Here is a 57671-nt window from a genome sequence, read left to right as displayed (position 1 = left end):
AGGAACATCAGCGGCATCGGCAGGCTGCTGGCCCCCTCGACGGTCTGCGAAGACTGGCCGATCGCCACGGTGAGCCAGACCAGCGCGAAGCTCACCGCGGCGACCAGGCCGACCAGCGCCAGCCAGTCGCCGAAGCCCGCTTGCGGGCGAAAGCCGATCGCCAGGGCGACCCCGACCACCACGGCGACACTCAGGAACGCCTGGATGACACTGCCGACCACGTGGCCGGTCAGGACCGAGACCCTGGCGATGTTCATGGTGCGGAAGCGGGCGATGATCCCTTCGGTCATGTCCATGGCCACGGATACCGCGGTGCCCTGGACGATGGTCGCGATGGTGATGATCAGAATCGCGGGCACCACGTAGTTGACGTACTCGGCACGGCCGCCGGAAGGCCCGCCGATCCCGGCGCCGAGCGTGCCGCCGAACACGTACACGAACAACAGCAGCAGCAGGACCGGCATGGCGATCAGTTGCACGGTCATCGACGGGTATCGCACCATGCGTTTCAGGTTTCGACGCACCATCGTCGTCGAATCGCGCAGCGGGTGGCTCGCAACTGCGGTGGTCATCGGTTCGTCACCTTCTTGTTGTCGGAATCGCCGGTGAGGGCTAGGAAAACGTCATCCAGGTCGGGGGTGTGCACGGAAAGGCCGTCCACCTCGATCGACTCGTGGTCGAGCTGGTCCAGCAGTGCCTTCAGTGAGCGCAGGCTGCCGTCGTTCGGCACCCGCAGGGCCAGCGCGTCACCGTCGGAGTGCGCGGCCCGGCCGAGAACCCGTTGCGCGGTCCGGAATTCACTGGGCTCGGTGAACTGGAGCCGGACGTGGCCACCGGGAATCCGGCGTTTCAGTTCATCCGCGGTGCCCTCGGCGACGAGCCTGCCGCCCTCCAGCACCGCGATCCGGTCGGCCAGTTCGTCGGCCTCGTCCAGGTACTGCGTGGTCAGGAAGATGGTCACGCCACCGGCCGTCAGCTCGCGCACGATCTGCCACATCTCGCGCCTGCTGCGCGGATCCAGCCCCGTGGTCGGCTCGTCCAGGAAGATCACCCGGGGGCTCCCCACCAGCGTCATCGCCAGATCCAGCCGCCGCCGCATTCCACCGGAGTACGTGGACGCCGGTTTCCGCGCCGCCTCGGTCAGATCGAACCGCTCCAGCAGATCGGTCGCTGCTCGCTTGCCATCCTTTTTGGACAAATGGTTCAGGTCCGCCATCAGCCGCAGGTTCTCCTCACCGGTGAGCAGGTTGTCCACCGCGGAGAACTGGCCGGTGACCCCGATCGCCGCCCGCACCGAATCCGGATCGGACGCCACATCGTGCCCCGCGACCTCGGCCCGGCCGCCGCTCGCGGCGATCAGCGTGGACAGAATCTTGACCGCCGTCGTCTTGCCGGCGCCGTTCGCGCCGAGCAACGAGAAGATCGTGCCCTGCGGAACGTTCAGGTCGATTCCGTCCAGCACCACCTTGTCGCCGAACGATTTCCGCAGCTCGCTCACCACGATCACCGGTGGTGCCGCATTGTTCGTCATCGTCAATTCCCTTCAGTAGAAGAAATCGGTCAGGCCCGGTGGATCGTGATGTCGCCGAATCCGGTGTGCGCGCGTACTTCGACCGTCTCGCCGGTCTTCTCCGGCGCCTCCGCCGTTTCGTCGAGCGCGTTGCGCACCTGTCCGAAGTTGGTCTTCACATCGAGCCAGGCCGACGTGCCCGCTCCGATGCCGATTTCCAGGTCGCCGTTCGAGGTCTCCAGCACGACGGAACCGCGAGCCACCTCGCCGACCCGGATGGCGCCGTTGGCGGTCTTCGCGTCCACTCCGCCGCCTGCCCGGTCCACCGCGATGTCACCGTTCGCCGAGCGCACCCGCACCTCGCCGCCGATCGCGCCGATGTCGGTGTTGCCGTTGGAGTTCTTGATCGTGGCGCTGCCGTCGATCTCACCGATCCGGATCCGGCCGGTCCCGGTGGTCACCTCGGCGTCGCCCGCGACGGCCTCGACCGAGATGTGCCCGGCGGACGTGTTCAACCGCAGCGGCCCGGTCCGGTCCAGCCGTGCGTGCCCGGCGGAGGACTTGAACCGGCACTCGCCGAGCCGGCCGGTCGACTGGAAGTCGCCGACCGCGTCTGCCTGCACCTGCGAGCCCTCGGGCAGCTCGACGGTCACGTCGACCGACCAGCTCTTGGTGAAGAGGTACTCGTGCGGGCGCGGTTTCTTGCCCTTGATCAGCAGCGTGCCGCCCGAGTACTCGACGCGGACCTGCTTGGCCGCCTTGACATCCGATGGTTCGTTCTCATCGGTCGGGCGCACCTCGACCACGGTGTCGGTGCGCTCGCTCGCGGCGAACCGCACGTTGGCGGCGCTCATATCGAGGGTCACGATGATCGGTTCCGGCGTATCGAATGTGGGCATAGCTGTCCCCTTCTCAGTGATGAGATCGACGTTCTCGCTGGTGAGAGCTTCAGAGATGCGGCTGGGTCAGCCGGCCGCCCGCGCGGCTAGCTGACCCAGCCGGTGTAGCGCTGCTTGCCCCGGCCGCCGCGCCGCGCCGGGGCCTGCTCCTCGGTGGGTTGCCGCAACGCGGCCGAGGCGACCCGGCCGAGCCACGCGTTGACCGAGCGGCCCTCCTTCGCGGCAGCCTCCTCGATGGAGGCCTTGAGATGTTCCGAGAGCCGGAAGTTGATCCGCGCGGTGGCGGCTTCGTCGGTGCCCGCCGGAGCGGTATCCGGTACCGGCTCGGGCTCCGGCGCGGCCGTGGCGTATGCGGGCTCGGACGGCGGCGGCGTCACCACGAAGTTCGGGTCGCGACCGCGCAGCCGGACCTCCACCGAACCGGGCGCGAGGTCACGAGTGATCTCGTCGGCGGCGGCCGACAGCGCCTCCAGCAGGGTGAGGCGGACCGCCGACTCGACCTGCCCGGCCAGCCGCTCAGCCAGCGCACGGGCCTCCTCGCCCCCGGCCTCGGCGGCGGTCACCAGCTCCCGGCCGAGGAAATCCACATACGATGTCAAGTCCATGGCGCCACTATGGCACATGTATGGCGCTACGGCAAGCCACAATGGCGCCGTTCGTCGCCATTGTGGCGTTTTTCCTGGTCAGTGCGACTCATTGCCGACCGTAGTGATTCTCGTGTGCGGCGCGGGGGAGAGATAGCGGGGGTTGGCCACAGGTTCTTGACACCGAGCCCCGGGCGGTGTTCACTGGCGATATCGAACATACGTTCGAGAGCCAGCCGTCTTCCCCGCGGCGAGCGATGAGGAACGCGGCTCACGCCGGCCGGTGTGAGCGGTACTCGTGCTGCCATGAGGGGGTGACTGCCGGTGCCGGGCGGAGTGGTGACCGAGATCCAGGCCGCGCGGCCTGCGGGTACAGCGGGTACAGGGGACACCGCGGACCCGGGGGAGCCGGGAGCGGCCGTCGCGCGGCTGGCTTCCTTGCCCGGGGTGAGCACGGCCACCGGGGTGGCGACCACGGCCGAGCACGGGCGGACCACGGGACAGGTCCTGCCGGTGCTGCCCGCACTCGCCGGCCTGCTGCCCTGGGGAGGGCTGCGCCGCGGTAGCACGATCGCGGTGCACGGGTCGCCGTCCTTGCTCCTCGCGCTGCTGGCCGCGGCCACGGCGGACGGCTCATGGGCAGGGGTGGTGGGTGTACCGCACCTGGGTGTGGCCGCCGCGAGCGAACTCGGGGTCGAGGTCAACCGGCTCGCGCTGGTTCCCCGGCCGGGCGCGGATTTCGCCGCGGTGACCGCCGCCCTCCTCGACGGGCTGGACCTGGTGGCCGCCGGCTCACCGGGCCAGTCCGTCGGCGCCAGGACCGCCCAGCGCCTCTCCGGCCGAGCCCGGCATCGCGGAGCGGTGCTGCTGTCCCTCGGTCCCTGGCCGGGTGCCGAGGTGGAGTTGCGCTGCATTCCCACCCGGTGGTCCGGACTCGAGGGCGGCTACGGCTACCTGCGCGAGCGCGAGGTCGTGGTGGAAGCCACGGGCAGGGGAGCGGCCGCCCGTCCCGTCCGGGCGGCCGTGCTGCTGCCCGGGCCGGGTGGGTCGGTGGCCCCGGCACGGAGCGCGCGGCCGGGCCGCAGCGGATTGCTCACCCCTGCTGCCCGGGAGGAGGTGCGGGTGGGATGACCGCGAACTCGGCGCCGGTCCGGATGCTCGTGCTCTGGTGCCCGGACTGGCCGGTCGTCGCCGCGGGCATGGCGGCGGGCCTGCCCGCGCACCTGCCGGCCGCGGTGTTCTCCGCCAACCGGGTGGTGGCGTGCTCCGCGGTCGCCAGGGCCGCCGGCGTTCGCCGGGGTATGCGGCGCAGGGAGGCGCAGTCCCGCTGCCCCGAGGTCGCGGTGTTCGCCGATGATCCCGGCCGGGACGCGCGGTTGTTCGAACCCGTCGCGGAAGCGGTGGAGGAGCTGGTCGTCGGGGTGGAGGTCGTCCGGCCAGGGGTGGTCGCGGTCCCGTCGGCCGGTGCGGCGGGTTACTTCGGTGGCGAGGCCCGGCTCGCCGAGTTGCTGGTCGACCAGGTCTCCGGCAGCACAGGAGTGGAGTGCCAGGTCGGCGTGGCCGAGGGGTTGTTCGCCGCGACACTGGCCGCGCACCGTTCGATGCTGGTGGAACCGGGAGCCGGTCCCGGTTTCCTCGCGCCGCTGGCGATCGGCGAGCTCGACCAGCCCGATTCCGACCGGACGGAACTGGTGGGCCTGCTGCACCGCCTCGGGTTGCGGACGCTCGGCGCGTTCGCGGCGCTGCCCGAACGGGACGTGCTCTCCCGCTTCGGCGGCAGCGGGCTCCGTGCGCACCGGCTCGCACGCGGGTGCGACGAGCGCCCGCCCTACCGGCGACGTCCACCACCGGAACTGTCCGTCACCGAGACGTTCGACCCCGGGCTGGAGCGGGTGGACGCCGCGGCCTTCATGGCGAAAGCCCTGGCCGGGCGGTTCCATGCCGGGCTCGCCGCGCGCGGGCTGGCCTGCACCCGGCTGGGGATCTATGCCACCACCGAGCGGGGTGAGGAGCTCAGCAGGGCCTGGCGATGCGCGGAACCGCTCACCCCGCAGGGCATCGCCGATCGCGTGCGCTGGCAGTTCGAGAGCTGGTTGCGCACCGGCGCGGGGATCCGGCCCACGGCGGGTGTCAGCACGCTGCGACTGGAGCCGGAGGAGGTGGTCGAGGGGCACTCGCTGCAACTCGGCCTCTGGCCGGGTGGCTCCGGCGGCGAGCACACGCCGGAGGCGGAGCGGGCGGGGCGAGCCCTGATCCACGTACAGGGCCTGCTCGGCCCGGAGAGCGTCTTCACTGCCGTCCTCGGCGGCGGGCGCGGGCCTGCCGAGCGGGTGCGCCTGGTGCCGTGGGGCGACCGGTACGCACCGGCGGGCGGCCAGGACGCGCCCTGGCCGGGGCGGCTGCCGGCTCCTTCTCCGGCCACGGTGTTCGAGAAGCCGGTTCCGGCCACCGTTGCCGATCCGGCGGGGGCGGACGTGGACATCACCGATCGGCAGCGGATCACCGGCCCGCCGGACAGCGTGGCGATCGAAGGAGGCCCCGCGCGCCGGGTGGCCGATTGGGCCGGGCCGTGGCCGGTCGCGGGCCGCTGGTGGGCGCCGGAGGGCGTCGGCCCGCGCGCCCGCCTGCAGGTCGTGCTCGAAGGCGTGGCTCCGGAGCAGCCAGGTACCGCACTGCTCCTGGTGTGGCAGGGAAACCGACGTCCGTTGTGGACAGTGGAAGGGGTGTACGAATAGTGAACGGAGAGTCCTTTACCGGTGGTGCCGGATGGACCTGGCCCGAGATCCGGGTGGCCGGGCGCACCGAAGGCTCGGTGCCGTCGTCCGCCGAGGTGCCGGAGTACGGCCCATCGATCCCGGTGCCGCGATCGTCGCCGGAGAACCACGAGTAGGCGCGATGGGCTGGAACAACCCACCGGTGCGGTGGCGGGAGCTCGAACGCACGTTGTCCGGTCACCCTGGAACGGCCGGCGACGGCAACGACAGTCCGGCGTGGACCCGCCGGCGCGAGAACTACGCCCGGCCCGGCGACCTGCGCGAGCTGCGCGGTGACGATCACGCCGGTGCCGGGACGCGGGTGCCCTACGCCGAGCTGCACTGCCACTCGAACTTCAGCTTCCTGGACGGGGCCAGCCATCCGGAGGAGCTGATCGAGGAGGCGGCCCGGCTCGAACTGGACGCGGTCGCGCTCACCGACCACGACGGCATGTACGGGGTGGTGCGCTTCGCGGAGGCCGCCCGTGAGCTCGGCGTGCGCACGGTGCTGGGCACGGAACTCAGCCTGGGGCTCTCCGGCCCGCAGAACGGGGTCGCCGACCCCGAGGGCGAGCATCTGCTGCTGCTCGCGCGGGGCCGGCAGGGGTACGCCAATCTCTGCCGGGCCATCACGGCCGGGCAGCTGGCCGGGCACGACGGCAAGGCGGCGCCAGGGCGGCACGCCGAGAAAGGGCGCCCGGTGTACGACCTGGACGCCGTCGCGGACGAGGTCGCGGGCAGCTGCGCCGTGCTCACCGGCTGCCGCAAGGGAGCCGTCCGGCGCGCGCTCGCCGAGCGGGGGCCCGAGGCGGCGGCCGTCCGGATGCGGGAACTGACCGAGCGGTTCGGTGAGCACAACGTGTACGTCGAACTGACCGACCACGGCGGGCCCACCGACAGCACGGACAACGACGCGCTCGCCGCACTCGCCGCCGAACTGGGGCTGCCCACCGTCGCCACCAGCGCGGCGCACTACGCGACCCCGCGGCGCGGGCGGCTCGCGGCGGGACTGGCGGCGATCAGGGCGCGCCGGGGGCTGGACGACATGGAGGGCTGGCTGCCCGCGAGCGGTGCCGCGCACCTGCGCTCGGGCCGGGAGATGGCCGAACGGTTCGCCCACTACCCCGGCGCGGTGCAGCGGGCGGCGCTGCTCGGCACGGAATGCGCGTTCGAGCTGCACCTCGTCGCACCGGACCTGCCTCCCTTCGACGTACCGGAAGGTCACACGGAAGCGAGCTACCTGCGGGAACAGACCTACCTGGGCGCGGCGGCCCGGTACGGCCCCGAGGAACACAACCCCGAGGCGTACCGCCAGATCGAGCACGAGCTCGGCATCATCGAGCGGCTCGGGTTCCCCGGCTACTTCCTGATCGTGTGGGACATCGTGGAGTTCTGCCGCACCAGCGACATCCTCTGCCAGGGCCGGGGATCGGCCGCCAACTCCGCGGTCTGCTACGCGCTGGGAATCACCAAGGTCGACTCGGTGCGGTGGAAACTGCTCTTCGAGCGCTTCCTCGCCCCCGACCGCGACGGCTACCCGGACATCGACCTGGACATCGAGTCCGATCGCAGGGAGGAGGCCATCCAGTACGTCTACCGCAAGCACGGCAGGCTGTGCGCGGCCCAGGTGGCGAACGTGATCACCTACCGGGCGCGTTCGGCCGTGCGCGACGCCGCCCGCGCGCTCGGCCACTCGCCGGGGCAGCAGGACGCCTGGAGCAAGCAGATCGACCGGTGGGGGCCGCTGCGCGAGACCCAGCACGACCACGACCACGACATCCCGGAGCCGGTCCTCGAACTGTCCGCCGCGCTGGAGGACTTCCCGCGCCACCTCGGTATCCACTCCGGCGGAATGGTGATCTGCGACCGCCCGGTGAGCGAGGTCTGCCCCGTCGAGTGGGCCCGGATGGGAGGCCGCAGCGTCGTGCAGTGGGAGAAGGAGGACTGCGCTTCCGTCGGGCTGGTCAAGTTCGACCTGCTCGGGCTCGGCATGCTCTCCGCGCTGCACTACATGCTCGACCTCGTGCGGGAGCACAAGGGAACGGAGATCGACCTCGGAAGACTGGACCTCGAAGACGACGAGGTCTACGCGATGCTGCGGCGAGCGGACGCGATCGGCGTGTTCCAGGTGGAGAGCCGCGCGCAGCTCGCGACCCTGCCCCGGCTGGCCCCCAAGAAGTTCTACGACCTGGCGATCGAGGTGGCGCTGATCCGGCCGGGGCCGATCCAGGGTGGCTCGGTGCACCCGTACATCCGGCGCTACACCGGCCGGGAGGAATGGAACTTCGACCACCCGCTGCTGGAAAACGCGCTCGGCAAGACGATGGGCGTTCCGCTGTTCCAGGAGCAGATGATGCAGATCGCCCTCGACGTCGCCGATTTCACCGCCGCCGAGGCCGACGAGCTGCGCCACGCCATGGGATCCAAGCGCTCGGGACGGCGGATGGAGCGCCTGCGGCAACGGTTCTACGACGGAGCCGCACGCAAGGGCGTCGAGGAGCCGATGGCCGCGCACATCTTCGAGAAGATGCGGGCGTTCGCCAACTTCGGCTTCCCGGAGAGCCACGCGCTGAGCTTCGCCTACCTGGTGTTCGCCAGCGCGTACTTCAAGCGGTACCACCCCGAGGCGTTCTGCGCCGGGCTGCTGCGGGCCCAGCCCATGGGGTTCTACTCGCCACAGTCACTGGTGGCCGACGCCCGCAGGCACGGCGTCACCGTCCGCGGCCCCGACGTCGACGTCAGCCTCTCGTATCCGACGCTGGAGCCGCTCGGTGAAACCGGCCCCGGGCTCGCGGTACGCCTCGGACTCGCCGGGGTGCGGACGATCGGCCGGCGGCTCGCGGACGAGCTGGTCGCCGAACGGGACAGCGGCGGTCCCTTCCGGGGCATGGGGGACGTGGCCAGGCGGGTGAGGCTGACCAAACCGCAGATCGAGGCGCTGGCCACCGCGGGCGCCTTCGGCCGCTTCGAGCCGGACCGGCGCAAGGCGCTCTGGGCGGCGGGCGCGCTCGCCGGGGAACGTCCCGAGAAGCTGCCGGGCAGCACCGTCGGCTGGGTGGCGCCCACCCTGCCCGGGATGGACGACCTCGACCTCGCCGCGGCGGACGTGTGGGCCACCGGCGTCTCCCCGGACAGCTTCCCCACCGAGTTCATCCGAGAGCGGCTCGACCGGCTGGGCGTGGTCACCGCGGAAGGACTGCACGAGGCCGAGAACGGCAGCCGGGTGCTCGTCGGCGGGGCCGTGACCCACCGGCAACGGCCCGCCACCGCGGGCGGCATCACGTTCCTCAACATCGAGGATGAGACGGGCATGGTCAACGTCGTGTGCTCCGCGGGGCTGTGGCGCCGGTACCACCGCGTCGCCCGATCCAGCCCGGCGTTGCTGGTCCGCGGTGTCGTCGAGCGTGCCGACGGGGTCGTGAACGTGCGCGCCGACCGGTTGCAGCATCTGCCCATGCGGATCACGTCGAAATCCCGGGATTTCCAGTGAGTTCGCCGGAGTACCGGTTACGGTCGGTGTCGTGCGGCGATGGGGAAGTGAGCCGGTGGGAGGACCCACCCACTCCGGGGCAACCCCGGGGAGCTCGACATCGGACAGGCACGGCGCCCCACGCGCGGCGGCATGCTTCGCGTGGCCCGAGCGCGCGGAAGAACGGAGAAGAGGTCACCTCCCCATCGCCCACCTCGGCCACGTCACGAGGTCCGCCCGGTGAATCCCGGTGGCGGCGACCGCTGCGACGACAACGGTGATCGTGCCGGTAGTGCTGGCAGTGCTGACAGTGCCGGCAGCGCCGACACGGGTGCCGGGAGCGGCGACGAGAACCAGCCGCTCGACTGGCGGGGCCGTGCGCGCCGACGGCGCCGCCGGCGGGTGGAACAGCGCGACCACCAGGCACTCGACCTGGCCACGGTCGCGCTGCCGGGACCGTGGGACCGTCGCGAGCTCGCCGCGCGGCTCACCCGGCGCACCCTGCTGGACGCCGATGACGCGGACGAGCTCGCCGCCCGGCTCGTGCACAGGTACCCGAGCGGGCCTCCCGACGACATCGGCCGGGTCGCCTCGTCGATCCGGCTGGCACCGCCGCTGCCCGTGCGCACCCTGCCCGGTGCGGGCCGCTCCCCGATGCCCCTGCTGCCACCGATGCCGGTGTGGCGGTGGGACGTGCCGCGCTGGCGGACGGCCGCGGAGTGCGCGCTCGCGCTGGACCTGACCCCCGGCGAGCTGGACTGGTTCGCCGACACCGGCGGGTGGAACCGGCGGGCCGGCACGCCGTTGCGGCACTACCGCCATCGCTGGGTGCCCACCCGCGCCGGCGGCGTGCGGTTGCTGGAACAGCCGAAACCGCGGCTGGCCGAGCTGCAGCGCAGAGTCGCCCGGCACGTCCTCGCGGCGCTGCCGGTGCACGACGTGGCCCACGGCTTCCGGCCGGGGCGTTCGGCGGCCACCTGTGCCGCACCGCACGCCGGGCGGGCGCTCGTCGTCCGCATGGACCTGGAGGGATTCTTCGCTGCCGTGTCGGCTGCCCGGGTCCGCGGCCTGCTACGCCTCGCCGGTTACCCGCCCGCCGTGGCGGCCGCACTCGCCGGACTGCTCACCACCGCCGCTCCGGTCGACGTGCTCGGCCGGGCCCCGGCGGGGCACGGTGATCCGGCGCATCGCAGGCTGCTGCACCGGCTCGCCGGCGCGCACCTGCCGCAGGGCGCGCCGTCCTCGCCCGCGGTCGCCAACGCCGTGGCGCACCACGTGGACGTGCGGCTCGCCGGACTGGCCAGGTCGCTCGGCGCCTCCTACACGCGCTACGCGGATGACCTGGCCTTCTCCGGGGCCGCGAGCCTGCCGCTGCACCGGCTGCTGCCCGGGGTCCGCCGGATCGCCGGGGGGGGGGGGAGGGATTCCGCGTACGCGAGTCGAAGACGTCGATCGCCGGGGCGCACCAGCGCCAGCGCGTCGCGGGCCTCGTCGTCAACTCCTCGCCCGCCGCGCCACGCGAGGAGTACGACGCGCTGCGCGCCACGCTGCACAACTGCCTGCGCGCCGGGCCCGAGACCCAGAACCGGCACGGACACCCGGACTACCGGGCCCACCTGCTCGGCAGGATCGCCTGGATCGGTGCCACCCACCCGGTACGGGCCGCGCGGCTGCGGGCCATGTTCTACCGCATCGCCTGGTGATCCGGCCGGTCCCGCGTTGTGCCAGGCTCGACCGATGACCGAGCCGGAGGTGAACGAGGACTACCGCGACGCCGTGCTGCCCGGGGCGCGGTGGGAGAAACGCCAGTTCGTGCGCTGCGACTTCACCGAGGCCGATCTGCGGGGCCTGGTCACCGCGGGCTGCACGTTCGACGAGTGCGACTTCACCCGCGCCGACCTCGGGGAGTCGCGGCACCGCGCGTCGGCGTTCCGGTCGTGCAGGTTCAACAGGACCGTTCTCGGCGACACCGAGTGGACCGGCTGCTCACTGCTCGGCACGTCGTTCGTGGGTTGCCGGATGCGCCCCATCACGCTGCGGGACTGCGACCTCTCCCTCGCCTCGCTCGGCGGCGCCGTCCTCAAGAAATGCGATCTCTCCGGGCTGCGTTTCGCCGAGGCCAACCTCACCGATGCCGACCTCACCGACGCCGATCTGCGCGGCGCCGACCTGACCGCGGCGCGGCTGCGCGGCACGAAACTCCTCGGCGCCGACCTGCGTGGCGCCCGGCTGGACGCCGACGGGCTCCGGCACGCCGAGTTCACCGGTGCACACGTCGACCTGGACACGGCGGTCGCCTATGCCGCCGCGCACGGCCTCGTCGTGCACTGAGCCAGTCAGTGCCGGTCAGTGCCCGTCAGTCGATGGGCGGCTCGCCCGGTTCCAGCTCGATCAGGTCACCTTCGGCGAGGAGCTCCTCGATCGACGCGGGCAGCAGGTAGGCGGCACCGCCGCCGGGCTGGTTGAACCAGGGGATCGCGACCCCGGCCAGCGCCTCCAGCGGACGCTGCACGCGGTAGACGTGATACGGCCTGCTCACCCATTCCGGGACCAGTGACCGCTCCTCGAACGGCGTGCCCGCCGCGTAGGTGAGATTGCCGTTCGGCCCACCGAAGCGGTCCAGCTCGCTCCCCGCGGGCAGTTCGCGCAGCTCCTTGCCGCGGAACAGCGTGAGCGGCGGCTCACCGGCCATCGGCTGGATCGGCCACTGCTGTCCGCCCGGCTGCCGCTGCTCCTGGTTGTCCTGACCGGGCCGCCCGCCCTCGCCCCGGCGCGGGGGAGCCTGTGGTGCCGGGCGCGGGGCCGCGGGCGCGGCCATCGGTGCACCGCGGGGCGCGCCGGCACCGGCCTGCTCCTCGCGTGCGGCGGCGGGCCGCGCGGGCGGCTCCGCCGGGGCGGACTCCCGGGCCGGTGGCCGGACGCCCGTCGCCATCTCCGGCGACAGCGTCGCCGTCACCGGGCGCTGCGGCACCGGGGGTAGCGGGGGCGACTGGGCCGGTTGCGCCGGGGGTGCGGGCGGTGCCGCAGCCGGGTCCGCGCGGCTCCCGGCCGGGGCGGGCCGCGGCTGCTGCGGGTCGCGGGCGCCCTCCGGCATCAGCAGCACCTTGCCCAGCATGAACGCGGCGGCGTCCTCGGCGTCGCCGAACACTGCCGTGCTGGTCAGCTCACCGTCGTACCAGCCGACCCGCCAGCCCTCCGCGACCTCCTCGATGCTCCAGCCGCGATCGGCGGGCTCACCGATCCGGTAGGCCGACTCCGGCACCCCCAGCTCCGCGAGCCGGTCCTCCAGCCGGTCGAGTACCGGCTCGTCGGGCGCGGGGGGCGGTCCTGGCGAGTGCGGTCCTGGCGAGTACTGCGTCGGCGGGGTCGGCGGGGTCGGCGGGCTACTTTCGTCGAGGTCGAGCTGGTCGCGGCCGGGAATGGGCCGCTGGTCGGTCTCCTGCTCGGCCACCGGCGGCTCGTCCGGCTCCTCGTCCCCTGCCGGTGGGTCCTGCACGGCATGCTGGGTGACCGGCGGTGGCGGCGGCGAGGTGATGGTCGTCGGCGGCCCACCGGCAAGGTCGGGAACGGGCGTGTACGTGGTGGCCTGCTCCACCGGCCCGGTGTCCTCGACGTCGGTGTGCTCACCGGCGTCCTCCAGCTCACCGGGGTAGGGCTCGTCGTACTGCGGCGGTGCAGCGAACTGGGTGAGCTCCGCGTCGGTCTGCGCGAACTCCTCCTCGAACGGCGGCTCCTCCTCCCGCGCCTGCGGCTCCTCAGGCGGCGGCTCCGGCTCGGCCATCGCCGGCGGGCCGGGACGCTGCTGCGGCGGCCCGCCCCTGGTGATGTGCGCCGACGCGGCCTGCCGCACCGGCTCCGGCACGTCCGGGATGCTGAACCCGGCGGCGCGGATGTGCTGGACGAGGTCCGGCTCCGGTGCGACGCCGTACTCCCGCAGGTAGTAGTTGACGGCCGCGGGCCAGATCCACACGCCGTCGCTGTGGAAGGCGATCGGGACGGTGCTCTCCGTGGTGCTCGCCAGCCGGTCGAGGTCGTAACCGCGGCCCGGCAGCACCACGGGCGCGCCGTCGAGGTAGTCGAGCAGCCGGTCCTGCTCCTCGGCGTCGAGTTCCGGCCGGTTGATGACCGGGCGGCCGTTCGGCCCGGCGCCGTCGAAGATCCGGGCCATCCGGAACCGTGGTCCCGGCCGCTCCGGACCGAGGCCGGACATCCGGCGCATCAGCCAGTCGGGCACGTTGTCCTCGCTGCGCGGGAACATGCGCAGCTCGTCCGCGTAGGCCTGCGGCGGCGGCATGAGGTCCCACCGCGGCTCCTCACGGTCGTACTCGAGGTTGTAGCTGGACGGGTGATCCAGCTGGTAACGGGCGTTGAACCAGGTGCCCCGGCCCTCGCGGTACATCCCGGCGCGGAGCCTGCCGAAGAGGGTCGCGATGTCGTGCGTCGCCACCCACTCCTGGGTCGAGCCGTCGGCGGTGACGATCTCCCCGGTCAGTTCGTGGTACCTCCCTACCGCGCGGTACTCCGCGATCACCCGCCGCCAGTCGCGCGGGGCGGCCCGCAGCAAGGCGAGGCCGATCTGCTTGACCAGGGTGTCCTGCTCGGTCGCGTTCAGCTGGGTCGGTTGAGCCACGAGAACATCTTGGCTAATAGATGGCTTCAATGCACGGCACATGTGCGCATTGCCGCCCGGTGGGCTGGTATAGGGTGCCGCTCGACCACCCATACGCGGTGTGCCGTGTCACATCTCACTCTACCGGGCGACCGGCGTCAGTGGTCGTGTCCGGCGGTGACCCGGCGCCGCTACCGCCCGTACCGGCCTGGTCCGGGAGCCGCCGCGGACAGGACGCCCGGCGAACGGCACGGGCGGGGCGGGCGCCACCGTGCCGCTTTGGAACAATCGGCCACGTGACGGCGACTGTTCTCGACGGCAAGGCCACCAAGGACGCCATTTTCGGGGAGCTCGCTCCCCGGGTGGCCGCGCTCGCCGAGCGGGGCATCACGCCCGGCCTGGCGACGGTCCTGGTCGGCGACGACCCCGGTTCCCACGCCTACGTGCGGATGAAGCACGCGGACAGCGGAAAGGTGGGGGTGAACTCGATCCGGCGCGAGCTGCCCGCCGACGTCTCCCAGGCCAAACTCGAGGCGGTCGTCGACGAACTGAACGCCGACCCGGCGTGCACCGGCTACATCGTGCAGCTGCCGCTGCCGGGGCATCTGGACACCAATGCGGTACTCGAGCGCATTCACCCCGAGAAGGACGCCGACGGGCTGGCCCCGGTGAGCCTCGGCAGGCTCGTGCTCGGCCAGCCCGGCCCGCTGCCATGCACGCCGCTGGGCATCGTCGAGCTGCTGCGCCGCTACGACGTTCCGTTGAACGGCGCGCGCGTCACCGTGGTCGGCCGGGGTATCACCGTCGGCAGGACGATCGGCCTGCTGCTGACCCGCCGCAGCGAGAACGCCACCGTCACGCTGTGCCACACGGGCACCCGTGACCTCGCCGCCGAGGTACGCCGCGCCGACATCGTGGTGGCGGCAGCGGGCTCGCCCGGCCTCGTCACCCCCGACATGATCAAGCCGGGAGCGGCCGTGCTGGACGTCGGTGTCTCGCGGGTGGACGGCAGGCCGGCCGGTGACGTGGCGCCGGGCGCCGAGGAGGTCGCAGGCTACCTGTCGCCGAACCCCGGCGGGGTCGGCCCGATGACGCGGGCCATGCTGATCGCCAACGTGGTCGAGGCCGCCGAGCGGGCCGCGGCGCGGTGACGGCGACCGTGCGGACCGGCAAGCCCCGCTGGGACCGTCGCCGGGCCCTTGTCCACCTGCCGTTCTCGGTGGTCATGCTGCTCGTCGCCGTCGCGGCACTGCGTATCTGGCAGTACCACTGGCGGCAGGGCGCGGCGCTGATCGGCGGTGCGCTGCTGGTGGCCGCCGTGCTGCGGGCCGCGCTGCCGGATGAGCAGGCCGGCCTGCTGACGATCCGGAGCCGATTCGTCGACGTGCTCAGTTATGCGGGCTTCGGCCTGCTCATCCTGTTCGTGGCGCTGACGATCACCGGCGGTCCGCTCGGCTGACCTGACCGCGGCTCAGCCGGCGGTCGCCAGCGCGGGGGCCGGTTCCGGCGTGCCCGCGGCCTCGCGGCGGTCCAGGCCGCCGGACACCGCGGCCAGGCTCAGTCCCAGCACGGCGAGCATGGCGCCGACCCAGTTGGGCGACACCAGGCCGAGCCCTCCCGCGATCACCAGGCCGCCGAGGTAGGCGCCGATCGAGTTGGCGATGTTGAACGCGGACTGCACGGCCGCCGAGACCATCGACGGCGCGCCGCCCGCCTTCTCCATGATCCGTGCCTGCATCATCGGGGCGATCATGAAGCCGGCCACGCCGACCAGGAAGATCGTGACCGCGGCGCCGACCTTGCTCTGTGCCGTCACCGTGAACACGGCGAGGATCGTCCCCAGCGCCAGCATCGCGCCGTACAGGCCGGGCATCAGCGCCCGGTCGGCGAGCCTGCCGCCGAGGAAGTTGCCCAGCGTCATGCCGAGCCCGGCCAGTGCCAGCAGCAGGGTCACGTTGGCGGGCGCGTACCCGGTGATGCCGGTCAGCATCGGCGTCACGTAGCTCAGGCACGCGAACACCCCGCCGAGGCCGAAGGTGACGATCGCCAGCGCGAGCCAGACCTGCGGGCGGCGGAACGCGCCGAGCTCCACGCGCAGGGACGTCACCTCGGGTCGGCCCTGGTGCGGGACCAGCTTGGCGATGCTGGCCAGCGCGGCGAGGCCGATCACGGCGACCACGCCGAACGTGGCACGCCAGCCGACCTGCTGGCCGAGCAGGGTGCCCAGCGGCACGCCGACCACGTTGGCCAGCGTCAGGCCCATGAACATCATCGAGACCGCCTTGGCGCGGTCGCCCTTGGCGACCAGGCTGGACGCGACGACGGCCCCGGCCCCGAAGAACGCGCCGTGCGGCAGCCCGGCGAGGAAGCGGAACACCACGCCGAGCTCGTGGTTCGGGGACAGGGCGAACAGGACGTTGCCCGCGGTGAACAGCCCCATCATCGACAGCAGCATGGTCTTGCGGGGCAGCCGCATCGCGACGGCCGTGAGCAGCGGCGCGCCGACCACCACACCCAGTGCGTAGCCGGAGATCAGATAGCCGGCCGCGGGGATGGAGACGCCGAAGTCGGCGGCCGCCTCGGGCAGTACGCCCATCATGACGAATTCGGTGGTGCCGATGCCGAAGGCACCGACGGCGAGCGCGAGCAGCGCGACGGGCACAGCTCTCCCTTCGTAAACGTTCTGGATCGATAAAGTAAAGGGGCATAAAAATAGACAGGCCAGCGTCTGACCCCGATGTCGCCGGACTGCCTACGTCCAGTCCAACCGAATTCGGCCGCCGTGTCATCCCCGGTGGGACGTGAGGACGCCCACGTCCGGCCGGTCAGCGGCGCCGCGTCGTGGCGGGCCTGGCGGGCGGTGCGCCCGCCAGGCCCGGCGGATCAGCGAGTCCGCTCCAGCACCTCGCAGTCGGGGCCGGGGAACATCAGGCCCTCGTGCCCGTCGGAGAACCGGACGAGGTAGGGCGGCCTGCCGTCCTCGCCGCGTACCTCCATGATCTCTCCGTGCTGCTCGCCCGCGCCGACCACGCGGCCGTGCACGCGAATCTGGTCTCCCACGGATGCTCGCATCGTTGACCACCTCCGTACTTTCCAGGGTAGAAGCGGCACATGGTGCAGTCGAGCGCACTGTGCACGCCGATGCGGGACCGGAGCAAGCACCAGTGGCGTGCTCGACACGGCAGCGGCGGGACGGGTCAGGTCAGCGCCGTCAGCGCGCCCGCGAGCCGGTCGAGGATTTCCGGCTTGGCCCGGTGCGGAAGGTTGAACACGACGAGGTCGACGCCGGCCTCGGCGTAGCCCGCGGCCTCCTCGACGGCGTGTGCCAGATCCTTGTCCGGGTCGATGCGCACATTGGTCGAGCAGGTGATCTCGGCCGGGTCGCGGCCGACATCGGCGCAGTGGGCGAGCAGGATCTCCCTGAGCTCCCGCCAGTGTGCGGGGTCGTCGGTGATCACGTTCCACTGCTGCGCCCAGCGCGCGACGGAACGCAGTGTCCGCTTCGGCCCACGGCCTCCGATCGTGATCGGCGGGTAGGGCCGCTGCACCGGCTTGGGCTCGCAGCGGGCGTCGGTGAGCTGGATATGGCGGCCCCGCAACGTCGTGGTCGGTTCCCCGAGCAGGCCGATGATGGCCTGCACACCCTCGTCGAACAGGTCGAACCGCTCTTTCAGCGGGGGTAGCTCGATGCCGTAGGCGTCGCACTCCTGCTGGTTCCAGCCTGCGCCGAGGCCCAGTTCGAGCCTGCCGCCGGAGATGATGTCGACGGTCGCGGCCATGTTCGCGAGTACCGCCGGATGCCGGTAGATCATGCCGGTGACCTGGCAGCCGAGCCGGATGCGGCGGGTGCCGGTGGCCAGCGCGGCCAGCATCGTCCAGCCCTCCAGGTTCGGCCCGGCCAGGTCGCCGGAGAGTGGATAGAAGTGGTCCCAGTTCCACGCCGACTCGAAGATTTCCATCTCGTCGGCGGCCACCCACACGTCGAGGATCTCCTGCCAGGTCGTGTGTTCGGGCCTGGTCTTGATGGCGAAGCGCACGTCGCTGCCTCCTGCCGTCGCCGCTGCTGTCGGGCACGAACCTACGGGTCGTGCGGAGCGCGTGGCGAGAATTCACCCGGTTTCCGGTACCCGCCACCGGGGCCGGCGCGCCTCAGACCAGCCCGCCAGTGACGCCGGGGCAGGGCGCGGCCGGTGGTTGCGGGACGAAGGATGGCGGGTAAGCAGGAGGTGCGAGGTGGCCACGCGGCGGCGGCCCGGCATTACCGCTGGGTAACCGGGTGCGGCGGACACCTGCCGCACGTTTACCAGTACGCTTGTACCGCTACGACGTGACGCGACAGATCCGCGGAGAGGAGCCCCGCTGCTCATGGCCAAGATCAAGGTCGAGGGCACCGTCGTCGAACTCGACGGCGATGAGATGACCCGCATCATCTGGCAGTTCATCAAGGACAAGCTGATCCACCCGTACCTGGATATCAATCTCGAGTACTACGACCTGGGCATCGAGGAGCGGGACCGGACGGACGACCAGGTCACCGTCGACGCCGCGCACGCCGTCAAGAAGCACGGGGTGGGCGTGAAGTGCGCGACCATCACCCCGGACGAGGCGCGCGTCGAGGAGTTCGGCCTCAAGAAGATGTGGCGCAGCCCGAACGGCACGATCCGCAACATCCTCGGCGGAGTGATCTTCCGCGAGCCGATCGTCATCTCCAACATCCCGCGGCTGGTGCCCGGCTGGACGAAGCCGATCATCGTCGGCAGGCACGCGCACGGCGACCAGTACAAGGCCACCGACTTCAAGGTGCCCGGCCCCGGCACGGTGACGATGACCTACCAGCCCGAGGACGGCTCCGAGCCGATGGAGTTCGAGGTCGCGAAGTTCCCCGAGGGCGGTGGCGTCGCGATGGGGATGTACAACTACCGCCGGTCCATCGAGGACTTCGCGCGGGCCTCGCTGCAGTACGGCCTCGACCGGGGCCTGCCGGTCTACATGTCGACGAAGAACACGATCCTCAAGGCCTACGACGGCATGTTCAAGGACGTGTTCGCCGAGATCTTCGAGAACGAGTTCAAGGCCGACTTCGACGCCAAGGGCCTGACCTACGAGCACCGGCTCATCGACGACATGGTCGCGGCCTCCCTCAAGTGGGAGGGCGGCTACGTCTGGGCGTGCAAGAACTACGACGGCGACGTGCAGTCCGACACGGTGGCGCAGGGCTTCGGCTCGCTCGGCCTGATGACGTCCGTGCTGCGCACGCCGGACGGCAAGACCGTCGAGGCCGAGGCCGCGCACGGCACGGTCACCCGGCACTACCGGCAGCACCAGCAGGGCAAGCCGACCTCGACCAACCCGATCGCGTCCATCTTCGCGTGGACCCGCGGGCTGGAGCACCGCGGCCGGCTCGACGGCAACTCCGAGCTCGTCGGATTCGCCAACAAGCTGGAGCAGGTCGTCGTCGAGACCGTGGAGAGCGGCAAGATGACCAAGGACCTCGCGCTGCTGGTCGGCAAGGACCAGGCGTTCCAGAGCACCGAGGAGTTCCTTGCCACGCTCGACGCGAACCTGGCCAGGAAGATCGGCCAGAGCTGACGGCCGGCGTGCCCTCGTGAGTGGCGGCGCGAGTTAGAACTCGGCTGCGCACTCACGAGGGCACCACGGCTACCGGGTGACGGAGGGTCACCGGGCGGTCACGACATTGGCGCCTGCGGGTGGTTGCGCCGTCAGGCCCTGTCCAGGGGGCCGGATCTCGCCCTACCCTTCCTCGGAGTGCCTGTTTCGGTACACGAGGAGCGCGGGTGGTACTGGGCATACCGAAGAAGACGCTGATGCTGGTCGCGATCCTGGCCGGGATCGTGGTCCTCTACGTGATGGGTTCCGACCGGCAGGCGTCCGAGGCCGAGTCCGGCTCCGGGCCTGCCGGCTGCCGCGTCGCGGTCACCGCGGACGTGCTCAACGTGCGCGCCGCGCCGGGCATGGATGCCGAGATCGTCGGCAAGTACAAACAGGACGCGGAGACCGACGCGGATGCCGTCGTGCGGAACGGTTTCCGCAGGCTCGCGGAGAACCGGTGGGCGGCCGACGAGTTCCTGAAGCCGGTCGGCGGGTCGACTCGTGAGTGTTGAGACGAGTTCTAACTCGCGTGCGCACTCACGAGGCTTGACCGGCGCCTTGGTCAGTGCGGGCCCTGCCGAGGTGGACCACCATGTCCTCCTCCGCGGCGAGCACCTCACCGGTGAAGGCCTCTCCGGCTTCGGCCACCGAGACGGCCCGGTCGGCCCCGGGCCAGAAATGGGTCAGCAGCAGGCGCCGAGCGCCCGCGCGTGCCGCCCACTCGCCCGCCTCCCGCGCCGTCGTCAGGTAGCGCGGCCCCGTCACCGGTGCGGGCCCCTGCAGCGTTGCCTCCATGACGAAAAGGTCGGTGCCCGCGCCCAGTTCCGCCAGTTCGGGGGAGGGGCCGCCGTCCCCGGTGTAGGCGAACGCGTACTCGCGGGTGGTGAGCCGGACGCCGAAGGCGGGTACGTGGTGCGGCAGCGGGAAGGCGTCCAGACGGAACGGCCCGGCGCGGTGCGTGCCGCTGAGCTCATGGATGTCGAACACCTCGTGCGGCGCGGGGCGCGGCTCCAGGCTCTCCAGGACCCGGACGACGCCCGGCGGGCAGTACAGCGGCAGCCTCGGCCGGTCGGCGCCGTGGAAGAACCGCAACCGGGCCAGGGCGCTGAGGTCCACGCAGTGATCCGGATGCTCGTGGGTGATCACGACCGCGTCGACCGCGCCGCCGGGGCAGTGCCGTAACAGCGGGGCGACGGTTCCGTAGCCGAGGTCCAGCACGACTCGGAACTCGTTGTGCATCAGCAGGAGGCCGCTGCACGCACGGTCCGGCTCCGGCCATGCCCCGCAACTGCCCAGCACCGTCAGATCGGCCACGCAGGCAGTCTCGCACCGATCGGCCGTCGGTGGTGCCGGGTAGCCTGCCGGGCGTGCTTACCGTCTCCACCGTCAACGTCAACGGCCTGCGCGCGGCCGCCAAGAAGGGGTTCGTCGAGTGGCTCGCCGCCACCGGCGCCGACGTCGTGGCCTGCCAGGAGGTGCGCGGGGAGGTGAGCAAGCTGCCTGCGCACCTGCGCGAGCCCGAAGGCTGGCACGCCGTGCACGCCGACTGTGCCGTCAAGGGCCGCAACGGAGTCTGTGTCTACAGCAGGTTCGAGCCCGAGTGGTCGCAGGTCGGCTTCGGCGAGGCCGAGTTCGCCGAGAGCGGCCGCTACGTCGAGGTGCACCTGCCCGGCCTGGTCGTCGCGAGCCTCTACCTGCCGAGCGGCGACGTCGGCACCGCGCGGCAGGAGGAGAAGGAACGGTTCATGGCGGCGTTCCTGCCCTACCTCGGCGAGCTGCGCGGCAAGGCGGAGGCGGCCGGGAACGAGGTGCTCGTACTCGGCGACTGGAACATCGCCCACGCCGAGATCGACCTGAAGAACTGGAAGGGGAACCGGAGGAACTCCGGCTTTCTTCCTGAGGAGAGGGCCTGGCTGGGCCGCGTGTTCGACGAGTTCGGCTACGTCGACGTGCACCGCAGGCTCGAACCGGAGGGGCCGGGGCCCTACACGTGGTGGTCCTACCGGGGCAAGGCGTTCGACAACGACTCGGGCTGGCGCATCGACTACGCCGTCGCCACGCCGTCGCTGGCGGAGCGGGCGGTTTCGGCGGTGGTGGAGCGGGCGCCGAGCTACGACGCCCGCTGGTCCGACCACGCCCCGCTCACGGTCACGTTCGACTGGAGCCTGCCCGGCTGACCGGGCCCCCGAGCGGCTCCGTGACGCTCAGTGTGGTGTCGCGGCCAGCCATTCCCGGGTCCGCCCTGGCAGGCCGGGCGCCGAGCGTTCCACGGTCGCCTTGACTTCGGCGAGTGTCTGCGCGGCCAGCTCCCGGCGCCAGGCGAGGTCGGCCCGGCCCATCGCCTGGTGGATCAGGCACGGGTCGCGGAAGTCGCCTTGGGTGTGCGGCCACGGCGTCCGCCTGCGGATCTCGGTGCAGCGAAACGCCTCGTCCGCTCCCTCGATCGCCGTCACGATGTCCAGCAACGTGATGTCGGCGGGGCGCCGTCCGAGCCGGAAGCCGCCCCGGGGGCCCGAGGTGGACATGAGGATGCCGTCGCGTACCAGCGCCTGGAGTTGCTTGTTGAGATAGGCGGCGGGCAACTGGTAAAGCGCCGCCAGCCGGGCCGCCGGCACACCCCGGCCCGCATCGGCCCACGCCAGGTTCAGGCAGCAGTGGACAGCCCACTCGACGCCCTCGCTCATCCGCATACCTGGATGTTAAAAATCCAGAAAAGTGCCCGCAAGCTCGTGCCCGGCGTTTCCGCGGGTGGCAGGTGTGGCGTGCCCCCCCCCGCACGGGTTGCCCCGGGCCGGACCGCTAACCTCTGCCCCCAAGGTTGGCCGGAAGCTGCCGAGCTTGACACGGTCGGTAGCTTTCACCACGGAAACACTCACTCGATTGGGTGAGACAAGTCCGATTGGCGGTCTCGGTGTCGGGAGGCACTCCGGTGCACAACCACGTCAGTGCGCTCGCTCGCTCGTTCACCCGGGCGCTGCGCGCGGCCGCGGCCTTCGGGGTCGTTCCGGCTTTCCTGTTGCTCGGGGCGGGTGCCGCACAGGCGGCGCAGCCGGGGCGGTCCGTCCAGGCCGAGCCCAACGCGATGACCTTCGGGCTGCTCGGACCGGTCGGGCTCGCCGCCGTGGTTCTCGGCGTCCTGGGCATGGCCGCGGGCGTCGCCCGCCAGCGCCGCAGGGCGAGGGCCGCCGAACCTGCTGGTGCCGAGATGGCCGCGATGGCCGAGGCGGTGCTCGCCGAGGAGCCCGCCCGTCGCACGCCCGCGTGAGGCCTCGCGTTTATTCCCGCGAATGCCGGCCGCGGACGAGTAATGCCTCACAGCGAAAGCTCTTAACGGGTTCCCCGGCGCGGCCGTAGTCTCGGGCGCATGGCTGACCCCGTCTCGATCGCCCCGCCCGAGCCGAAGCCCACCCCTTCCGCCCTGCGCCGCGCGCTCCGGCGCGCCGCGGACGGCGTCGCGCTCGATGTCACCGAGTCCGCCGTGCTCCTGCACGCGCGGGGTGAGGACCTGGAACGACTCCTGGCCGCGGCGAGCCGGGTTCGCGACGCTCACCTCGCCGATCAGGGCCGGAGTGGCATCGTCACCTACAGCCGCAAGGTGTTCATCCCGCTCACCAGGTTGTGCCGCGACCGCTGCCATTACTGCACATTCGTCACTGTGCCGGGCAAACTGGACTCGCTGTACCTCGAACGCGACGAGGTACTGGAGATCGCCCGCGCCGGAGCGGCCGCCGGCTGCAAGGAGGCGCTGTTCACGCTGGGCGACCGGCCGGAGGATCGCTGGCCGGAGGCGCTGGAGTGGCTGCGGGCCCGCGGCTACGAGTCCACACTGGACTACGTGCGCGCCTGCGCGATCGCCGTGCTCGAGGAGACCGGGCTGCTGCCGCATCTCAACCCGGGCGTGCTGAGCTGGGAGGAGATCCAGCGGCTCAAGCCGGTGGCGCCGAGCATGGGAATGATGCTGGAGACCACGGCGGAGCGGCTCTGGTCGGAGCGCGGCGGGCCGCACTACGGCAGCCCGGACAAGGAGCCCGCCGTCCGGTTGCGGGTGCTCGACGACGCGGGCCGCGTCGGCGTGCCGTTCACCACCGGCATCCTGGTCGGCATCGGCGAGACGCTCACCGAGCGCGCCGAGTCGCTGCACGCGATCCGCTCGCGGGCCCGGCAGTACCGCAACGTCCAAGAGATCATCGTGCAGAACTTCCGCGCCAAACCGGACACCGCGATGCGTGGTATGCCGGACGCGGATCTCGCGGACCTCGCGGCGACCGTCGCCGTGGCGCGGCTGCTGATGCCGCCCGGCGTCAGCGTCCAGGCGCCGCCGAACCTCGTCGGCGACGAGCACGCGCTGTTGCTGCGCGCCGGCATCGACGACTGGGGTGGCGTCTCGCCAGTGACGCCCGACCACGTCAACCCCGAACTCCCGTGGCCCCGGATCGACACGCTCGGGGAGTGGACCGCCGAGGCCGGCTTCAGCCTGCGGGAACGGCTCACCGTCTACCCGAGATATGTGCGCAGCGCGGAGAAGTGGATCGACGTACGGTTGCACGCCCATGTCAGTGCACTGTCCACTGCGGACGGTCTTGGTGACGGCGACGCGGTGATCGAAGGCCGCGGCTGGCAGGAACCGGACGGCGGTCTCGACACGTTCGGGCGCGCGGACCTGCACGCCGCGATCGACACCGAGGGACGTACCGGCGACCGGCGCGGTGACTTCGACAGTGTGTACGGCGACTGGGAGATGCTCAAGGAGCAGGTGCCGGGCGCGAACACCGCGCCGGAACGCCTGGACGCCGATGTGCGCGCGGGCCTGCGGCTGGCGGCGGACGACCCGGCCGCGCTGCTGCGCGAGGAGCACACGGCCGCCGCGACGGCGTTGCTCACCGCGGACGGCGAGGCACTGGAGACGATGACCCGGCTCGCCGACGAGCTGCGGGCGAGCGTGGTCGGCGACGACATCACCTATGTCGTCAACCGCAACATCAACTTCTCCAACGTCTGCTACGTCGGCTGCCGGTTCTGCGCCTTCGCGCAGCGGGAGCGCGACGCCGACGCGTTCCGGCTCTCGGTGGACGAGGTGGCCGCGCGGGCCGTCGAGGCCGCGGAGGCCGGCGCGACCGAGGTCTGCATGCAGGGCGGTATCGATCCGAAGCTGCCGGTGAGCTACTACGCCGACATCGTGCGGGCGATCAAGGCCGCCGTGCCCGACATGCACGTCCACGCGTTCTCGCCGATGGAGGTCGTCTCCGCCGCGTCGAAGGCTGGGGTGAGCGTCGCGGAGTGGCTGACCGAGCTGCGCGACGCGGGGCTCGGCTCGATCCCGGGTACCGCCGCGGAGATCCTGGACGACGACGTGCGCTGGGTGCTCACCAAGGGCAAGCTGCCGGCGCGGACGTGGATCGACGTCGTCTCCACGGCGCACCGGCTGGGCATCCCGTCGTCGAGCACGATGATGTACGGCCACGTCGACCATCCCGGCCACTGGCTCGGCCACCTCCGCGTGCTGGCCCGTATCGCCGGGGAGACCGGCGGCTTCACCGAGTTCGTCGCGCTGCCCTTCGTCCACCACAACGCGCCGATCTACCTCGCGGGCGTGGCCAGGCCGGGGCCGACGATGCGGGACAACCGCGCGGTGCACGCGTTCGCGCGGCTCGCGCTGCACGGCCGGATCGACAACGTCCAGTGCTCGTGGGTCAAGCTCGGGGACGAGGGCACGGCGCGGATCCTGCGCGGCGGCGCCAACGACATCGGCGGCACGCTGATGGAGGAGACGATCTCGCGCATGGCCGGCTCCGAGCACGGCTCGTCGCGCACCGCCGACGAGCTGGGCAAGCTCGCCGCGCTCGCCGGCCGTCCGGCACGCCGGCGAACCACCACCTACGAGGACCCGCTCGCGTTGCGAGGTGCCTGAGCCCTGGTTAACGTCCACACGTGACGGAGCAGAAGAGCGAAAAAGAGAAGCTGCTGCCGCGGCTGCGCCGGAAGTATCCCTGGCTCGACCACCTGATCAGAGCCAACGAGGCGTTCACCGAGCGCTACGGCAACCACTACGCGGCCGCGATCACCTACTTCTCCGTGCTCTCGCTCTTTCCGTTGCTGATGGTCGGCTTCTCGGTGGCCGGCTTCGTCCTCGCGGGCAACCAGGCGGCTCTTGACCAGCTCCGCGAGGGCATCCTGGAGTCCGCCCCGCAGGGGCTCGGCGAACTGCTGACCCAGATCGTCGACTCGGCGCTGAAGTCGCGGGCCGGGGTTGGGGTGCTCGGCCTCCTCCTCGCGCTGTACTCCGGGATCGGGTGGATGACCAACTTGCGGGACGCGCTCACCGCCCAGTGGGGGCAGGAGAAGAAGAAGCGGCCGTTCGTCTCCGCGAAGATCCGGGACCTCCTCGCGCTGGTCGGCCTTGGTCTCGCGCTGGGGATCTCCTTCGGGCTCACCGCGATCGGCGGCGGGATCGGCAACTCGCTGCTCGACCTCGTCGGGCTGGCGGACGAGGCATGGGCGCAGTTCGTGCTGACGCTGGGCACCGTGGTGCTGTCGCTGGCCGCCAACGTGCTCGTGTTCCTCTGGGTCATCTCGCAGCTGCCGCGGGAACGGGTCAGCGTGCGCAGCGCGGTCAAGGGCGCCGCGCTGGCCGCGATCGGCTTCGAGTTGCTCAAGCAGGTGGCGCGGTTCTACCTCGAGGGCGTCACCAGCTCGCCGAGCGGCGCGATCTTCGGGCCGATCATCGGTCTGCTGGTCTTCGCCAACCTGGTTTCCCGGTTCCTGCTGTTCGTCACAGCCTGGACCGCCACGGCGCAGGAGAATGCGGTACGGGTGGTCGAACCGCCGCCGCCCGCTGTGATCCGGCCGACCGTGCCTGTGCACCGCGGCCTCGGTGCGGGGGCGGCCGCGGGCGCGTTCGGTGTGGGAGCGCTGCTCGGCTGGCTGGGCGGAAGACGTCGTTGACGGTGTGCTTGCCTAGACTCGCCGGGGTAACACGGAGGGGTGAGGGTGAGCGACACGGCAACGGCGGAGCAGAGCGTCCGGCTGCCCCGCGAGATCTGGGTACTCGTCGGAGCGAGTTTTCTCATCGCCATCGGCTACGGGCTGATCGGGCCCGCGCTGCCGAACTTCGCGACCAGCTTCGACGTCGGGGTCACCGCCGCATCGGTGGTGGTGAGCGCGTTCGCGTTCGTGCGGCTGGCGTTCGCGCCGGTCAGCGGGCGGCTGGTGACGCGCTTCGGGGAGCGGCCGATCTACCTGTGGGGGCTGTCGATCGTCGCGGTGGGCACGCTCGCCTGCGCGTTTCGCGGCGGACTACTGGCAGCTGCTGGTGTTCCGCTCGGCGAGCGGGGTCGGCTCCACGATGTTCACGGTGTCGGCGATCGGGCTGCTGATCCGTATCTCGCCGCCGCAGCTGCGCGGGCGGGCGTCCGGCCTGTGGGGCACCAGCTTCCTGCTCGGCGGCATCGCGGGGCCGGTCGCGGGCAGCGCGCTGGTCACGGTCTCGCTGCGCGCGCCGTTCCTGGCCTACGGTCTCGCCCTCGTGCTCACCACCGTGCTGGTGTGGTGGCAGTTGCGGCATTCCGAGCTGGCGTCGCGCCCGCCCGACGAGACCGAGCCGGCCATGACCTTCCGGCAGGCGCTGCGGCACCCGACCTACCGGGCCGCGCTCGCGTCGAACCTCGCCAACGGCTGGGTGGTCCTCGGCGTCCGCATGTCGCTGATGCCGCTGTTCGTCACCGCTGTGCTGCTCAAGGACGAGGCGTTCACCGGCATCGCGCTCGCCGTGTTCGCCGCCGCCAACGCGGCGGTGATGCTGCTCGCCGGGCGGTTCGCCGACCGCCGCGGCCGCACACCGCCCGCCCGCGGCGGGCTCGCGCTGCTGGCCGTGGGGACCGTACTGCTCGGCGTCACGAGCGATCCGTGGATCTTCCTCGCGGCCTCGTTCGTCGCGGGGGTCGGCTCAGGGGCGCTCAATCCGGCGCAGAACGCCGCGGTCGCCGACGTGCTCGGTGCCAAGGCCCGCGGTGGTTCCGTGCTCGCCGGGTTTCAGATGGCCGCCGACGTGGGCGCCGTCGTGGGGCCACTGGCCGCCGGGGCGATCGCCGAGCAGTGGTCCTACTCAGCCGCGTTCGTGGTCACCGGGGCGGTGTCCGGGATCGCCCTGCTGTTCTGGCTGCTGGCGAAGGAGACGTTGCCCCGCGCCCCCTCCTGAGGGGCCGGCGTGGCCGTGGCTACGAGGGGTGCTGGCCGAGCAGGCCGCGCCGGTGCCCGACGACGAAGCCGCCGATCACGATCAGCGTCACGACCAGCGTGACGATCCAGCCGGTGGTACCGAAGGGATCGTCGGTGGTGGTCGTCGCGGCGACCTCCGTGCTGTCCTCGGTGGAGTCGGTACCGGCCTCCTCCTGCGGCTGCTGTTCCACCGCGATCCGGCCGACCGCCGCGGTGTCCAGCGCGGCGAGGGAGAAACCGTAGTCGAGCAGCCGCGCCGCCTGCTCGGAGAGCCGGATCGGCCGCTGCTCGCCGCGCAGCAGGACCACGGCCAGCCGCGTGCCGTCCCGTTCGGCGGCGCCCGCATAGGTGTGCCGCGCGTCGTCGGTGAACCCGGTCTTCCCGCCGAGGAACCCGGGGTAGGTGCCGAAGAGCTTGTTGTCGTTGTAGATCGGGAAGTCCGGCTCGTCTCCGCCGGGGAAGCGCATCTTGCGGGTGCCGACCGCCTCCGCGTACCGCGGCTGGTCCATCGCATGGCTGAAGACCAGGCTCATGTCGTAGGCCGAGGTCATCATGCCCGGACCGTCCAGGCCGGACGGTGAGGCCGCGCGGGTGTCGGCGGCACCGAGCCGGGCGGCGAGGTCGTTCATCTTCCGCAGCGCCACCGGCACACCGCCGACCGCGGTGGCGAGCGCGTGCGCGATGTCGTTGCCCGAGCGCATGAGCAGCCCGTGCAGCAGCTGGTCCACTCTGTACCGGCCGCCGGCGACGATCCCGACGCAGGTGCACTCCTGGTTGGCGTCCTCCTCGGTGGGGACGACCACCTCGTCGGGGGAGAGCTCGTCGAGCACGACGAGTGCGAGCAGCGTCTTGATCAGTGACGCCGGCCGGAACCTGCCGTGCGGATCCTTGGCCGCGAGCACCTCACCGGTGTCCAGGTCCTGGATCAGCCAGGCGTGGGCGGTGGTCGGCTCGGGCGGGGCCGGAGCGCCCGCGGGCAACACCGTCCCGCAGTCGGCCATCCGCTCACCACCCGCCGGGGTCTGCGGCACCGGCAGCGGCGAGGGCGAGGCCTGGCCGGGCGGTGGCTCCTCGGAGGTGTCGACCGGTGGCGGGGGAAGCTGCCGGTTCGCGCACTCGCTCGCGGGCGGCTCGGTGAGCTCCTGCGCGGCCGCGGGCAGAGCCGGCGCCGCGAGCAGGGCGGTCAGCAGCGTGACGAGGAGAAAGCGGAGGGCAGGAGCGTGGCGCACCCGTGCAGGCTAACCGGAACCGGTCCGGGGATACTGCCCGGTATGCGGATGTCTCGCCCTACGTCACTCTTTCTGCTGGCCTTCGGCGTGTGGTCGTGGATCATCTGGGTCACCTTCGCCCGCAACCTCTGGACCGGCGACAACGCCTGGAACCCCGACGGGTCGCCGACCTCGTTCTTCGTCGTGCACGCGATCCTCGCCGTGGTTTCCCTCGCGCTCGGCACCGTCATCGGCGTGATCGGCTGGCGTGGCCTCCGGGCCCACAAGCGCGGCGACGCGAGGTAGTGGGCGGTCGAAAGCTTTCGAAACTTTCGGAACTACGACCTTTTCTGCTGCTGGAGTAGCGAAGAGTCAGGCAGGTATCTCTCCTGGCGAGACCGCACTTCTGCTTCGCGAGGCTGCCGAAATAGTTTCGAAACTTGCCGTTGACGTGACCTGCGTCTCACCGGCATACTGCTCTCCGGTTGTTGCCCTTCGTCATCGGTTGATCGCTCAGTGTCGTGTCGTGTGGCAACGCCGTCATGTCCTCGACGAAAGGACGGCAGATGATCAGCAGGATTCTCCGCGGCCGCGAGCCGCGGCACGTGAGATCGCGGGCCAGGACCGCGCTCGTGGCGGCCACCGTCGGCAGCTTCGTGGCGGCCGGCCTCGTCGCCACGGCCGGCACGGCCGACGCGCAGAGCACGCTCGGCGCCGCGGCGTCCGCGCAGGGCCGGTACTTCGGTGCCGCGGTGGCGAACAACCGGCTCGGTGAGTCGGACTACGTGAACACGTTGAACAGGGAGTTCAACAGCGTCACGGCGGAGAACGAGATGAAGTGGGACGCGCTGGAGCCGTCCAGGAACTCCTTCAGCTTCGGCTCCGCCGACCGGATCGTCGACCACGCGCGGGGTCAGGGCATGAGCGTCCGCGGGCACACCCTCGTCTGGCACTCACAGCTGCCCGGCTGGGTGGGCAGCCTGAGCGGTGACCAGGTGCGTTCGGCGATGAACAACCACATCACCACCGTGATGCAGCACTGGCGCGGCCAGATCCACTCCTGGGACGTCGTGAACGAGGCGTTCGAGGAGAACGGCAGCCGGCGCAACTCGGTATTCCAGCGCGAGCTCGGCAACGGCTACATCGAGGAGGCGTTCCGCACCGCGCGCGCCGCCGACTCCAGCGCCAAGCTCTGCTACAACGACTACAACACCGACGGGCAGAACGCGAAGAGCGACGCCGTGTACGAGATGGTGCGCGACTTCAAGAGCCGCGGCGTGCCCATCGACTGCGTGGGCTTCCAGTCCCACTTCAACAGCAACTCCCCGGTGCCGAGCGACTACCGGCAGAACCTGCAGCGCTTCGCCGCCCTCGGCGTCGACGTGCAGATCACCGAGCTCGACATCGAGGGCTCCGGGACGGCACAGGCCAACAGCTACCGCAGCGTCGTCGAGACGTGCCTCGCCGTGTCGCGCTGCACCGGCATCACCGTATGGGGAGTGACGGACAAGTACTCGTGGCGCTCCGCCGGCACACCGCTGCTGTTCGACGGCAACTACAACAAGAAGCCCGCCTACGACGCGGTGCTCTCGGCGCTGGGCGGTAGCGGCGGCGGCAACGGCGGCGGTGGCGGTGGTGGTGGTGGCAACGCGTCCTGCACCGTGTCCTACGAGCAGACGGACCGCTGGGACGACCGCTTCAACGGCAGGGTGACCGTGCGGGCTGGTGGCTCCGCGATCAGTGGCTGGAGCACCACGGTGACCGTCCAGTCACCACAGAAGATCTCCGCAACCTGGAACGGCAGCCCCACCTGGGACAGCAGCGGCGACGTCATGACGATGCGGCCGAACGGGAACGCGAGCATCTCCGCGGGCGGGACGACCAGCTTCGGGTTCACGGTGATGGCGAACGGGAACTGGTCGGCGCCGACCCTCGGTTCCTGCACCGCCTCCTGAGCGGCTCGTGAGTGTTCAGCCGAACTCCGGCGTCCACGGGACAACCCGGTCCCGCGGGACACCCGCGGCCGGACGAGGCTGAACACTCACGGGTGTCAGAGCCTGCCCTTGATCCCATGCAGGTGCGGCGTTGTGCCTGGTCACCTGTCGTGAGTGCGCACGCGAGTTAGAACTCGGCTCCGCACTCACGACCGGTGACCTGCGGAAATGGCAGCCGCTCAGACGCGCTTGAAGAGCAGGGCGCGCTTGACCTCCTGGATCGCCTTGGTCACCTGGATGCCGCGCGGGCACGCGTCGGTGCAGTTGAAGGTGGTGCGGCAGCGCCACACGCCCTCGGCGTCGTTGAGGATGTCCAGCCGCTCCTCGGAGCCCTCGTCGCGCGAGTCGAAGATGAACCGGTGCGCGTTGACGATCGCGGCGGGCCCGAAGTACGAACCGTCGGCCCAGTACACCGGGCAGGAGGACGTGCAGGCCGCGCAGAGGATGCACTTGGTGGTGTCGTCGAAGCGCTCGCGGTCGGCCTGCGACTGCACCCGCTCCCGGGTCGGCTCGTTGCCGTAGGCGATGAGGTAGGGCTTCACCGCGCGGTAGGCCTCGAAGAAGGGCTCCATGTCGACATAGAGGTCCTTCATCGTCGGCAGCCCCTTGATCGGGGCGACGGTGACCACCGGGGGCTTGCCCGCGGTGTCCTTCTTCCCAAGCAGGTCCTTCACCAGCACCTTGCACGCCAGCCGGTTTATCCCGTTGATCTGCATGGCGTCGGACCCGCAGATGCCATGCGCGCACGAGCGCCGGAACGCGAGCGTGCCGTCCACGTAGTTCTTGATGTTGAACAGCAGGTTCAGCACCCGGTCGGTGGGCAGCGCCGGAACGTCGTAGGACTCCCAGTGCGGTTCGGAGTCCTGCTCCGGGTTGAACCGCAGCAGCTTCACCGTGATGGTGACGGAGCCTTCCGGCGCGGGGATCTGTGAGGTGTCGTGCGCACCCTCGGAAACTGTGGCAGTCATTTCAGTACTTGCGCTCCATCGGCTCGTACCGGGTGAAGGTCACCGGCTTGTAGTCCAGCCGGATGTCGGACATGAAACCGGTCAGGCCGAGCGGCGCGTCCGGGTCCTCGGCGTCCGGCAGGATCTTGTACGACATCGAGTGCCGCATGAAGTTCGTGTCGTCGCGGTTCGGGTAGTCCTCGCGCGCGTGCCCGCCCCGGGACTCCTTGCGTGCCAGCGCGGTGACGACCAGTGCCTCGGCCAGATCCAGCAGGAAGCCGAGCTCGATGGCCTCCAGCAGGTCGGTGTTGTAGCGCTTGCCCTTGTCGTGCACGGCGATCCGGCCGTAGCGCTCCTTGAGCGCCTGCACGTCGGTCAGCGCCTGCTTCAGGGTGTCCTCGGTGCGGTACACCGCCGCGTTCGAGTCCATCGTCTGCTGCAGGGCGGTGCGGATGTCGGCCACCCGCTCGCCGCCGGTCGCGGTGCGCAGGTGGTTCACCATGCCCTCGACCATCTTCGCCGGGTTCTCCGGCAGCTCGACGTACTCGCGGCCCCGCGCGTACTCGGCCGCCGCGATCCCGGCCCGCCTGCCGAACACGTTGATGTCCAGCAGCGAGTTGGTGCCGAGGCGGTTGGCGCCGTGCACCGAAACGCACGCGACCTCGCCGGCCGCGTACAGCCCCGGGATCACGGAGTCGTTGTCCCGCAGCGCCTCGCCGTGCACGTTGGTGGGGATGCCGCCCATCGCGTAGTGCGCGGTCGGGTACACCGGCACCGGTTCCTCCACCGGGTCCACGCCGAGATAGGTCCGGGCGAACTCGGTGATGTCCGGCAGCTTGGTCTCCAGCACCTCGGCGCCGAGGTGGGTGCAGTCGAGGTAGACGTAGTCCTTGTCCGGGCCCGCGCCGCGACCCTCCAGCACCTCGAGGACCATCGAGCGGGCGACGATGTCGCGTGGCGCGAGATCCTTGATCGTCGGTGCGTAGCGCTCCATGAACCGTTCACCGGAGGCGTTGCGCAGGATGGCTCCCTCGCCCCGGGCGCCCTCGGTGAGCAGGATGCCGAGCCCGGCCAGGCCGGTCGGATGGAACTGGTAGAACTCCATGTCCTCCAGCGGCAGGCCCTTGCGGAAGTAGATGCCCATCCCGTCGCCGGTCAGCGTGTGCGCGTTCGACGTCGTCTTGAACACCTTGCCGAAGCCGCCGGTGGCGAACACGACCGATTTCGCCTGGAACACGTGGATCTCGCCGGTGGCGAGCTCGTAGGCGATCGCACCGGAGGCCACCGGGCCGTCCGGGGTTTCGGTCATCGCGATGTCGAGGACGTAGAACTCGTTGAAGAACTCGATGCCGTGCTTGACGCAGGTCTGGTAGAGCGTCTGCAGGATCATGTGGCCGGTGCGGTCGGCCGCGTAGCACGAGCGGCGCACGGCGGCCTTGCCGTGGTCCCGGGTGTGCCCGCCGAAGCGCCGCTGGTCGATGCGGCCCTCCGGGGTCCGGTTGAACGGCAGGCCCATCTTCTCCAGGTCCAGCACCGCGTCGATGGCCTCCTTGGCCATGATCTCCGCGGCGTCCTGGTCGGTGAGGTAGTCACCGCCCTTGACCGTGTCGAAGGTGTGCCACTCCCAGTTGTCCTCCTCGACGTTGGCCAGCGCGGCACACATGCCGCCCTGCGCCGCGCCGGTGTGCGAACGCGTGGGGTAGAGCTTGGTGAGCACGGCCGTGCGGGTGCGCTGGCCTGCCTCGATCGCCGCCCGCATGCCGGCGCCGCCCGCTCCGACGATCACCACGTCGTACTTGTGGAACTGCATGGAAAGTCCGCTCCCTGTGGTGGTGGTCAGCTGGCCGGGATGTCCGGATCGAACGTGAAGATCACGAGGGTGCCGACGAAGAGGATGAGCACCATCGAGACGTAGAGCAGCATCTTCAGCCAGAACCGGGTGCTGTCCCTGCGGGCATAGTCGTCGATGATCGTGCGCAGGCCGTTGCCGCCGTGCAGCTGGGCGAGCCAGAGCATGGCCAGGTCCCAGAACTGCCAGAACGGGGAGGCCCAGCGGCCTGCGACGAAGGCGAAGTTCAGCCGGTGCACCCCGCCGTCGAGGATGTTCATGATGAACAGGTGGCCGAGCACCAGCACCACCAGCGCGAGGCCGGAGATGCGCATGAAGACCCAGCTGTAGAGCTCGAAGTTGCTGCGGCGCGCGGCCGGCCTGCGCGGTGAGCGCGGTTTGTCCAGGGCCAGCGTCTCGGACTGCGCAGTCATCAGTTGCCGCCTCCGAACAACTCGCTCACGGTGCGTTCCAGCATGAAGTAGGTGCCGGGGACCATCACGAGTACCCAGACGCCGATGATCGTCCACAGCATGGGGCGCTGGAACTGCGTGCCCCTGGACCAGAAGTCGACCAGCAGTACCCGGATGCCGTTGAGCGCGTGGTAGAGCACGGCGCCGACGAGGGCGACCTCGAGGAGGTTGACCACCGGGTTCTTGTAGGTCTCGATGACCTCGTCGTAGGCGTTCGGCGACACTCGCACCAGCGCGGTGTCGAGAACGTGGACGAACAGGAAGAAGAACGTGAGCACGCCGGTGATGCGGTGCAGCACCCAGGACCACATTCCGGGGTCGCCGCGATAGAACGTCCCGGTCCGGCGTGAGGCGCCCGCCCGATCGCTTGCCCCCGCCTCCCCGGCGGTGCTCGCAGTGGTGGACATCGGTGTACGGCCTCCAACGTCGCTGATGGATCAAGCCCGGGTGACCGCGACTTCGGCTGGCTCGTCAAGGCCCTCGAGCGTGGATACGAGGGATGCTAGACCTGCGCGATACGCCCGGCTCAACCTCGGGTTGCCGTCTGTGACCGACCAGACAATCGGGTCCGCGCGGGACGTGGCGCACGTCTCTCGCGCCCTTCACTCGAAGGCGTGAACGTCACGCTGTGTGCGTGACTGATCGCGGCTCCGACTCCGGAGTGAACATTTAGGTTACGCAGGGACGCCAAGCGTGTGCCCGCCATCTCACAGAGCGGTACGGTTCCTGGATCGGTCCGGCAGGAGAGCCGGGCCGTTCTCAGTTCGTCCGCTGGAACAGCGGGGAGGGAGATACACCGTGCGGCATATGCGTGGTGGAACGCTGGCGGCAATCGCCATGGCCGGCGTGCTGGCGCTGGCCGGCTGCGGGTCCGACGGCGGGGAGGGCGGCGACACCGGCTCCGGCGAGGGCTCGGGCTCGGAGGCGCTCAAGATCGGCCTGGCCTACGACATCGGTGGCCGCGGTGACCAGTCCTTCAACGACTCCGCGGCTCGCGGCCTGGACAAGGCCAAGGGGGAGTTCGGGGTCGAGGCGACCGAGCTGGAGGCCACCCAGGGCGAGACCGATGCGCAGAAGGAGGACCGGCTGCGCCAGCTCGCCGAGGGCGGTTACAACACGGTCATCGCGGTCGGCTTCGCCTACGCGGCCCCGCTGGGCGCCGTTGCCGCCGACTACCCCGACGTGAAGTTCGCGATCGTCGACGACTTCACCGAGGGCACGGACACCGGCCCGAACATCGCGAACCTGACCTTCGCCGAGCACGAGGGTTCGTTCCTGGTCGGTGCCGCCGCCGCGCTGAAGAGCGAGTCGGGCAACGTCGGCTTCGTCGGCGGCGTGAACACGCCGCTGATCCAGAAGTTCGAGGCGGGCTACAAGGCGGGCGTCAAGGCCGTCAAGCCGGATGCCACCGTGCAGGTGAAGTACCTCACGCAGCCGCCGGACTTCGGTGGCTTCAACGATCCCGCGAAGGGCGAGACCGCCGCGAACGGCATGCTCGACGCGGGCGCCGACGTCGTCTACGCGGCGGCGGGCGGCTCCGGCAGCGGGGTCTTCCGGGCGGCCAAGGACAAGGGCGCGAAGGGCATCGGCGTCGACTCCGACCAGTACAACCAGCCCGCGCTCGCCGACGTCAAGGACGTCATCATGACGTCGATGGTGAAGAACGTCGACACCGCGGTGTACGACTTCATCAAGTCGGTCAGCGAGGGCAATTTCCAGGCCGGGCAGCAGGTCTACGACCTCGAGTCCGGTGGCGTCGAGTACTCGACGAGCGGTGGCATGATCGACGACATCACGCCGCAGCTGGAGGAGTACAAGCAGCAGATCATCTCCGGGGAGATCGAGGTTCCCTCGACGACCTGATCGAGGATCAGTCGGCGGGCCCGGGGCGATCCCTCGGGCCCGCCGGTGTTCGCGCAAGGAGCGTGTGACATCAGTACCGAATCCCAATCAGCGTTCGCGGTCGAGCTCCGGGGCATCACCAAGCGTTTTCCCGGTGTCGTCGCGAACTCCGACGTCAACGTGGGCGTGCGCGGCGGGACCGTCCACGCGCTCGTGGGGGAGAACGGCGCGGGCAAGTCCACCCTGATGAAGATCCTCTACGGGATGCAGCGGCCCGACGAGGGCACGATCCTCATCAACGGTGAACCGGTCGAGCTGCACAGCCCCGCGGACGCCATCGACGCGGGCATCGGCATGGTGCACCAGCATTTCATGCTCGCCGACAACCTGACGGTGCTCGAGAACGTCGTGCTCGGCAACGAGCCCCGTGCCGGGCTCGGCCTCGACTTCTCCGCCGCCAGGTCGAAGATCAGGGACATCTCCGCGCGCTACGGGCTCGGCGTCGATCCCGACCGGCTGGTCGACGAGCTCGGGGTCGGCGAGCGGCAGCGCGTCGAGATCCTCAAGGTGCTCTACCGCGGCGCGCGCATCCTCATCCTCGACGAGCCCACCGCGGTCCTGGTGCCGCAGGAGGTCGACGAGCTGTTCGGCAACCTGCGCGAGCTCAAGGCCGAGGGGCTGACGCTGCTGTTCATCTCGCACAAGCTCGACGAGGTGCTCTCCGTCGCCGACGACATCACCGTCATGCGGCGCGGCACCACGGTCCGCAGCGTGGCGCCCGGCGAGGTCACCGCGCGCCAGCTCGCCGAGCTTATGGTGGGCAGCGCGCTGCCGGTGCCCGAGCTGCGCGACTCCACGGTCACCGACACACCGGTGCTCGAGGTGGCGGGACTGACCGTGCAGGCCCCGGACGGCCGCACGGTGCTGGCGGAGATGTCGTTCACCATCCACGCGGGCGAGGTGCTCGGCGTCGCGGGCGTCGAGGGCAACGGGCAGGCGGAGCTGGTCGAGGCCCTGATGGGCATCCGGACGCCCGCGTCGGGACGGATCTCCCTGCTCGGCAAGGACATCACGAAGCTCTCCACCCGCAGGCGCCGCTCCGCGGGTGTCGGCTACATCCCGGAGGACCGGCACCGCCAGGGCGTGCTGCTGGAGTCGACCCTGTGGGAGAACCGGATTCTCGGGCACCAGACCAGCAGGCCGTCGGTGCGCGGGCCGCTGCTGGACCGGGCGGGTGCGCGGGCCGACACCGAACGGATCGTCGAGGAGTACGACGTGCGCACCCCGGGCATCGACGTGGTCGCAGGCGCGCTGTCCGGCGGCAACCAGCAGAAGCTGATCGTCGGCAGGGAGATGAGCGGGCGGCCCGTGCTGCTCATCGCCTCCCACCCGACGCGCGGCGTCGACGTCGGCGCGCAGGCCGCCATCTGGGAGCAGATCCGCAAGGCGCGCGCCGAGCACCTCGCGGTGCTGCTCATCTCCGCCGACCTCGACGAGCTGATCGGCATGTCCGACAGCCTCAGCGTGATCCTGCGCGGCAGGCTCGTCGCCGAGTACGACCCCGGCGCGGTCACGCCGGAGCAGCTGGGCTCCGCGATGACGGGCGCCGCCGGGGAGGTGTCCTGATGGGACGGTTGTCGCCACGGGCGATCTACCTCGGCCTCGCGGCACCGGCCGGCGCGCTCGTGTTCGCGTTGCTGGTGTGCGCGCTGATCCTGTCGGTCACCGGGCACCCGCCGCTGGAGGTCGCCGAGGCGATGGTGGGCTCCCTGGAACGGCCGCGTACCGCGGCGAACTCGCTGAACAGCGCGACGACTTACTACCTCTCGGCGGTCGCGGTGGCGATCGGCTTCAAGATGCGGCTGTTCAACATCGGCGTGGACGGGCAGTACCGGCTCGCCGCGATGCTGGCCGCCGCGCTCGCCGGAACGTCCTTCATGGACGCGCTGCCCTCGTTCCTCCGGATCGCGATGACGATCGCCGCCGCGATGCTGGTCGGCGCGGTCTGGGCCGGTATCGCCGGCTTCCTCAAGGTCACCCGCGGGGTCAGCGAGGTCATCTCCACGATCATGCTGAACGCCGTGGCGACCGCACTGGTGGCCTTCCTGCTCAATCCGGACCGGCTGGCCGTGACCGTGGCCGGCAGCAACAACATCGGCACGCCCACGATCAGCGAGGGCGGCCGGGTGCCCGGCTTCGGCTATCCGGGCTCGTCCTCGGACGTCTTCGGGCTGATCGTGCTCGCCGCGCTGGTCGGTGTCGTCTACTGGTTCATGCTCAACCGCACCCGGTTCGGTTTCGACCTCAAGGCGACCGGCCAGTCCGAGTCGGCCGCGGTGGCCAGCGGCGTAAACGTCAAGAAGATGGTCCTGGCCAGCATGCTGCTCTCCGGCGCGGCCGCCGGCCTGGTCGGCATGCCGCAGCTGCTCGGCGCGTCCTACTCCTACGCGCTGGACTTCCCCGCGGGAATCGGCTTCACCGGGATCGCGATCGCCCTGCTCGGCAGGAACCACCCGGTGGGCATGGCGTTCGCCGCGCTGCTGTGGGGAACGCTCGACCAGACCTCGAACGTGCTCGATCTCTCCGGGGTGCCCAAGGAGATCGTCATCATCATGCAGGGCGTGATCGTGCTGTCCGTCGTGATCGCCTACGAGCTGATGCGGCGCTACCGGCTGCGGCTGGAGCAGCGGGACGTCGGCCGCGCGCTCGGCACGGCGCGTGAGGAGGTGCACCAGTGAGCGCGAGCGGGCTGAGCGTCGGGGTCGACGAGATCGCCGTACCGGCGCGGCGCAAGCGGCGGCTGTCGCCGATGGTCTACTTCTACATCGCGATCGCGGCGGTACTGGTGGTGTCACTGGTGCGGCTGCTGACCGGCGCGGGCAACCTGACCTCCAGCGGCACGGTCGCCGCCGCGCTCACCGCGGCGGTGCCGATCGCCCTGGCCGGCCTCGGCGGGCTGTGGTCGGAGCGCGCCGGCGTCATCAACATCGGTCTAGAGGGCATGATGGTGCTCGGCACCTGGGGCGCCGGTTTCGCCGGCTACCAGTGGGGCCCGTGGGCAGGCGTCCTGCTCGGCGTCGCGCTCGGCGCCGTCGGCGGGCTCATCCACGCGGTCGCGACGGTGACCTTCGGCGTCGACCACATCATCTCCGGTGTCGCGATCACCCTGGTGGCGCCGGGGGCGACGCTGTTCCTGGCGAAGCTGTACTTCACCGACGCCCCCGGCGGCGGGCAGAAGCAGTCGCCACCGATCGACGACGTCGCGCACGTGTCCGTGCCGGGCCTGTCGTCGCTGCTCGGCGGCATCGAGGACAAGGGCTGGTTCTTCGTCAGCGACCTCGCCGGGCTGCTGCGCGGCCTCACGACGGACGTGTCCCTGCTGACGCTGCTCGCGGCCGTGCTGTTCGTGGTGACGGGATACGTGCTGTGGCGGACGCCGTTCGGGCTCCGGCTGCGCTCGTGCGGCGAGTCGCCGCCCGCCGCCGAGTCGCTCGGCGTGAACGTCTACAAGTACAAGTACGCGGCGATCACGATGTCCGGGGCGCTGGCCGGGCTCGGTGGTGCGATCCTCGCGGTGGCGTCGAGCCAGTTCCGCGACGGGCAGACCGGCGGCCGCGGCTACATCGGGCTAGCGTCGATGATCTTCGGCAACTGGCGGCCCGGAGGTGTCGCGGCCGGTGCCGGGCTGTTCGGCTACACCGACGCGATGCAGCTGCGCGGGGAGGACGCCGTGCACGCGCTGCTCCTGCTGCTCGGGATCGGCCTGCTGGTGCTCGCCGTGGTCCAGGTCCGCGCGAAGCGCTACGCGGTCGCCGGTGTGGCCACGGTGCTCGGTGCCGCGTTCATCCTCTGGTTCGTCGCCAGCGACCAGGTGCCGCCCGAGCTGGTCGGCGCGACCCCGTACGTGGTGACGCTGCTGGTGCTCTCGCTGGCCGCGCAACGGTTGCGGGTACCGAAGTGGATCGGCCAGACCTACCGGCGGGGCCAGGGCGGATGAGCCCCGACTGGGAGGCGCTACGGGCCGCCGCGGTGCGGGCGGCGAGCAGCGCGTACGCACCGTACTCCGGCCTGCACGTCGGTGCCGCCGGGCTGACCGACGACGGGCGGCTGGTGACCGGGTGCAACGTGGAGAACGCCTCCTACGGCCTGGCCCTGTGCGCCGAGTGCACGATGGCGGGCCAGTTGCGGCTCACCGGTGGTGGGCGGCTGGTCGCCGTCGCCTGCCGCGGTGGCGGCGGGGAGCTGCTGATGCCGTGCGGGAGGTGCAGGCAGATCCTGTTCGAGCTCGGCGGTGGCGCGTGCCTCGTGGACACCCCGCGCGGCCCGCTGCCACTGACCGAGGTCCTGCCCGACGCCTTCGGCCCGGCGGACCTGCCGCCGCCGCCGTGAACGCCGCCGCCGTGAACCCACAGCCGTGAACCCCGAGGACGTGAGAACACTGGCCAGCACGCAGGAGCCGTTCGCCGCCGTCGACGTCATCCGGGCGAAGCGGGACGGGGCGCGGCTCACCGACGAGCAGATCGCCTGGGTCGTCGACGCCTACACGCGCGGAGCCGTCGCCGAGGAGCAGATGGCCGCGCTGGCGATGGCGATCCTGTTGCGCGGGATGGACGCCGCCGAGACGGCCCGGTGGACCGGCGCCATGATCGACTCCGGCGAGCGGCTGTCGCTGCGCGTCGCCCGGCCGACCGTGGACAAGCACTCGACGGGCGGCGTCGGCGACAAGATCACGCTGCCGCTGGCGCCACTCGTCGCCACCTGTGGTGCGGCGGTGCCGCAGCTTTCCGGCCGCGGGCTCGGGCACACCGGCGGCACCCTCGACAAGCTGGAGGCGATCCCCGGCTGGCGGGCGGAGCTGTCGGCGGACGAGATCGCCCGGCAGCTCGACGACGTCGGCGCCGTCGTCTGCGCGGCGACCCCGACGCTCGCGCCTGCCGACCGCAAGCTCTACGCGCTGCGCGACGTCACCGCGACGGTGGAGTCGGTCCCGCTGATCGCGAGCTCGATCATGAGCAAGAAGATCGCCGAGGGAGCCGGCGGTCTCGTGCTGGACGTCAAGGTCGGCTCCGGGGCGTTCATGAAGACCGCCGCGCAGGCGCGGGAGCTCGCCGGGGCGCTGGTGGACATCGGTGCCGCGCACGGGGTCGCCACGACCGCAGTGCTCACCGACATGAGCGCTCCGCTGGGGAGCGCCGTCGGCAACGCGGTGGAGGTCGCGGAGGCGGTGGACGTGCTGCGCGGCGGTGGCCCGGCCGACGTCGTCGAGCTGACCGTCGCGCTGGCCGGCGAGATGCTCGCGCTCGCCGGCCTGCCCGAGGTGGACCCGGCCGCCGTGCTCGCCTCGGGCGAGGCCCACGAGACGTGGTGCCGGATGATCCGGGCCCAGGGCGGTGATCCCGGTGCCGCGCTGCCGCGGCCACGGCACACGCACGTCGTCGAGGCCGACGGCACCGGGATGCTCACCGCCCTCGACGCCTACGCGGTCGGCGTCGCCGCGTGGCGGCTGGGCGCGGGCCGGGCGCGCCGCGAGGACCCGGTGCAGGCGGCCGCGGGCATCCGCTGCCTGGCCAAGCCGGGCGAGCGGGTCGAGCGCGGGCAGCCGCTGCTGGAGCTGCACACGGACACACCGGCCGCCGTTCCCGGCGCGCTGGAGACGCTTCGCGGCGCGTGGACCTTCGCCGAACGCGACGATGCCCCCGCCACAACGGGCGAGGGCATCGTGCTTGACGTGCTCCGGTCCAACTGACTCGTGAGTGCGTACCCGAGTTAGAACTCGTGTGCGCACTCACGAGCGGTCACTCGGTGGACTCGTCGGAGTCGGCCGCGCCGGACTTCGACTTGGAGTCCGCGCTCTTCGGGGAGCGGCCGTTGCGCCTGCGCGGTTGCCGGGGCGCGGGCGGCGCGGTGACGACCTGCTGCGGAGCGGGGCCACCACCGAGCATCAGCTCGGCGAACGTCGCCATCGCCTCGTCGAGCTGGCCGCCGATGCGGCGCTCGGACTCCTCGTTGCTCTTGCGCACGACGGAGCTGAAGTGCTCGTTGTCCGGCTGCTGCGACAGCGTGCCCTCGACCTTCGACAGCCCGGACTTGAGCGAGCCGTCCAGGTCGCCGAGCCGCGCGGAGACGCCGTCCTCGACCTTGTCCAGCCGTCCGCCGAGCTCGTCGAGGCGCGCGGTGACCTTCTCGATCCGCTCGCCGATGCCGTCGAGCCGGTCGGAGGAGTCGACCATCTCGGCCGTCTCGGTGAGCGCGGTGCGCAGCGAGTCGGTGCCCGCGCCGATGCGCTCCTTGGTGTCGGCGTCGAGCCGCTCGACGCGTTCCTTGAGGTCGGACTCCACCGACTCGATGCGCTCGCGAAGGTTGCTCTCGGAGGTGTCGATGCGCTCGCGCACCGGACCGTGCACGGCCGCGGGCAGCGCCTCGAGCCGGTCGTCCTGCTTGTCCAGGTGGCCGTTCAGCTCGTCCAGCCTGCGGTGGATGTTCTGGAGCTTGTCCTCGAGGCCGTCCATCCGGCCCGCAACGCCCTCGAACCGCGCGGCGACCCCGTCGAGCCTGCCGTCGAGCTGCGCGAAGGGCTTGGCCAGCTTGTCGACGATCGCCTCGACGGCCCTGCCGAGGTCGGCGATCGCGTTGTCCTGGGCCTCGAGCCGGGACATCGTCTCGTCGAGGCGCTCCGCGAGGACGCTGACCTCGGTGCGGTCGGGCAGTTCGGACAGCCGCTTGCGCACCGCGCCGAGCGAGTCCACCGGCGCGAGCCGGGCGTAGATGTCGTCGAGTGCGTCGAAGATCTGCTGCTGTTCGCTCTCTCGGACCTCGGCCGCGCGCACCAGCATGTTGCGCATGCGGTCGAAGGACGGGGCTGCAAGGTGGTTGTCAGTGGTCACTGCGGTGTCCTTCATCGGCGGGGAAAAGATGGGACGTGGGCGGCAGCCTATCGATCGCCCAATTGCTGTGAGTATCGCCCCCGGGAAATTGCTAATGACGTGCAACTCCGATGGCCGAATAACGAAAAGGTCAACAAGCTGACGGTTAGGTCGAGGCTGAGGCTTGCGTCCGCGTAGGTGACGCCGGTCGACCGACCGGCCCAGCCGGGCGGCGGGCATCCGGAGCAGCGGCGACGCGGCTCCCGGTGCGCCGGATGTCGGCCAGGCGGCCGCGGACTACCGTTTACCCATGTCGACGCGAACCGTTCCGACCCTCGAGTCCCTGCGGCCCGCACCCAAGGTGCTGCTCCACGACCACCTCGACGGCGGCCTGCGCCCGCGCACGGTCGTCGAGCTCGCCGAGAGCACCGGCTACCAGGGCTTACCCACCACCGACGTGGACGAGCTCGCGCACTGGTTCCGCGACGCCGCGGACTCCGGATCGCTGGAGTCCTACCTCCAGACGTTCGCCCACACCTGTGGCGTCATGCAGACCGAGGAGGCCCTGATGCGGGTCGCCGCCGAGTGCGCGGAGGACCTGGCGGCCGACGGGGTGGTGTACGCGGAGGTCCGGTACGCGCCGGAGCTCTTCACGGAGGGCGACCTCTCACTCGATACGGTGATTCAGGCTGTTCAGGCCGGTTTTACCGAGGGTGAGCGGCGGGTGGCCGCGCGCGGGCAGCGGATCCGGACGGGCACGCTGCTGTGCGCGATGCGCCAGCACGCCAGGGCGCTGGAGATCGCCGAGCTCGCGGTGCGCTACCGCGATGCGGGTGTGGTCGGTTTCGACATCGCGGGGCCCGAGGCCGGCTTCCCGCCGACCCGGAATCTCGACGCATTCGAATACCTTCGTACGAGCAATGCGCATTTCACCATTCACGCGGGAGAGGCATTCGGCCTGGCCTCGATCTGGGAGGCCATTCAGCATTGCGGCGCGGAAAGGCTCGGGCACGGCGTACGGATCGTCGACGACGTGAAGAGCGCGGCCGACGGGCAGGTGCAGCTCGGCCGTCTCGCCGCCTACGTCCGCGACCGCCGGATCCCGCTGGAGGTGTGCCCCTCGTCGAACGTGCAGACCGGTGCGGCGCGGTCGATCGCGGAGCATCCCATCGGGCTGCTCGCGAATCTGCGCTTCCGGGTGACGGTGAACACGGACAACCGGCTGATGAGCGGATGCACCCTCTCGTCGGAGTTCGCCGCGCTGGCCGAGGCATTCGGTTTCGGCTGGCCCGAGGTGCAGTGGTTCACGATCAACGCGATGAAGTCCGCCTTCATCGATTTCGACGAACGGCTCGATCTCATCAACAACGTGATCAAGCCCTGGTACGCGCAGCGGACCTGAGCTGAGCACATTACCACACTCCTTGCTGTATTTAGCCATGCGAAGTAAGGTCCAGAATGTAGGAGATTGTTCTCACATTATGGGATGGCGTCATGGTGCGGATCGAGCGGGCGAGCGCGGTGGGCCGCCGCCGCTGGCTGGTGCTCGCGCTCGGTCACGGCGCCCAGACGGCGAGCTGCGCGTTCCTCTACGGCATCCCGTTCCTCGTTCCCTCGATGCGGGAGGCCGAGAACCTCACATTGGGTGAAGCCGGCGCCGTGGTGGCTGCGCCGAGTATCGGGCTGCTGCTGACCCTGATCGCCTGGGGCGCGGTGGCCGACCGCTACGGCGAGCGGCGGGTCATGGCGCTGGGTCTCGGCGGCTCCGGGCTGCTGCTGATGGTCGCCGGACTCGGCACGCACGCGCTGAGCACACTGTTCGGGCTGTTCCTGCTCGCCGGTGCCAGCACCGCGTCGGTCAACGCCTCCAGCGGGCGCGTCGTGATGGGCTGGTTCGGCGCGAGCGAACGCGGCCTCGCGATGGGCATCCGGCAGACCGCACAGCCACTCGGCGTCGGCATCGCCGCGCTCGCCCTGCCGCCGCTCGCCGAACAGGCGGGATTCCGCGCGGCACTGCTGTTCCCGGCCGGTCTCGCGCTGCTGGCCGCCTTGCTCGTCGGCCGGCTGGTCGTCGACCCGCCCCGCCCGCGGGCCGCCCCGGCGGCACCGAAACCCGCCTCGCCCTACCGGGAGCCCACGCTGTGGCGGCTGCACGGTGCCAGCGCGCTGCTCGTCGTGCCGCAGTTCGCGGTGTCCGCGTTCGCGCCGGTCTACCTGGTCGCGGTCCAGGCGTGGAGCCCGCTTGCCGCGGGCTGGTTCCTCGCGGCCGTGCAAGGGCTCGGCGCGCTCGGCAGGCTCGCCGCCGGTTACTGGTCCGACCGCGTGGCCAGCCGCCTGCGGCCGATGCGGGTGCTCGCCGTGGCCAGCGCGGCGGTGATGCTGCTGGTGGCGCTCGGCGACGCGAGCCTGCCGTGGCTGGCGGTGCTCGCGCTCGTGCTGGCGGCCGTGGTCACCGTGAGCGACAACGGCCTTGGCTTCACCGCGTCGGCCGAGCTCGCGGGCATCGCGTGGGCCGGCCGCGCGATGGGGGCGCAGAACACCGCGCAGAACGTGGCTGCGGCGCTGACGCCGCCGCTACTGGGCCTGGTCATCGGCGACACGCGTTACGCGCTCGCCTTCGGCCTGGCCGCCGCGTTCCCGGTGCTCGCCGTCTGGCTCACGCCGGTCCGCGCGGAACGCCGGTGAGGGGCGACCTCAGTTCACGTGCAGGCGGTCCTCGAAGGACTCCACCAGCTCCCGCCACGCCTTCTGCTCGGCGTCGAACGGCGGGCTCGGCGCCAGCCGGGTGGGGTCCGGCCGCAGCACGAAGGACACCAGCCAGCCCAGGCTCTCCGAGCTGGCCAGCGCGGCCGCCACGCTGTCGTCGTCGGCCCAGTCGGCGGCGTCGGTGAGCAGCTCCACCGCGAGCTCGAGCTGTGTCGGGTCGATCGCGTCAACGCCCTCGCCGATGTCCTCGTCGAGACCGGTGAGCACGTAAGTGTTGTCCGGGTCGACCTCGACCTCCAGCTCACCCGCTGTCGCCTTGACCAGCACGTCGTCCCAAGTGGACACCTCGGCCAGGTCGGTTTCGGCCATCTCCTTGGCGTCGGCGAGCTTGCGCGCGAGGGCCCGCTCGGAACCGAAGACCTCGATCCGGCCGTCCGCGCCGAGGAAGATCGGGTCGTCGTCCAGGTAGCACCGCAGCGTGTAGTACTCCCCGGCGGAAGTGACGATCTTGATCGGGTCGATGCCGACCTCGCCCCAGAAGCCGACGGGTTCGTCCTCGCTGTCCTCGGCCTCGCCGGTGTCCCCGGTGTACGTGCCGGACTCGCTCTCCTCGGTGTCCTCGGCGTCCAGGTCGTCGTCCCTGGAGTCGACCCCGGCCTCGGCCTCGGCGGACTCCTCGTGGAAGGCGGCGAGCTCCTCGGTGGTCTCCTCCAGCGTCGCGGCGTCCACGGCGGGAACCGTGATGAGCTGGTCGATCGTGTCCAGCACCGTGTCCCACTTCTCGGACACCACCCCGGAGAGCTCGTTCCACAGGCGGGTGCCCTCACGGCCGCTGAACGGCAGCTGCCCCTGGTCGAGCAGCGAGAAGCCCTCGCAGCCGTCGAGTACCTCGTGCACCTCGTCGAGCTCGCACACGTCGGCGAGGGAGCGCACGATGTTCACGATCTCGGCGAGCTCGCTGATCGTCCACGAATCGGGCTCCTCGGCCACCATCTCCGGCACGCCGACCAGGTCGTAGGAGTGGTCGTCGTCGGGAATCAGCTCGGGCACGTTCAGCGCGGGCACCGCGTCCCAGGCGGGATGGTCGATCAGGTCGTGCTGCTCGGCCGTGCGTACGTAGGCCGCGAGGTGGGCGGCGTCCGGAAACGCGTACAGGTCGTCCTCGTCGCCGAGGAAGGCCTCCCACTCCTCGCCGTCCTCCCGCCAGCGGGGCGCCCACAGGGTCACCAGATCACCCTGGGGCAGCCCGAGTTCGATCGGGATGATATCCTGTGCCATTCCGTTCCTCCGGATTACCGCCTGTGCGCGTGCCGATCTGGAAATTCCGCTGGACCCCGGACGCGATACGCGCAGCCTACGGGTTCCCGGCCCGAGCCGCGATCACCCCTCATGTCCCGAGGCGGGGATGGCACGATCGACAATCACGATGACTGACTTCCTCGCAGACCGCCTGCCTACCGACGCCGATCCGGACACGCTGTTCGACACCTTCTCCTCCTGGACCGCCGGGCGCGGCTTCGAGCTGTACCCGGCACAGGAGGAGGCGCTGATCGAGGTCGTCTCCGGGGCCAACGTCATCCTCTCGACACCGACCGGCTCGGGCAAGAGCCTGGTCGCGGTCGGCGCGCACTTCGCCGCGCTCGCCCAGGGCAGGCAGAGCTATTACACCGCGCCGATCAAGGCGCTGGTCTCGGAGAAGTTCTTCTCGCTCATCGACATCTTCGGCGCCGACAAGGTCGGCATGATGACCGGCGACTCGAGCGTGAACCCGGACGCGCCGATCATCTGCTGCACGGCGGAGATCCTGGCGAACATCGCCTTGCGGGACGGCGCCGACGCGGACGTCGGCCAGGTGGTGGCCGACGAGTTCCACTTCTACAGCGAACCGGACCGGGGCTGGGCCTGGCAGGTGCCGCTGCTGGAGCTGCCGCGCGCGCAGTTCGTGCTGATGTCGGCCACCCTGGGCGACGTCACCTTCTTCGAGAAGGACCTCACCCGCCGTACGGGCCGTCCGACGACCGCGGTGACCTCCGCGCAGCGTCCGGTACCGCTGACGTTCCGCTACGCGACCACACCGATGCACGAGACGATCTCCGAACTGCTGTTCGGCGGCCAGGCGCCCGTCTACGTCGTGCATTTCTCCCAGGCCGCCGCCGTGGAACGCGCGCAGGCGCTGATGAGCATCAACGTCACCACCCGCGCGGAGAAGGACGCGATCGCCGAGGCGATCGGCGGTTTCCGGTTCTCCGCGGGCTTCGGCAAGACGCTCTCCCGCCTGGTGCGGCATGGCATCGGCGTGCACCACGCCGGGATGCTGCCGAAGTACCGAAGGCTCGTCGAGCAGCTCGCGCAGGCCGGGCTGCTGAAACTGATCTGCGGCACCGACACGCTCGGCGTCGGCATCAACGTGCCGATCCGCACGGTGGTGCTCTCCGCGCTCACCAAGTTCGACGGCGTGCGCCAGCGGCACCTCAAGGCACGGGAGTTCCACCAGATCGCCGGGCGCGCGGGCCGCGCCGGTTATGACACCGACGGCTACGTGGTGGTGCAGGCGCCCGACCACGTCGTCGAGAACGCGAAGGCGCTGGAGAAGGCGGGCGATGACCCGAAGAAGAAGCGCAAGATCGTGCGCAAGAAGGCGCCCGAGGGCTTCGTCAACTGGACGGAGAGCACGTTCGAACGGCTCGTCGCCGCCGAGCCGGAGCCGCTGACCTCGAGCTTCCAGGTCAGCCACTCGATGCTGCTCAACGTGATCTCGCGGCCGGGCAACGCCTACGAGCACATGAAACACCTGCTGGAGGACAACCACGAGGATCGGGCCGCGCAGCGCAGGCACATCCTGCGGGCGATCGCGATCTACCGCGCGCTGCTCGCCGCGGGTGTGGTGGAGCAGCTCGGTGAGCCGGACCCGCAGGGGCGCTGGGCGCGGCTGACCGTGGACCTGCAGTTCGACTTCGCGCTGAACCAGCCGCTGTCACCGCTGGCGCTGGCCGCGATCGAGCTGCTCGACCCCGAGTCGCCGAGCTACCACCTCGACGTGGTGTCCATCGTGGAATCCACTGTGGACAACCCGAAACCGGTGCTGGCCCAGCAGCGGTTCAAGGCGCGGGGTGAGGCCGTGGCCGCCATGAAGGCCGAGGGCATGGAGTACGACGAGCGGATGGAGCAGCTCGAGGAGGTCACCTACCCGAAGCCGCTTGAGGAGCTGCTGGAGGCGGCGTACTCCCGCTACCGGGAGGGCCATCCGTGGGTCGCCGACTACGAGCTGGCGCCGAAGTCGGTGGTGCGGGACATGTACGAGCGCGCGCTGAACTTCGTGGAGTATGTGGGGTTCTACTCGCTGGCGCGGTCCGAGGGTGTGCTGCTGCGCTACCTCGCCGACGCCTACGACGCGCTGCGCCGGACCGTTCCCGACGAGGCGAAGACCGAGCCGTTGCAGGATCTCATCGAATGGCTCGGCGAGCTGGTGCGGCAGGTCGACTCGAGCCTGCTGGACGAGTGGGAGGCGCTGCGGCATCCCGAGGAGGTGTCGGCGGAGGACGTCGCCAAGGTGCCCGAGGGTCCGCCCCCGGTCACCCGCAACGAGCGGGCGTTCCGCGTGCTCGTGCGCAACGAGATGTTCCGCCGGGTGACGCTGGCGGCCAGGGAGGACTACGAGGCGCTCGGCGAGCTGGACGCCGGATCGGGCTGGGACGCCGACGCGTGGGCGGATGCCCTCGACGGCTACTTCGCCGAGCACGGCGAGCTGAGCACCGGCCCGGACGCCCGCGGACCGGCGCTGCTGATCATCGAGAAGGAGACGGATGTCTGGCGGGTGCGGCAGATCTTCGACGACCCGGCGGGCGACCACGACTGGGGCATCAGTGCCGAGATCGACCTCGCCGCCTCCGACGAGGCCGGTGCGGCCGTTGTCCGGGTCACCGACGTGAACCAGCTGTAGCCCGAACGAGCCGAACGAGCCGAACGAGCCGAACACTGCCGGGGTCGTGAGTGCGCACGCGAGTTAGAACTCGGGTACGCACTCACGACGTCCGCTAGCCGCCCATCGGGTGCCAGACGGTCTTCGGCTCCAGGTAGCGGCGCAGCCGCGCGATGTCCGGGCGCTCGGTCCAGTCCGGCTCGCCCGCGGGCACGGTGAGCACCCGCTTGACGGTGCCCGCGGCCTCGCGCGCCAGCTCCGTGCGCGCCTCGGCGCCCGCCCCGGTGGGGTCGAGCGCGTCGACGTCGCCGTGCGAGGCCAGCCACGGGCCCAGCTCGTCGGCCCGGCCGGTGAGCACGTTGACCACCCCGGCCGGCACGTCGGACGTCGCCAGGACCTCCGACAGCGTGATCGCGGGCAGTGGACGCTGCGCGCTGCTCACGACCACCGCCGTGCAGCCGCTCGCGAGCGCCGGTGCCAGCACGCTCACCAGCCCCAGCAGCGACGACCGCTGCGGCGCGAGCACACCGACCACGCCCGTCGGCTCCGGCACCGTGAACGAGAAGTACGGCCCGGCAACCGGGTTGGCCGCACCCAGCACCGTCGCGATCTTGTCGGTCCAGCCCGCGTACCACACCCACCGGTCGACCGCGGTGTCCACAACCGACTGTGCCTTCCCGCCCGAGATGCCCTCGGAGGCGGCCACCTCCGCGGCGAACTGCTCCCGCCGCCCCTCCAGCATCTCGGCGACCCGGTACAGCACCTGCCCGCGGTTGTACGCCGTCGCGCCCGCCCAGCCCGGGAACGCCTTGCGCGCCGCCACCACAGCGTCGCGCACGTCCTTGCGCGAGGCGTGCGCGGCGTTGGCCAGGAACCGGCCCTTCGCGTCCGAAACCGGGTACGAGCGCCCGGACTCCGAGCGCGGGAACTGCCCGCCGACGTAGAGCTTGTACGTCTTGGCCACCGGCACCCTGGCGCGTCGCTGCTCAGCCATCGAGGTAAGCCTCCAGACCGGTCCGGCCGCCCTCGCGGCCGAAACCCGACTCCCGGTACCCACCGAACGGTGCGGCCGGATCGAAACGATTGAACGTGTTGGCCCACACCACGCCGGCGCGCAGCTTGCCGGCCATCCAGAGGATCCGCGAACCCTTCTCGGTCCAGACTCCCGCGGACAGCCCGTACGGCGTGTTGTTGGCCTTGGCGACGGCCTCGTCCGGCGTGCGGAAGGTGAGCACCGACAGCACCGGTCCGAAGATCTCCTCGCGGGCGATCCGCATCGACTGCTCGACCCCGGAGAACACCGTGGGCGCGAAGAAGAACCCGCGGTCGGGCAGCGGGCAGGGGCTGGTCCAGCGCCGGGCGCCCTCGCTCTCGCCGGACTCGGTGAGCTCCCGGATCTTCGCGAGCTGCTCGGCGGAGTTGATCGCGCCGATGTCGGTGTTCTTGTCCAGCGGGTCGCCCAGCCGCAGCGTCGAGACTCGGTAACGCAGCTTCTCCAGCAGCTCGTCGACGACGGACTCCTGCGCGAGCAGCCGGGACCCCGCGCAGCACACGTGACCCTGGTTGTAGAAGATCCCGTTGACGATGCCGTCGACGGCCTGGTCGAGCGGCGCGTCGTCGAACACCACGTTCGCCGCCTTGCCACCGAGTTCGAGGGTGAGCCGCTTGTGCGTGCCCGCGACCGAGCGCTGGATGAGCTTGCCCACCTCGGTCGACCCGGTGAACGCGATCTTGTCGACGTCCGGGTGGTTCACCAGCTCGGCGCCGATGTCGCCCGCGCCGGGCAGGATGTTCACCACGCCCGGCGGCAGCTCCGCCTGCCTGCAGATCTCGGCGAACACGAGCGCGGTCAGCGGCGTGGTCTCGGCCGGCTTGAGCACCACGGTGTTTCCGGTGGCCAGTGCCGGTGCGATCTTCCACGCGAGCATCAGCAGCGGGAAGTTCCACGGGATCACCTGCGCGGCCACGCCCAGCGGCCGCGCGTGCGGGCCGAGCCCGGCGTAGTCGAGCTTGTCCGCCCAGCCAGCGTGGTAGAAGAAGTGCGCCGCGGCCGTCGGCACGTCGGCGTCGCGGGACTCCTTGATCGGCTTGCCGTTGTCCAGCGTCTCCAGCACGGCCAGCTCCCTGGCCCGTTCCTGGATCAGCCGGGCGATGCGGAAGATGTACTTGGCCCGCTCGGCGCCGGGCATCTTGCCCCACACCTTGTCGTAGGCGCGGCGGGCGGCGCGGACCGCCTTGTCCACATCGGACGCGGAGGCGGTGCTCACCTCGGCGAGCACCTCCTCGGTGGCCGGGTTGATCGTCTTCAGCGGCTCGCCCGAGCCGTCGGTGAACTCGCCGCCGATGAACGGCCGGTAGGCCGGTTTCAAGTTGGCGATGTCCCGCGACTCCGGTGCGGGCGCGTACTCCCACATGTTCATGCTCAGTCCTGGGTGACGTAGTCGGGGCCGCTGTAGTGGCCGTCGAGCTGCGTGCGGCGCTGCAGCAGCAGGTCGTTGAGCAGGCTGGACGCGCCGAAGCGGAACAGCCCGGGCGTCAGCCACTCCGGGCCTGCGACCTCGTGCACGGCCACCAGGTAGCGGATCGCGTCCTTCGTGGTGCGGATCCCGCCCGCCGGTTTGACCCCGCGCAGTTCCCCGGTGGCGGTGTACCAGTCGCGCACCGCCTGCAGCAGCACGTGCGTGCCGGGCAGTGTCGCGGCGGGGGAGACCTTGCCGGTCGAGGTCTTGACGAAGTCGCCGCCCGCGAGCAGCGCCAGCCAGGCCGCCCGGCGCACGTTGTCGTAGGTGCCCAGCTCCCCGGTCTCCAGGATGACCTTGAGGTGCGCGTCCCCGCACGCCGCCTTCACCGCCTGGATCTCCTCGAACACCTGGCCGTAGCGGCCTTCGAGGAACGCGCCACGGTCGATCACCATGTCCACCTCGCTTGCCCCCGAGCGCACCGCGAGCGCGACGTCGGCGAGCTTGACATCGCGCCCGGAGCGGCCGGACGGGAACGCCGTCGCCACGCTCGCGACGCCGATCCCCGAGCCGCGCAGGGCTTCGACGGCCGTCGCGGCCAGGTCCGGGTAGACGCACACGGCGGCCACCGGCGGCGTGTCCGGGCGCTCCGGGTCCGGGCGGCGGGCCTTCGCCGCCAGTGCCCGCACCTTGCCGTGCGTGTCGGCGCCTTCGAGGGTGGTCAGGTCGACCATGGAGATCGCGGTGTCGATCGCCCAGAGCTTGGCCGCCTTCTTGATGCTGCGCGTGCCGAGGCTCGCGGCCCGTTGCTCGATGCCGACCTGGTCGACGCCCGGCAGGCCGTGCAGGAACCGGCGCAGGCTCGCGTCGTCGCGGATGGCGTCGGCGAGCCCGGCCGGCAGAGTAGCTGTTGCCATGCCGCCGAGCCTAGTGCGCACCCCACCCTCGTGAGTGCGCACGCGAGTTCTAACTCGCGTAGGCACTCACGAGGGCAGCGGGCCCAGCGCGAGCATCCTGGTGTCCGGCAGGCTGTGCGCGGCCGCCGCGGGTGCCTGACCCGGCTCGCAGAAGGCCGAGACCATCACCAGGGTCCACGGGCTCGGCGGGGCGGTGATGTTCTGGTTGACCGCCGTGGTGATCCGCGTGTCGCCGTCCTCGGAATGCATGCTCCAGGTCCCGTAGCCGGGCAGCGAGCCGTTGTGTCCCCACACCGCGGGCTCGCCGGGGCACATCGCCTCGAGCGGCAGGCGCATCAGCCCCAGCCCGTAGTCGAAGCCCGCGTAGTCGCCCTCGAGATTGCGGGCGGGCACGGTCCGCTTCATCTGCGCGAGCATGCCCTCGCTCAGCAGTTCCCCGCCGAGCAGGGCGCCGAAGAACCGGTTCAGCTCCGCCGCGGTGGAGATGACGCTGCCGGAACCGAAGTAGCGGGAGTAGTTGTACGTCGTGACGTCGGTGAGCGGGCGCGGCGGCTCGTACAGCTGCTCGTAGCCGCGGGCCGCCGCGTGGGGCAGGAACGGGAAGTCGCGGACGAGCGCGGTGCGGTGCAGGCCGAGCGGGCGGAGCACCCGCTCCTTCAGCAGGCGTTCCATCCGCTGCCCGGACACCTTCTCGACCAGCAGCGCCAGCACGGTGTAGCCGGTGTTGGAGTACCGCCAGTCCGTGCCCGGCTCGAACAGCAGCGGCTGCCTGGTACTCAGCTCGACGACCTTGGTGGGGGCGAAGTGGGTGAACCGCTCGGTGTCCACTTCGGGCAGGCTCGCCCACGTGGCCTCCGGTGGCAGATCCCTTGGCAGGCCGCTGGTGTGCTGCAGCAGCTGCCTTACCGTGATCGGCTCGGCATACGGCAGCAGCCCGGGCAGGTACTCACTGATGCGGTCGTCGAGCCCGATCCGGCCCTCGTCCGCGAGTTGCAGCACCAGCGTGGCGGTGAACGTCTTCGAGACGCTGCCGGTCCGGATGCGGCCGTCGGTCCTCGGCGCCCGCTCGGTGCGGACGTCGCCCACGCCGCTGGTGCCGCTCCACTCGCGGCCGTCGTCTGCCGTCACCGCGAGCACCCCGGGCATCCCGGCGCTCACCGTCGCGTCCATCGCGTCCTGGATGCGGTCCGGCGTGGCGGCCGTCGCCGTGCCCGTGGAGAGCGCGCCCGCGAGCAGCGCGGAGCAGGTCAGGACCGTCGCGGTCTTGCGAATGGCATGGCGCACAGAAACCCCCAGAAATCCGTACCGGACCGGCCCGGCACACGCTAGGGGATGGCCCGCTCAGCCCTCAACCGCCTTGCGCGGTTCCCGTGGGACGCGCTTGACCTCGACGCCGCCCCAGAAGGCGAGGCCGTTGATGCGCACCACCGGCGCGTCCGGGGCGGCGGAGTCCGCCGCGCCCTTCTTGTCCGTGGTCTCGAACGCGCCCATGATCCCGATGCCGGTCACCTCGACGACGATGTCGTCGGGCACGGTGATCTCGATCCCGCCCATGATCGCCACCGCGGTGATGGTCGAGTGTCGCTCGGCGAAGCGGGCGTGGCGCAGGTCGATCTCGACGCCGCCCCAGAAGGCGAAGCTGTTGTGCTGCGGCGGGACCACCCAGTTGCCCTTGCGAGCGGTCCCGGACATGATCGCGATCGACACCGCCGAGCCGGGCTGCCCGCCGATCCGCTGGTCCGGCCTGTGCACCTGCGCCGGCGTCACCGGCAGCAGCGCGGCACTCGTGGAGACGTCGGGCAGGTCCTCGACGACCGGCTCGAGGTCGCCGAGAGTCTTCGCCGAGTAGACCTGGTCGAGCCGTTCCTCGAGCTCGTTCACCGTGATCCGGCCCTCGCCGAGGGCGGAGTGCAGGATCTGGGCGATCCGTTCGCGGTCGGCGTCCGAGGCCCGCAGCTGTTTCGGGTCGGGCCTGCCCGGCTGTTCGGTCACGGGACAACCCTAGCGCCAGTGCCCGGATAGGGTGTCCGCCATGGACGTGCTCGTCGTCGATCATCCGCTGGCAAGGGCCCGCCTCTCCACGATGCGCGACGCCCGCACCGACAGCGCGGCATTCCGCGCGGCGCTGCACGAGCTGACCGTCATGCTCATCTACGAGGCCACTCGCGGGGCGCCGCTGCGGACCGAGCGCATCCACACGCCGGTGGCGCTCACCGACGCCTACCGCCTGGCCAGCCCGCCGCTGCTGGTGCCGGTGCTGCGGGCCGGGCTCGGCATGGCCGACCAGGCGCACAAGCTCATTCCGGACGCCCAGATGGGCTTCGTCGGGCTGGCGCGCGACGAGGAGACGCTGCGGCCTACGCCCTACATGGAGTCGCTGCCGGCCTCGCTCGCCGAGCGACCGGTGTTCGTGCTCGATCCGATGCTGGCCACCGGCGGGTCGATGGAGTACACGATCCGCCTGCTGACCGGCCGCGGCGCCACCGACGTCACGGCGATCTGCGCGCTGGCAGCGCCGGAGGGGCTCAAGCGGCTGGAGGACTCGGGGCTGCCGGTGCGGGTCGTCACGGCCAGCGTCGACGAGCGGCTCAACGACTCGGGCTTCATCGTGCCCGGTCTCGGCGACGCGGGAGACCGCCAGTACGGAACCGTCTAGCGGCCCGGGCCGCTCAGCGCAGCCAGCCGGTGGCGTTCGCGCGCAGGGCCGTCTCGTAGGAGCCGCCCTTGTCGAACTCCGCGGGCAGGTTCCCGTTCAGTTCGAGCGAGACCAGCCCGTGGACGAAGGCCCAGCAGCTGTGGGCGACCACCTCGGCCGGGGCGCCGCCGAGCACGCCGTCCTCGATCCCGGCCCGCACGGTCTCCAGCAGCGGCTCCAGCGTGGACATCGCCAGCGCGCCCGCCTCCTCGTTCGGCTCGAACCCGGGCACCGCCTTCGCGAACATGATCGAGTAGAGATGCCTGCTCGCCAGCGCGCTGTCCCGGTAGGCCAGCCCGAACCGCACGAGGTCCTCCACGACGTCGCCCGTGCGCCCGACCGCCCGCATCCGGGCCTCGAACCGCCGGAAGCCCTCCGTGTAGAGGGCGTTCACGAGATCGCCCTTGCCGCCGAACAGCGAGTACACCGCGGTGGTCGACGTCCCGGCGTCGGCGGCGAGGCGGCGCATGCTCAGCGCCTTCGCGCCCTCGGTGGAGAGCAGCTCGCCCGCGCGGTCGAGCAGCCGCAGCCGCAGTGCTTCGTCGTGGGTCCGCGGACGTGGCATTCCGACACCGTATCCCGACGGTGTTACGAAACCCGCTCCGGAGGCCGCGTCTCAGTGTTGACCTGGAGCGCGCTCCAGGTCGTACGGTCACCGCATGAGCTACTCGATAGCGGAAGCGGCGCGGCGTAGCGGTCTGTCGATCGACACCCTCCGGTACTACGAGCGGATCCACCTGCTCGACCCACCGGAACGGGACGCCGCGGGCAGGCGCGCCTACTCCGAGGCCGATCTCACCTGGTTGCAGTTCCTGACCAAGCTGCGCACCACCGGCATGCCGATCCGCCGCATGCGGGAGTACGCCTCGCTGCGCAAGCGCGGCGTCGCCAGCGCGGCGAGGCGCAGGACGATCCTGATCGAGCAGCGTGGCTCCGTCGCCGAGCGGATCGCCGAGCTGCAGTCGTGTCTCGACGTCCTCGACTACAAGATCACCAACTACGAGCAGCTCGAGCAGGGGTACTCCTCGGCCGTGCGGGAGGTGACCGCATGATCCCGGTGCGCGAACTCGGCGGCCTGACCCTCGGCGCCCAGGGCCTCGGCTGCATGGGGATGAGCGACTTCTACGGCACCGGCGACGACAGCGAGTCGATCGCCACCGTCCACCGGGCACTCGACCTCGGCGTGACCCTGCTCGACACCGCCGACATGTACGGCTACGGCCGCAACGAGGAGCTCGTGGGCCGGGCGATCGCGGGCCGCCGCGAGGAGGTGGTGCTGGCGACGAAGTTCGGCATCGTCCGCGACGAGAACGACCCGGCCGCACGCGGGGTCCGCGGCGACCCCGCATACGTGCGGTCGGCCGCCGAGGCGTCGCTGCGCAGGCTCGGGGTCGAGACCATCGACCTCTACTACCAGCACCGCGTCGACCCCGGCGTGCCGATCGAGGAGACGGTGGGGGCCATGGCGGCGCTGGTGGAGCAGGGCAAGGTGCGTCACCTCGGGCTGTCGGAGGCGGGCGCCGAGACCATCCGGCGGGCGCACGCCACGCATCCGATCACGGCGGTGCAGACGGAGTGGAGCCTGTGGTCCCGCGACATCGAGGACGAGGTCGTGCCCACCTGCCGCGAGCTCGGTATCGGGATCGTCGCGTACGCGCCGCTCGGCCGGGGCTTCCTCACCGGCCGGTTCGCCTCGTCCGGCGACTTCGGGGAGGGCGACTTCCGGCAGCGCTCGCAGCCCCGGCTGGCCGAGGGCAACCTGGAACGCAACCTGGCGCTCGTCGACGCGCTGCGAGCCGTCGCCGTCGAGCGGGGAGTCACCGCGGGCCAGCTCGCGCTGGCCTGGGTACAGCACCGGGGCACCGATGTGGTGCCGATCCCGGGCACCAAGCGCCGCCGGTACCTCGAGGAGAACGTCGCCGCCGTGGACATCGAGCTCAGCGAGGCCGACCGCCGGGCCATCGAGAAGGCCGTGCCGGCCGACGCGGTCGCCGGTGACCGCTATCACGAGGACGCGATGCGCCTGCTCGGGCGCTGATCACCCGGCCCGAGTGCCGGCCGGTCGGCATCCGGAAGGTTGCTGACCAGCCGTTTCGCCGTGGCGGGACCCCCCTGTTTTCGGCTGTCCGGTGGCATGTAATCTTTTCCTTGTCGCCGGGGAGACCGGGCTGG

The 57671-nt window shown here is 71.0% G+C and carries 49 protein-coding genes and 2 pseudogenes (1 of these 51 running past the window's edge); 28 read left to right on the top strand and 23 right to left on the bottom strand.

What is annotated here, in order from left to right:
• The 4 genes from JAP66_RS29630 to JAP66_RS29615 all read right to left on the bottom strand — a co-directional run.
• Positions 1–572, bottom strand: partial view of an ABC transporter permease gene (locus JAP66_RS29630; RefSeq protein ID WP_199435163.1) — the 5' portion only. It extends 220 nt beyond the left edge of the window; the window shows 572 of its 792 coding nt (coding positions 1–572); it begins with the start codon at positions 570–572; the stop codon falls past the left edge of the window.
• A complete protein-coding gene (locus JAP66_RS29625) occupies positions 569–1531 on the bottom strand; it encodes an ATP-binding cassette domain-containing protein (protein ID WP_199435162.1) in 963 nt (320 codons plus the stop codon). The genes JAP66_RS29630 and JAP66_RS29625 overlap by 4 nt, the downstream gene beginning before the upstream one ends.
• Before the next feature lie 29 nt (positions 1532–1560).
• On the bottom strand, positions 1561–2409 hold the full coding sequence (locus JAP66_RS29620) for a DUF4097 family beta strand repeat-containing protein (RefSeq protein ID WP_199435161.1): 849 nt from the start codon (positions 2407–2409) through the stop codon (positions 1561–1563).
• 86 nt (positions 2410–2495) lie between these two features.
• The gene (locus JAP66_RS29615) at positions 2496–3014 is read right to left on the bottom strand and encodes a hypothetical protein (protein WP_199435160.1); all 519 of its coding nucleotides are present in this window, start codon (positions 3012–3014) and stop codon (positions 2496–2498) included.
• 408 nt (positions 3015–3422) lie between these two features.
• Here JAP66_RS29615 and imuA' point away from each other — a divergent pair, with 408 nt between their 5' ends.
• The 5 genes and pseudogenes from imuA' to JAP66_RS29590 all read left to right on the top strand — a co-directional run bounded on the left by imuA' (position 3423) and on the right by JAP66_RS29590 (position 11546).
• Positions 3423–4124 (top strand): DnaE2-dependent mutagenesis accessory factor ImuA', encoded by a 702-nt coding sequence (imuA', locus tag JAP66_RS29610; RefSeq protein ID WP_235999728.1) that lies wholly within the window; start codon positions 3423–3425, stop codon positions 4122–4124.
• The gene (locus tag JAP66_RS29605) at positions 4121–5728 is read left to right on the top strand and encodes a DNA polymerase Y family protein (protein ID WP_235999718.1); all 1608 of its coding nucleotides are present in this window, start codon (positions 4121–4123) and stop codon (positions 5726–5728) included. Before imuA' ends, JAP66_RS29605 begins: the two co-directional genes overlap by 4 nt.
• Positions 5729–5888: 160 nt before the next feature.
• Positions 5889–9236 (top strand): error-prone DNA polymerase, encoded by a 3348-nt coding sequence (locus tag JAP66_RS29600; RefSeq protein ID WP_199435174.1) that lies wholly within the window; start codon positions 5889–5891, stop codon positions 9234–9236.
• A 132-nt stretch (positions 9237–9368) separates the two neighbouring features.
• A pseudogene (locus JAP66_RS33095) lies at positions 9369–10511 on the top strand (RNA-dependent RNA polymerase family protein); the annotation flags it as partial.
• A 441-nt stretch (positions 10512–10952) separates the two neighbouring features.
• Positions 10953–11546, top strand: a complete 594-nt coding sequence (locus tag JAP66_RS29590; protein WP_199435159.1) for a pentapeptide repeat-containing protein — start codon at positions 10953–10955, stop codon at positions 11544–11546.
• Between the two features lie 25 nt (positions 11547–11571).
• Here the strand turns inward: JAP66_RS29590 and JAP66_RS29585 are convergent, their stop codons facing one another.
• A complete protein-coding gene (locus JAP66_RS29585) occupies positions 11572–13887 on the bottom strand; it encodes a TNT domain-containing protein (RefSeq protein WP_199435158.1) in 2316 nt (771 codons plus the stop codon).
• A 233-nt stretch (positions 13888–14120) separates the two neighbouring features.
• Between JAP66_RS29585 and JAP66_RS29580 the strand changes: the two genes are divergently transcribed.
• The gene (locus JAP66_RS29580; protein WP_199435157.1) at positions 14121–14975 is read left to right on the top strand and encodes a bifunctional methylenetetrahydrofolate dehydrogenase/methenyltetrahydrofolate cyclohydrolase; all 855 of its coding nucleotides are present in this window, start codon (positions 14121–14123) and stop codon (positions 14973–14975) included.
• Between the two features lie 74 nt (positions 14976–15049).
• Entirely contained in the window at positions 15050–15283 is a 234-nt protein-coding gene (locus tag JAP66_RS29575; RefSeq protein ID WP_199435173.1) for a DUF3017 domain-containing protein, read from the top strand.
• A 12-nt stretch (positions 15284–15295) separates the two neighbouring features.
• Here the strand turns inward: JAP66_RS29575 and JAP66_RS29570 are convergent, their stop codons facing one another.
• From JAP66_RS29570 to JAP66_RS29560, 3 genes are all read right to left on the bottom strand, one after another.
• Positions 15296–16486, bottom strand: coding sequence for an MFS transporter (locus JAP66_RS29570; RefSeq protein ID WP_199435156.1), 1191 nt, complete (start codon positions 16484–16486; stop codon positions 15296–15298).
• Between the two features lie 221 nt (positions 16487–16707).
• Entirely contained in the window at positions 16708–16896 is a 189-nt protein-coding gene (locus JAP66_RS29565; protein ID WP_199435155.1) for a DUF1918 domain-containing protein, read from the bottom strand.
• A 125-nt stretch (positions 16897–17021) separates the two neighbouring features.
• The gene (locus JAP66_RS29560; protein ID WP_199435154.1) at positions 17022–17861 is read right to left on the bottom strand and encodes a TIGR03560 family F420-dependent LLM class oxidoreductase; all 840 of its coding nucleotides are present in this window, start codon (positions 17859–17861) and stop codon (positions 17022–17024) included.
• A 328-nt stretch (positions 17862–18189) separates the two neighbouring features.
• Between JAP66_RS29560 and JAP66_RS29555 the strand changes: the two genes are divergently transcribed.
• Entirely contained in the window at positions 18190–19413 is a 1224-nt protein-coding gene (locus JAP66_RS29555; protein WP_199435153.1) for an NADP-dependent isocitrate dehydrogenase, read from the top strand.
• Between the two features lie 206 nt (positions 19414–19619).
• On the top strand, positions 19620–19946 hold the full coding sequence (locus tag JAP66_RS29550) for an SH3 domain-containing protein (RefSeq protein WP_199435152.1): 327 nt from the start codon (positions 19620–19622) through the stop codon (positions 19944–19946).
• A gap of 25 nt (positions 19947–19971) precedes the next feature.
• Here JAP66_RS29550 and JAP66_RS29545 read toward each other — a convergent pair whose 3' ends face one another.
• Positions 19972–20748 (bottom strand): MBL fold metallo-hydrolase, encoded by a 777-nt coding sequence (locus JAP66_RS29545; RefSeq protein ID WP_199435151.1) that lies wholly within the window; start codon positions 20746–20748, stop codon positions 19972–19974.
• Positions 20749–20801: 53 nt separating this feature from the next.
• On the opposite strand from JAP66_RS29545, the gene JAP66_RS29540 reads away from it, so the two are divergent.
• A complete protein-coding gene (locus JAP66_RS29540; RefSeq protein ID WP_199435150.1) occupies positions 20802–21611 on the top strand; it encodes an exodeoxyribonuclease III in 810 nt (269 codons plus the stop codon).
• A 27-nt stretch (positions 21612–21638) separates the two neighbouring features.
• Here JAP66_RS29540 and JAP66_RS29535 read toward each other — a convergent pair whose 3' ends face one another.
• Positions 21639–22124, bottom strand: coding sequence for an RrF2 family transcriptional regulator (locus JAP66_RS29535; RefSeq protein ID WP_199435149.1), 486 nt, complete (start codon positions 22122–22124; stop codon positions 21639–21641).
• 239 nt (positions 22125–22363) lie between these two features.
• Between JAP66_RS29535 and JAP66_RS29530 the strand changes: the two genes are divergently transcribed.
• The 4 genes and pseudogenes from JAP66_RS29530 (at position 22364) to JAP66_RS29515 (ending at position 27628) form a co-directional block, all read left to right on the top strand.
• Positions 22364–22699: a hypothetical protein gene (locus tag JAP66_RS29530; RefSeq protein WP_372449023.1), complete on the top strand. Its 336-nt coding sequence runs from the start codon at positions 22364–22366 to the stop codon at positions 22697–22699.
• A 99-nt stretch (positions 22700–22798) separates the two neighbouring features.
• Positions 22799–25342 carry a bifunctional FO biosynthesis protein CofGH gene (locus JAP66_RS29525; RefSeq protein ID WP_199435148.1) on the top strand — a complete coding sequence of 848 codons (2544 nt, stop codon included), beginning with the start codon at positions 22799–22801 and terminating at the stop codon, positions 25340–25342.
• Between the two features lie 20 nt (positions 25343–25362).
• Entirely contained in the window at positions 25363–26376 is a 1014-nt protein-coding gene (gene yhjD, locus JAP66_RS29520) for an inner membrane protein YhjD (RefSeq protein ID WP_199435147.1), read from the top strand.
• A 39-nt stretch (positions 26377–26415) separates the two neighbouring features.
• A pseudogene (locus JAP66_RS29515) lies at positions 26416–27628 on the top strand (MFS transporter).
• 19 nt (positions 27629–27647) lie between these two features.
• Here the strand turns inward: JAP66_RS29515 and JAP66_RS29510 are convergent.
• Positions 27648–28877: a D-alanyl-D-alanine carboxypeptidase family protein gene (locus tag JAP66_RS29510; protein ID WP_307849775.1), complete on the bottom strand. Its 1230-nt coding sequence runs from the start codon at positions 28875–28877 to the stop codon at positions 27648–27650.
• A gap of 42 nt (positions 28878–28919) precedes the next feature.
• Between JAP66_RS29510 and JAP66_RS29505 the strand changes: the two genes are divergently transcribed.
• Positions 28920–29162 (top strand): SCO4848 family membrane protein, encoded by a 243-nt coding sequence (locus JAP66_RS29505; RefSeq protein ID WP_199435146.1) that lies wholly within the window; start codon positions 28920–28922, stop codon positions 29160–29162.
• Positions 29163–29422: 260 nt separating this feature from the next.
• The gene (locus JAP66_RS29500) at positions 29423–30811 is read left to right on the top strand and encodes a glycoside hydrolase family 10 protein (protein WP_199435145.1); all 1389 of its coding nucleotides are present in this window, start codon (positions 29423–29425) and stop codon (positions 30809–30811) included.
• Positions 30812–31029: 218 nt separating this feature from the next.
• Here the strand turns inward: JAP66_RS29500 and JAP66_RS29495 are convergent, their stop codons facing one another.
• The 4 genes from JAP66_RS29495 to sdhC are packed head-to-tail and all read right to left on the bottom strand — an operon-like array spanning position 31030 to position 34505.
• Positions 31030–31818 carry a succinate dehydrogenase iron-sulfur subunit gene (locus tag JAP66_RS29495; RefSeq protein WP_199435144.1) on the bottom strand — a complete coding sequence of 263 codons (789 nt, stop codon included), beginning with the start codon at positions 31816–31818 and terminating at the stop codon, positions 31030–31032.
• A 1-nt stretch (position 31819) separates the two neighbouring features.
• Positions 31820–33607 carry a succinate dehydrogenase flavoprotein subunit gene (gene sdhA, locus JAP66_RS29490; RefSeq protein ID WP_199435143.1) on the bottom strand — a complete coding sequence of 596 codons (1788 nt, stop codon included), beginning with the start codon at positions 33605–33607 and terminating at the stop codon, positions 31820–31822.
• A gap of 26 nt (positions 33608–33633) precedes the next feature.
• Entirely contained in the window at positions 33634–34059 is a 426-nt protein-coding gene (locus tag JAP66_RS29485) for a succinate dehydrogenase hydrophobic membrane anchor subunit (protein ID WP_199435142.1), read from the bottom strand.
• Positions 34059–34505, bottom strand: a complete 447-nt coding sequence (sdhC, locus tag JAP66_RS29480) for a succinate dehydrogenase, cytochrome b556 subunit (RefSeq protein WP_199435141.1) — start codon at positions 34503–34505, stop codon at positions 34059–34061. Before sdhC ends, JAP66_RS29485 begins: the two co-directional genes overlap by 1 nt.
• A 400-nt stretch (positions 34506–34905) precedes the next feature.
• On the opposite strand from sdhC, the gene JAP66_RS29475 reads away from it, so the two are divergent.
• Genes JAP66_RS29475 through JAP66_RS29450 form a run of 6 tightly spaced genes read left to right on the top strand, consistent with a single transcriptional unit; the run spans position 34906 to position 41686 of the window.
• A complete protein-coding gene (locus JAP66_RS29475; RefSeq protein WP_235999722.1) occupies positions 34906–35961 on the top strand; it encodes a BMP family lipoprotein in 1056 nt (351 codons plus the stop codon).
• 45 nt (positions 35962–36006) lie between these two features.
• Complete coding sequence (locus JAP66_RS29470) at positions 36007–37566, top strand: ABC transporter ATP-binding protein (protein WP_307849774.1); 1560 nt, start codon at positions 36007–36009, stop codon at positions 37564–37566.
• Positions 37566–38678 (top strand): ABC transporter permease, encoded by a 1113-nt coding sequence (locus tag JAP66_RS29465; protein WP_199435139.1) that lies wholly within the window; start codon positions 37566–37568, stop codon positions 38676–38678. The genes JAP66_RS29470 and JAP66_RS29465 overlap by 1 nt, the downstream gene beginning before the upstream one ends.
• The gene (locus tag JAP66_RS29460; protein ID WP_307849773.1) at positions 38675–39937 is read left to right on the top strand and encodes an ABC transporter permease; all 1263 of its coding nucleotides are present in this window, start codon (positions 38675–38677) and stop codon (positions 39935–39937) included. The genes JAP66_RS29465 and JAP66_RS29460 overlap by 4 nt, the downstream gene beginning before the upstream one ends.
• Complete coding sequence (locus tag JAP66_RS29455) at positions 39934–40329, top strand: cytidine deaminase (protein ID WP_199435138.1); 396 nt, start codon at positions 39934–39936, stop codon at positions 40327–40329. Before JAP66_RS29460 ends, JAP66_RS29455 begins: the two co-directional genes overlap by 4 nt.
• Positions 40330–40369: 40 nt before the next feature.
• Positions 40370–41686: a thymidine phosphorylase gene (locus tag JAP66_RS29450; RefSeq protein WP_307849772.1), complete on the top strand. Its 1317-nt coding sequence runs from the start codon at positions 40370–40372 to the stop codon at positions 41684–41686.
• A 49-nt stretch (positions 41687–41735) separates the two neighbouring features.
• Here JAP66_RS29450 and JAP66_RS29445 read toward each other — a convergent pair whose 3' ends face one another.
• A complete protein-coding gene (locus JAP66_RS29445; RefSeq protein WP_199435137.1) occupies positions 41736–42824 on the bottom strand; it encodes a PA containing protein in 1089 nt (362 codons plus the stop codon).
• A 289-nt stretch (positions 42825–43113) separates the two neighbouring features.
• Here JAP66_RS29445 and JAP66_RS29440 point away from each other — a divergent pair, with 289 nt between their 5' ends.
• Together JAP66_RS29440 and JAP66_RS29435 are read left to right on the top strand one after the other, a co-directional pair.
• Positions 43114–44205: an adenosine deaminase gene (locus JAP66_RS29440; RefSeq protein WP_199435136.1), complete on the top strand. Its 1092-nt coding sequence runs from the start codon at positions 43114–43116 to the stop codon at positions 44203–44205.
• A gap of 92 nt (positions 44206–44297) precedes the next feature.
• The gene (locus tag JAP66_RS29435; protein WP_199435135.1) at positions 44298–45488 is read left to right on the top strand and encodes an MFS transporter; all 1191 of its coding nucleotides are present in this window, start codon (positions 44298–44300) and stop codon (positions 45486–45488) included.
• 9 nt (positions 45489–45497) lie between these two features.
• Here the strand turns inward: JAP66_RS29435 and JAP66_RS29430 are convergent, their stop codons facing one another.
• Positions 45498–46787: a SatS C-terminal domain-containing protein gene (locus JAP66_RS29430; protein WP_199435134.1), complete on the bottom strand. Its 1290-nt coding sequence runs from the start codon at positions 46785–46787 to the stop codon at positions 45498–45500.
• 148 nt (positions 46788–46935) lie between these two features.
• On the opposite strand from JAP66_RS29430, the gene JAP66_RS29425 reads away from it, so the two are divergent.
• Positions 46936–49449, top strand: a complete 2514-nt coding sequence (locus JAP66_RS29425; RefSeq protein ID WP_199435133.1) for a DEAD/DEAH box helicase — start codon at positions 46936–46938, stop codon at positions 49447–49449.
• A 94-nt stretch (positions 49450–49543) separates the two neighbouring features.
• Here JAP66_RS29425 and JAP66_RS29420 read toward each other — a convergent pair whose 3' ends face one another.
• The 5 genes from JAP66_RS29420 to JAP66_RS29400 form a co-directional block, all read right to left on the bottom strand.
• Positions 49544–50422 (bottom strand): aldehyde dehydrogenase family protein, encoded by an 879-nt coding sequence (locus JAP66_RS29420; RefSeq protein ID WP_199435132.1) that lies wholly within the window; start codon positions 50420–50422, stop codon positions 49544–49546.
• Positions 50415–51848: an aldehyde dehydrogenase family protein gene (locus JAP66_RS29415; protein ID WP_199435131.1), complete on the bottom strand. Its 1434-nt coding sequence runs from the start codon at positions 51846–51848 to the stop codon at positions 50415–50417. The genes JAP66_RS29420 and JAP66_RS29415 overlap by 8 nt, the downstream gene beginning before the upstream one ends.
• Positions 51849–51850: 2 nt before the next feature.
• On the bottom strand, positions 51851–52804 hold the full coding sequence (deoC, locus tag JAP66_RS29410; RefSeq protein ID WP_199435130.1) for a deoxyribose-phosphate aldolase: 954 nt from the start codon (positions 52802–52804) through the stop codon (positions 51851–51853).
• Between the two features lie 66 nt (positions 52805–52870).
• On the bottom strand, positions 52871–54088 hold the full coding sequence (locus JAP66_RS29405) for a serine hydrolase domain-containing protein (protein WP_307849771.1): 1218 nt from the start codon (positions 54086–54088) through the stop codon (positions 52871–52873).
• 57 nt (positions 54089–54145) lie between these two features.
• Positions 54146–54796, bottom strand: coding sequence for a DUF1707 SHOCT-like domain-containing protein (locus JAP66_RS29400; protein WP_199435129.1), 651 nt, complete (start codon positions 54794–54796; stop codon positions 54146–54148).
• A 40-nt stretch (positions 54797–54836) separates the two neighbouring features.
• On the opposite strand from JAP66_RS29400, the gene upp reads away from it, so the two are divergent.
• Positions 54837–55460, top strand: coding sequence for a uracil phosphoribosyltransferase (gene upp / locus JAP66_RS29395; protein ID WP_199435128.1), 624 nt, complete (start codon positions 54837–54839; stop codon positions 55458–55460).
• 13 nt (positions 55461–55473) lie between these two features.
• On the opposite strand, the gene JAP66_RS29390 is transcribed toward upp, so the two are convergent.
• Positions 55474–56064: a TetR/AcrR family transcriptional regulator gene (locus tag JAP66_RS29390; RefSeq protein WP_199435127.1), complete on the bottom strand. Its 591-nt coding sequence runs from the start codon at positions 56062–56064 to the stop codon at positions 55474–55476.
• A gap of 94 nt (positions 56065–56158) precedes the next feature.
• Here JAP66_RS29390 and JAP66_RS29385 point away from each other — a divergent pair, with 94 nt between their 5' ends.
• Both JAP66_RS29385 and JAP66_RS29380 read left to right on the top strand, forming a co-directional pair.
• Entirely contained in the window at positions 56159–56551 is a 393-nt protein-coding gene (locus tag JAP66_RS29385; protein ID WP_199435126.1) for a MerR family transcriptional regulator, read from the top strand.
• The gene (locus tag JAP66_RS29380) at positions 56548–57537 is read left to right on the top strand and encodes an aldo/keto reductase (RefSeq protein ID WP_199435125.1); all 990 of its coding nucleotides are present in this window, start codon (positions 56548–56550) and stop codon (positions 57535–57537) included. Before JAP66_RS29385 ends, JAP66_RS29380 begins: the two co-directional genes overlap by 4 nt.
• Positions 57538–57671: the final 134 nt, after the last annotated feature.

The organism is Qaidamihabitans albus (assembly GCF_016464705.1).
In the GTDB taxonomy this organism is placed as follows: domain Bacteria; phylum Actinomycetota; class Actinomycetes; order Mycobacteriales; family Pseudonocardiaceae; genus Qaidamihabitans; species Qaidamihabitans albus.
The sequence above is the reverse complement of the archived record's forward strand: the minus strand, read 5'-3'. Positions and strand labels throughout refer to the sequence as shown.

Coding starts and splice junctions, on each gene's coding strand:
- JAP66_RS29625 (WP_199435162.1), bottom strand. CDS start 1,531: ATGACGAACAATGCGGCACCACCGGTGATCGTGGTGAGCGAGCTGCGG.
- JAP66_RS29620 (WP_199435161.1), bottom strand. CDS start 2,409: ATGCCCACATTCGATACGCCGGAACCGATCATCGTGACCCTCGATATG.
- JAP66_RS29615 (WP_199435160.1), bottom strand. CDS start 3,014: ATGGACTTGACATCGTATGTGGATTTCCTCGGCCGGGAGCTGGTGACC.
- JAP66_RS29605 (WP_235999718.1), top strand. CDS start 4,121: ATGACCGCGAACTCGGCGCCGGTCCGGATGCTCGTGCTCTGGTGCCCG.
- JAP66_RS29600 (WP_199435174.1), top strand. CDS start 5,889: ATGGGCTGGAACAACCCACCGGTGCGGTGGCGGGAGCTCGAACGCACG.
- JAP66_RS29590 (WP_199435159.1), top strand. CDS start 10,953: ATGACCGAGCCGGAGGTGAACGAGGACTACCGCGACGCCGTGCTGCCC.
- JAP66_RS29585 (WP_199435158.1), bottom strand. CDS start 13,887: ATGTGCCGTGCATTGAAGCCATCTATTAGCCAAGATGTTCTCGTGGCT.
- JAP66_RS29575 (WP_199435173.1), top strand. CDS start 15,050: ATGCTGCTCGTCGCCGTCGCGGCACTGCGTATCTGGCAGTACCACTGG.
- JAP66_RS29565 (WP_199435155.1), bottom strand. CDS start 16,896: ATGCGAGCATCCGTGGGAGACCAGATTCGCGTGCACGGCCGCGTGGTC.
- JAP66_RS29555 (WP_199435153.1), top strand. CDS start 18,190: ATGGCCAAGATCAAGGTCGAGGGCACCGTCGTCGAACTCGACGGCGAT.
- JAP66_RS29535 (WP_199435149.1), bottom strand. CDS start 22,124: ATGCGGATGAGCGAGGGCGTCGAGTGGGCTGTCCACTGCTGCCTGAAC.
- JAP66_RS29525 (WP_199435148.1), top strand. CDS start 22,799: ATGGCTGACCCCGTCTCGATCGCCCCGCCCGAGCCGAAGCCCACCCCT.
- JAP66_RS29505 (WP_199435146.1), top strand. CDS start 28,920: ATGCGGATGTCTCGCCCTACGTCACTCTTTCTGCTGGCCTTCGGCGTG.
- JAP66_RS29500 (WP_199435145.1), top strand. CDS start 29,423: ATGATCAGCAGGATTCTCCGCGGCCGCGAGCCGCGGCACGTGAGATCG.
- JAP66_RS29495 (WP_199435144.1), bottom strand. CDS start 31,818: ATGACTGCCACAGTTTCCGAGGGTGCGCACGACACCTCACAGATCCCC.
- sdhA (WP_199435143.1), bottom strand. CDS start 33,607: ATGCAGTTCCACAAGTACGACGTGGTGATCGTCGGAGCGGGCGGCGCC.
- JAP66_RS29485 (WP_199435142.1), bottom strand. CDS start 34,059: ATGACTGCGCAGTCCGAGACGCTGGCCCTGGACAAACCGCGCTCACCG.
- sdhC (WP_199435141.1), bottom strand. CDS start 34,505: ATGTCCACCACTGCGAGCACCGCCGGGGAGGCGGGGGCAAGCGATCGG.
- JAP66_RS29475 (WP_235999722.1), top strand. CDS start 34,906: ATGCGTGGTGGAACGCTGGCGGCAATCGCCATGGCCGGCGTGCTGGCG.
- JAP66_RS29465 (WP_199435139.1), top strand. CDS start 37,566: ATGGGACGGTTGTCGCCACGGGCGATCTACCTCGGCCTCGCGGCACCG.
- JAP66_RS29455 (WP_199435138.1), top strand. CDS start 39,934: ATGAGCCCCGACTGGGAGGCGCTACGGGCCGCCGCGGTGCGGGCGGCG.
- JAP66_RS29440 (WP_199435136.1), top strand. CDS start 43,114: ATGTCGACGCGAACCGTTCCGACCCTCGAGTCCCTGCGGCCCGCACCC.
- JAP66_RS29435 (WP_199435135.1), top strand. CDS start 44,298: ATGGTGCGGATCGAGCGGGCGAGCGCGGTGGGCCGCCGCCGCTGGCTG.
- JAP66_RS29430 (WP_199435134.1), bottom strand. CDS start 46,787: ATGGCACAGGATATCATCCCGATCGAACTCGGGCTGCCCCAGGGTGAT.
- JAP66_RS29425 (WP_199435133.1), top strand. CDS start 46,936: ATGACTGACTTCCTCGCAGACCGCCTGCCTACCGACGCCGATCCGGAC.
- JAP66_RS29420 (WP_199435132.1), bottom strand. CDS start 50,422: ATGGCTGAGCAGCGACGCGCCAGGGTGCCGGTGGCCAAGACGTACAAG.
- JAP66_RS29415 (WP_199435131.1), bottom strand. CDS start 51,848: ATGAACATGTGGGAGTACGCGCCCGCACCGGAGTCGCGGGACATCGCC.
- deoC (WP_199435130.1), bottom strand. CDS start 52,804: ATGGCAACAGCTACTCTGCCGGCCGGGCTCGCCGACGCCATCCGCGAC.
- upp (WP_199435128.1), top strand. CDS start 54,837: ATGGACGTGCTCGTCGTCGATCATCCGCTGGCAAGGGCCCGCCTCTCC.
- JAP66_RS29390 (WP_199435127.1), bottom strand. CDS start 56,064: ATGCCACGTCCGCGGACCCACGACGAAGCACTGCGGCTGCGGCTGCTC.
- JAP66_RS29385 (WP_199435126.1), top strand. CDS start 56,159: ATGAGCTACTCGATAGCGGAAGCGGCGCGGCGTAGCGGTCTGTCGATC.
- JAP66_RS29380 (WP_199435125.1), top strand. CDS start 56,548: ATGATCCCGGTGCGCGAACTCGGCGGCCTGACCCTCGGCGCCCAGGGC.